Origin of the sequence: Pseudomonas graminis (assembly GCF_001705435.1) — a bacterium.
Lineage (GTDB): Bacteria > Pseudomonadota > Gammaproteobacteria > Pseudomonadales > Pseudomonadaceae > Aquipseudomonas > Aquipseudomonas graminis_B.
In genome coordinates this window covers 56,321-112,230 of sequence record NZ_MDEN01000059.1, presented here as the reverse complement: position 1 = coordinate 112,230, position 55,910 = coordinate 56,321, and the positions used below count along the sequence as shown (strand labels likewise).

General features: G+C 58.7%; 54 protein-coding genes (2 of these 54 running past the window's edge). 24 read left to right on the top strand and 30 right to left on the bottom strand.

Annotation, left to right across the window (positions count from 1 at the left end; genetic code table 11):
* From rsmG to rpmH, 7 genes are all read right to left on the bottom strand, one after another.
* Nucleotides 1-461 carry the 5' portion of a 16S rRNA (guanine(527)-N(7))-methyltransferase RsmG gene (gene rsmG / locus BBI10_RS08705; protein ID WP_208600741.1) on the bottom strand. It extends 175 nt beyond the left edge of the window, so the window shows 461 of its 636 coding nt (coding positions 1-461); it begins with the start codon at nt 459-461; its stop codon lies off the left edge, out of view.
* A 5-nt stretch (nt 462-466) separates the two neighbouring features.
* The gene (mnmG, locus tag BBI10_RS08700) at nt 467-2,365 is read right to left on the bottom strand and encodes a tRNA uridine-5-carboxymethylaminomethyl(34) synthesis enzyme MnmG (protein WP_065988049.1); all 1,899 of its coding nucleotides are present in this window, start codon (nt 2,363-2,365) and stop codon (nt 467-469) included.
* Between the two features lie 523 nt (nt 2,366-2,888).
* Entirely contained in the window at nt 2,889-4,259 is a 1,371-nt protein-coding gene (gene mnmE / locus BBI10_RS08695; RefSeq protein ID WP_065988048.1) for a tRNA uridine-5-carboxymethylaminomethyl(34) synthesis GTPase MnmE, read from the bottom strand.
* 78 nt (nt 4,260-4,337) lie between these two features.
* The gene (gene yidC / locus BBI10_RS08690; RefSeq protein WP_065988047.1) at nt 4,338-6,017 is read right to left on the bottom strand and encodes a membrane protein insertase YidC; all 1,680 of its coding nucleotides are present in this window, start codon (nt 6,015-6,017) and stop codon (nt 4,338-4,340) included.
* A 2-nt stretch (nt 6,018-6,019) separates the two neighbouring features.
* Nucleotides 6,020-6,265, bottom strand: a complete 246-nt coding sequence (yidD, locus tag BBI10_RS26535; RefSeq protein ID WP_074886126.1) for a membrane protein insertion efficiency factor YidD — start codon at nt 6,263-6,265, stop codon at nt 6,020-6,022.
* Nucleotides 6,258-6,659: a ribonuclease P protein component gene (rnpA, locus tag BBI10_RS08685; protein ID WP_065988273.1), complete on the bottom strand. Its 402-nt coding sequence runs from the start codon at nt 6,657-6,659 to the stop codon at nt 6,258-6,260. Before rnpA ends, yidD begins: the two co-directional genes overlap by 8 nt.
* Nucleotides 6,660-6,675: 16 nt before the next feature.
* The gene (gene rpmH / locus BBI10_RS26530) at nt 6,676-6,810 is read right to left on the bottom strand and encodes a 50S ribosomal protein L34 (RefSeq protein ID WP_002551315.1); all 135 of its coding nucleotides are present in this window, start codon (nt 6,808-6,810) and stop codon (nt 6,676-6,678) included.
* A gap of 584 nt (nt 6,811-7,394) precedes the next feature.
* On the opposite strand from rpmH, the gene dnaA reads away from it, so the two are divergent.
* Genes dnaA through gyrB form a run of 4 tightly spaced genes read left to right on the top strand, consistent with a single transcriptional unit; the run spans nt 7,395 to nt 13,608 of the window.
* The gene (dnaA, locus tag BBI10_RS08680) at nt 7,395-8,930 is read left to right on the top strand and encodes a chromosomal replication initiator protein DnaA (protein WP_065988046.1); all 1,536 of its coding nucleotides are present in this window, start codon (nt 7,395-7,397) and stop codon (nt 8,928-8,930) included.
* Between the two features lie 35 nt (nt 8,931-8,965).
* Nucleotides 8,966-10,069, top strand: a complete 1,104-nt coding sequence (dnaN, locus tag BBI10_RS08675; protein ID WP_065988045.1) for a DNA polymerase III subunit beta — start codon at nt 8,966-8,968, stop codon at nt 10,067-10,069.
* Nucleotides 10,070-10,082: 13 nt separating this feature from the next.
* The gene (recF, locus tag BBI10_RS08670; RefSeq protein WP_065988043.1) at nt 10,083-11,186 is read left to right on the top strand and encodes a DNA replication/repair protein RecF; all 1,104 of its coding nucleotides are present in this window, start codon (nt 10,083-10,085) and stop codon (nt 11,184-11,186) included.
* 4 nt (nt 11,187-11,190) lie between these two features.
* Nucleotides 11,191-13,608, top strand: a complete 2,418-nt coding sequence (gyrB, locus tag BBI10_RS08665; RefSeq protein ID WP_065988041.1) for a DNA topoisomerase (ATP-hydrolyzing) subunit B — start codon at nt 11,191-11,193, stop codon at nt 13,606-13,608.
* A 65-nt stretch (nt 13,609-13,673) separates the two neighbouring features.
* Here gyrB and BBI10_RS08660 read toward each other — a convergent pair whose 3' ends face one another.
* Nucleotides 13,674-14,822, bottom strand: a complete 1,149-nt coding sequence (locus BBI10_RS08660) for an acyltransferase family protein (protein WP_065988039.1) — start codon at nt 14,820-14,822, stop codon at nt 13,674-13,676.
* A gap of 61 nt (nt 14,823-14,883) precedes the next feature.
* The gene (locus BBI10_RS08655) at nt 14,884-15,999 is read right to left on the bottom strand and encodes an acyltransferase family protein (RefSeq protein WP_065988038.1); all 1,116 of its coding nucleotides are present in this window, start codon (nt 15,997-15,999) and stop codon (nt 14,884-14,886) included.
* Between the two features lie 341 nt (nt 16,000-16,340).
* On the opposite strand from BBI10_RS08655, the gene BBI10_RS08650 reads away from it, so the two are divergent.
* Nucleotides 16,341-17,528: an MFS transporter gene (locus tag BBI10_RS08650; RefSeq protein ID WP_065988037.1), complete on the top strand. Its 1,188-nt coding sequence runs from the start codon at nt 16,341-16,343 to the stop codon at nt 17,526-17,528.
* Nucleotides 17,529-17,712: 184 nt separating this feature from the next.
* Here the strand turns inward: BBI10_RS08650 and BBI10_RS08645 are convergent, their stop codons facing one another.
* From BBI10_RS08645 to glyQ, 4 genes are read right to left on the bottom strand one after another with little or no spacing between them, the layout of a single operon-like run.
* The gene (locus BBI10_RS08645; protein WP_065988036.1) at nt 17,713-18,483 is read right to left on the bottom strand and encodes a lysophospholipid acyltransferase family protein; all 771 of its coding nucleotides are present in this window, start codon (nt 18,481-18,483) and stop codon (nt 17,713-17,715) included.
* 57 nt (nt 18,484-18,540) lie between these two features.
* Nucleotides 18,541-19,098, bottom strand: a complete 558-nt coding sequence (gmhB, locus tag BBI10_RS08640) for a D-glycero-beta-D-manno-heptose 1,7-bisphosphate 7-phosphatase (protein WP_167355781.1) — start codon at nt 19,096-19,098, stop codon at nt 18,541-18,543.
* Nucleotides 19,099-19,109: 11 nt separating this feature from the next.
* Nucleotides 19,110-21,164: a glycine--tRNA ligase subunit beta gene (gene glyS, locus BBI10_RS08635; protein ID WP_065988035.1), complete on the bottom strand. Its 2,055-nt coding sequence runs from the start codon at nt 21,162-21,164 to the stop codon at nt 19,110-19,112.
* Entirely contained in the window at nt 21,161-22,108 is a 948-nt protein-coding gene (gene glyQ, locus BBI10_RS08630; RefSeq protein WP_065988033.1) for a glycine--tRNA ligase subunit alpha, read from the bottom strand. Before glyQ ends, glyS begins: the two co-directional genes overlap by 4 nt.
* An 82-nt stretch (nt 22,109-22,190) precedes the next feature.
* Here glyQ and BBI10_RS08625 point away from each other — a divergent pair, with 82 nt between their 5' ends.
* Both BBI10_RS08625 and BBI10_RS08620 read left to right on the top strand, forming a co-directional pair.
* A complete protein-coding gene (locus BBI10_RS08625; RefSeq protein WP_065988030.1) occupies nt 22,191-22,763 on the top strand; it encodes a DNA-3-methyladenine glycosylase I in 573 nt (190 codons plus the stop codon).
* A 39-nt stretch (nt 22,764-22,802) separates the two neighbouring features.
* Nucleotides 22,803-23,690, top strand: coding sequence for a lysophospholipid acyltransferase (locus BBI10_RS08620; RefSeq protein ID WP_065988029.1), 888 nt, complete (start codon nt 22,803-22,805; stop codon nt 23,688-23,690).
* Between the two features lie 4 nt (nt 23,691-23,694).
* Here BBI10_RS08620 and trkA read toward each other — a convergent pair whose 3' ends face one another.
* From trkA to def, 4 genes are all read right to left on the bottom strand, one after another.
* Nucleotides 23,695-25,068 (bottom strand): Trk system potassium transporter TrkA, encoded by a 1,374-nt coding sequence (trkA, locus tag BBI10_RS08615; protein WP_065988028.1) that lies wholly within the window; start codon nt 25,066-25,068, stop codon nt 23,695-23,697.
* Nucleotides 25,069-25,115: 47 nt separating this feature from the next.
* Nucleotides 25,116-26,435 carry a 16S rRNA (cytosine(967)-C(5))-methyltransferase RsmB gene (rsmB, locus tag BBI10_RS08610; protein ID WP_065988027.1) on the bottom strand — a complete coding sequence of 440 codons (1,320 nt, stop codon included), beginning with the start codon at nt 26,433-26,435 and terminating at the stop codon, nt 25,116-25,118.
* On the bottom strand, nt 26,432-27,391 hold the full coding sequence (gene fmt, locus BBI10_RS08605; RefSeq protein WP_065988026.1) for a methionyl-tRNA formyltransferase: 960 nt from the start codon (nt 27,389-27,391) through the stop codon (nt 26,432-26,434). Before fmt ends, rsmB begins: the two co-directional genes overlap by 4 nt.
* 132 nt (nt 27,392-27,523) lie before the next feature.
* Complete coding sequence (def, locus tag BBI10_RS08600) at nt 27,524-28,030, bottom strand: peptide deformylase (RefSeq protein WP_065988024.1); 507 nt, start codon at nt 28,028-28,030, stop codon at nt 27,524-27,526.
* Nucleotides 28,031-28,171: 141 nt separating this feature from the next.
* On the opposite strand from def, the gene BBI10_RS08595 reads away from it, so the two are divergent.
* The 3 genes from BBI10_RS08595 to BBI10_RS08585 all read left to right on the top strand — a co-directional run bounded on the left by BBI10_RS08595 (nt 28,172) and on the right by BBI10_RS08585 (nt 31,031).
* Complete coding sequence (locus tag BBI10_RS08595) at nt 28,172-29,197, top strand: LysM peptidoglycan-binding domain-containing protein (RefSeq protein WP_065988023.1); 1,026 nt, start codon at nt 28,172-28,174, stop codon at nt 29,195-29,197.
* A gap of 124 nt (nt 29,198-29,321) precedes the next feature.
* The gene (gene dprA / locus BBI10_RS08590; protein ID WP_065988021.1) at nt 29,322-30,434 is read left to right on the top strand and encodes a DNA-processing protein DprA; all 1,113 of its coding nucleotides are present in this window, start codon (nt 29,322-29,324) and stop codon (nt 30,432-30,434) included.
* A 39-nt stretch (nt 30,435-30,473) separates the two neighbouring features.
* The gene (locus BBI10_RS08585) at nt 30,474-31,031 is read left to right on the top strand and encodes an L-threonylcarbamoyladenylate synthase (protein ID WP_065988020.1); all 558 of its coding nucleotides are present in this window, start codon (nt 30,474-30,476) and stop codon (nt 31,029-31,031) included.
* A 28-nt stretch (nt 31,032-31,059) separates the two neighbouring features.
* Here BBI10_RS08585 and BBI10_RS08580 read toward each other — a convergent pair whose 3' ends face one another.
* Nucleotides 31,060-32,037: an NADPH:quinone reductase gene (locus tag BBI10_RS08580; RefSeq protein ID WP_065988019.1), complete on the bottom strand. Its 978-nt coding sequence runs from the start codon at nt 32,035-32,037 to the stop codon at nt 31,060-31,062.
* A gap of 225 nt (nt 32,038-32,262) precedes the next feature.
* On the opposite strand from BBI10_RS08580, the gene hemF reads away from it, so the two are divergent.
* Complete coding sequence (gene hemF, locus BBI10_RS08575; protein WP_065988017.1) at nt 32,263-33,183, top strand: oxygen-dependent coproporphyrinogen oxidase; 921 nt, start codon at nt 32,263-32,265, stop codon at nt 33,181-33,183.
* The gene (aroE, locus tag BBI10_RS08570; RefSeq protein ID WP_065988015.1) at nt 33,183-34,013 is read left to right on the top strand and encodes a shikimate dehydrogenase; all 831 of its coding nucleotides are present in this window, start codon (nt 33,183-33,185) and stop codon (nt 34,011-34,013) included. Before hemF ends, aroE begins: the two co-directional genes overlap by 1 nt.
* 246 nt (nt 34,014-34,259) lie before the next feature.
* Here aroE and choX read toward each other — a convergent pair whose 3' ends face one another.
* Both choX and betC read right to left on the bottom strand, forming a co-directional pair.
* Nucleotides 34,260-35,186, bottom strand: a complete 927-nt coding sequence (choX, locus tag BBI10_RS08565; RefSeq protein WP_065988013.1) for a choline ABC transporter substrate-binding protein — start codon at nt 35,184-35,186, stop codon at nt 34,260-34,262.
* Between the two features lie 38 nt (nt 35,187-35,224).
* A complete protein-coding gene (gene betC, locus BBI10_RS08560; protein ID WP_065988008.1) occupies nt 35,225-36,730 on the bottom strand; it encodes a choline-sulfatase in 1,506 nt (501 codons plus the stop codon).
* Nucleotides 36,731-36,844: 114 nt separating this feature from the next.
* Here betC and BBI10_RS08555 point away from each other — a divergent pair, with 114 nt between their 5' ends.
* The gene (locus BBI10_RS08555; RefSeq protein ID WP_065988006.1) at nt 36,845-37,795 is read left to right on the top strand and encodes a choline sulfate utilization transcriptional regulator; all 951 of its coding nucleotides are present in this window, start codon (nt 36,845-36,847) and stop codon (nt 37,793-37,795) included.
* A gap of 188 nt (nt 37,796-37,983) precedes the next feature.
* On the opposite strand, the gene BBI10_RS08550 is transcribed toward BBI10_RS08555, so the two are convergent.
* From BBI10_RS08550 to trpB, 3 genes are all read right to left on the bottom strand, one after another.
* On the bottom strand, nt 37,984-38,493 hold the full coding sequence (locus BBI10_RS08550) for an anti-virulence regulator CigR family protein (RefSeq protein ID WP_065988005.1): 510 nt from the start codon (nt 38,491-38,493) through the stop codon (nt 37,984-37,986).
* Nucleotides 38,494-38,568: 75 nt separating this feature from the next.
* Complete coding sequence (trpA, locus tag BBI10_RS08545) at nt 38,569-39,429, bottom strand: tryptophan synthase subunit alpha (RefSeq protein ID WP_065988004.1); 861 nt, start codon at nt 39,427-39,429, stop codon at nt 38,569-38,571.
* Nucleotides 39,429-40,661 (bottom strand): tryptophan synthase subunit beta, encoded by a 1,233-nt coding sequence (trpB, locus tag BBI10_RS08540; RefSeq protein ID WP_065988002.1) that lies wholly within the window; start codon nt 40,659-40,661, stop codon nt 39,429-39,431. Before trpB ends, trpA begins: the two co-directional genes overlap by 1 nt.
* A gap of 120 nt (nt 40,662-40,781) precedes the next feature.
* Between trpB and BBI10_RS08535 the strand changes: the two genes are divergently transcribed.
* Nucleotides 40,782-41,681: a LysR family transcriptional regulator gene (locus BBI10_RS08535; RefSeq protein WP_065988000.1), complete on the top strand. Its 900-nt coding sequence runs from the start codon at nt 40,782-40,784 to the stop codon at nt 41,679-41,681.
* Here BBI10_RS08535 and BBI10_RS08530 read toward each other — a convergent pair whose 3' ends face one another.
* Nucleotides 41,682-42,005 (bottom strand): DUF883 family protein, encoded by a 324-nt coding sequence (locus tag BBI10_RS08530; RefSeq protein ID WP_037017008.1) that lies wholly within the window; start codon nt 42,003-42,005, stop codon nt 41,682-41,684.
* Nucleotides 42,006-42,187: 182 nt separating this feature from the next.
* Here BBI10_RS08530 and BBI10_RS08525 point away from each other — a divergent pair, with 182 nt between their 5' ends.
* Both BBI10_RS08525 and BBI10_RS08520 read left to right on the top strand, forming a co-directional pair.
* The gene (locus tag BBI10_RS08525; RefSeq protein WP_065987998.1) at nt 42,188-42,403 is read left to right on the top strand and encodes a dodecin; all 216 of its coding nucleotides are present in this window, start codon (nt 42,188-42,190) and stop codon (nt 42,401-42,403) included.
* A 159-nt stretch (nt 42,404-42,562) separates the two neighbouring features.
* A complete protein-coding gene (locus tag BBI10_RS08520; RefSeq protein ID WP_065987995.1) occupies nt 42,563-42,787 on the top strand; it encodes a DUF1161 domain-containing protein in 225 nt (74 codons plus the stop codon).
* Between the two features lie 80 nt (nt 42,788-42,867).
* Here BBI10_RS08520 and BBI10_RS08515 read toward each other — a convergent pair whose 3' ends face one another.
* A complete protein-coding gene (locus tag BBI10_RS08515; protein WP_065987991.1) occupies nt 42,868-43,869 on the bottom strand; it encodes an LLM class flavin-dependent oxidoreductase in 1,002 nt (333 codons plus the stop codon).
* Nucleotides 43,870-44,156: 287 nt separating this feature from the next.
* Here BBI10_RS08515 and BBI10_RS08510 point away from each other — a divergent pair, with 287 nt between their 5' ends.
* Both BBI10_RS08510 and BBI10_RS08505 read left to right on the top strand, forming a co-directional pair.
* Complete coding sequence (locus BBI10_RS08510; RefSeq protein WP_037017022.1) at nt 44,157-44,588, top strand: OsmC family protein; 432 nt, start codon at nt 44,157-44,159, stop codon at nt 44,586-44,588.
* Between the two features lie 131 nt (nt 44,589-44,719).
* Nucleotides 44,720-44,953 carry a DUF1161 domain-containing protein gene (locus tag BBI10_RS08505; RefSeq protein WP_065987990.1) on the top strand — a complete coding sequence of 78 codons (234 nt, stop codon included), beginning with the start codon at nt 44,720-44,722 and terminating at the stop codon, nt 44,951-44,953.
* 109 nt (nt 44,954-45,062) lie between these two features.
* On the opposite strand, the gene BBI10_RS08500 is transcribed toward BBI10_RS08505, so the two are convergent.
* Nucleotides 45,063-45,479, bottom strand: a complete 417-nt coding sequence (locus BBI10_RS08500; RefSeq protein ID WP_065988271.1) for a hypothetical protein — start codon at nt 45,477-45,479, stop codon at nt 45,063-45,065.
* Between the two features lie 108 nt (nt 45,480-45,587).
* Here BBI10_RS08500 and BBI10_RS08495 point away from each other — a divergent pair, with 108 nt between their 5' ends.
* Nucleotides 45,588-46,652 carry an aminopeptidase gene (locus BBI10_RS08495; protein WP_065987988.1) on the top strand — a complete coding sequence of 355 codons (1,065 nt, stop codon included), beginning with the start codon at nt 45,588-45,590 and terminating at the stop codon, nt 46,650-46,652.
* 32 nt (nt 46,653-46,684) lie between these two features.
* On the opposite strand, the gene BBI10_RS08490 is transcribed toward BBI10_RS08495, so the two are convergent.
* Nucleotides 46,685-47,335, bottom strand: a complete 651-nt coding sequence (locus BBI10_RS08490; protein WP_065987986.1) for an HAD family hydrolase — start codon at nt 47,333-47,335, stop codon at nt 46,685-46,687.
* An 8-nt stretch (nt 47,336-47,343) separates the two neighbouring features.
* Nucleotides 47,344-47,892 (bottom strand): gamma carbonic anhydrase family protein, encoded by a 549-nt coding sequence (locus BBI10_RS08485; protein WP_065987984.1) that lies wholly within the window; start codon nt 47,890-47,892, stop codon nt 47,344-47,346.
* A 90-nt stretch (nt 47,893-47,982) separates the two neighbouring features.
* On the opposite strand from BBI10_RS08485, the gene prlC reads away from it, so the two are divergent.
* The gene (gene prlC / locus BBI10_RS08480) at nt 47,983-50,034 is read left to right on the top strand and encodes an oligopeptidase A (RefSeq protein WP_065987978.1); all 2,052 of its coding nucleotides are present in this window, start codon (nt 47,983-47,985) and stop codon (nt 50,032-50,034) included.
* A complete protein-coding gene (locus BBI10_RS08475; protein ID WP_065987977.1) occupies nt 50,031-50,318 on the top strand; it encodes a YheV family putative zinc ribbon protein in 288 nt (95 codons plus the stop codon). Before prlC ends, BBI10_RS08475 begins: the two co-directional genes overlap by 4 nt.
* A 62-nt stretch (nt 50,319-50,380) precedes the next feature.
* Here BBI10_RS08475 and BBI10_RS08470 read toward each other — a convergent pair whose 3' ends face one another.
* Together BBI10_RS08470 and BBI10_RS08465 are read right to left on the bottom strand one after the other, a co-directional pair.
* Nucleotides 50,381-52,021 carry a hypothetical protein gene (locus BBI10_RS08470; RefSeq protein WP_065987976.1) on the bottom strand — a complete coding sequence of 547 codons (1,641 nt, stop codon included), beginning with the start codon at nt 52,019-52,021 and terminating at the stop codon, nt 50,381-50,383.
* A 187-nt stretch (nt 52,022-52,208) separates the two neighbouring features.
* Nucleotides 52,209-52,862: a dual specificity protein phosphatase family protein gene (locus BBI10_RS08465; protein WP_083233060.1), complete on the bottom strand. Its 654-nt coding sequence runs from the start codon at nt 52,860-52,862 to the stop codon at nt 52,209-52,211.
* Between the two features lie 194 nt (nt 52,863-53,056).
* Between BBI10_RS08465 and BBI10_RS08460 the strand changes: the two genes are divergently transcribed.
* The 3 genes from BBI10_RS08460 to BBI10_RS08450 all read left to right on the top strand — a co-directional run.
* The gene (locus BBI10_RS08460) at nt 53,057-54,115 is read left to right on the top strand and encodes a PA0069 family radical SAM protein (RefSeq protein WP_065987970.1); all 1,059 of its coding nucleotides are present in this window, start codon (nt 53,057-53,059) and stop codon (nt 54,113-54,115) included.
* 306 nt (nt 54,116-54,421) lie between these two features.
* Nucleotides 54,422-55,087, top strand: a complete 666-nt coding sequence (locus BBI10_RS08455; protein ID WP_410929792.1) for a carbonic anhydrase — start codon at nt 54,422-54,424, stop codon at nt 55,085-55,087.
* Between the two features lie 131 nt (nt 55,088-55,218).
* Nucleotides 55,219-55,910, top strand: partial view of a SulP family inorganic anion transporter gene (locus BBI10_RS08450; protein WP_065987967.1) — the start only. Its footprint extends 838 nt past the window's final position; the window shows 692 of its 1,530 coding nt (coding positions 1-692); its start codon is at nt 55,219-55,221; its stop codon lies off the right edge, out of view.

Genomic DNA, 55,910 nt, shown 5'->3' with positions numbered 1-55,910 from the left:
TGGGTAAAGTCTTCCAGGCTGCTGAAAGCGCGGGAGATAATCCCGTTGAACGGCAGCTCAGGCTGGAATGCTTCGGCACGGCTGTGGATAACTTCAAGATTGGCCAGCGCCAGCTCGAGTTTGACCTGCGTCAGAAACCGAGTCTTTTTGCCATTGCTGTCCAGCACGGTGACTTTCATCTCTGGAAACAGGATGGCCAGCGGGATACCCGGCATCCCGCCGCCACTGCCGACATCCAGCTGACGCTCACCTTCGATGAAACGCACCACGCTCAAGCTGTCCAGCAGATGGCGAGAGACCATCTCATCCGGATCACGAACTGCGGTCAGGTTGTAGGCCTTGTTCCACTTGATCAGCAAGGCCAGATACGCCAGCAACTGACTATGTTGGCTCTCGCTCAAATCGACGCCGAGCTCTCGAGCGCCGAGCGTCAGCTCTTCTGCGTGCTGCGGGGAAACCATCGAACTCAAGCGCTTTGCTCCAACTGACGGCCCGCGCCGCGTTTTTTCAAATGAATCATCAACAGAGAAATCGCCGCCGGGGTAACGCCGGGAATCCGCGAGGCTTGGCCTAGGGTTTCCGGACGAGTTATCCCCAGCTTGCTCTGGATTTCTTTGGACAGACCGGAAATCCCGGTGTAGTCGATGTCAGCAGGGAGTCGAGTATTTTCGCTGGCACGCAGACGAGTGATTTCATCTTGCTGACGGTCGATGTAACCGGCGTACTTGGTCTTGATTTCGACCTGTTCAGCGACCTGCGGGTCAGGCGAGCCGTGGCCGGTCAGCGCAACCAGGCTGGCGTAATCCACTTCGGGGCGGCTCAGCAGATTCAGCAGATTGTATTCGTGGGTCAATGGCGTGCCGAAGTGCGCCGAGACCGCATCGCCCTGCTCGGTACCCGGACGAATCCAGGTGGACTTCAGGCGTTGTTCTTCCAGCTCGATGCCCTCACGCTTGGCACAGAACGCCGCCCAGCGGGCGTCGTCGACCAACCCCAGCGCCCGACCCTGTTCAGTCAGACGCAAGTCCGCGTTGTCTTCGCGCAAAATCAGCCGGTATTCGGCGCGCGAGGTGAACATCCGGTACGGCTCTTGTGTGCCCAGCGTAATCAGGTCATCCACCAGCACGCCGATGTAAGCTTCATCGCGACGCGGACACCAGCTGTCCTTGCCTTGAGCCCTGAGGGCCGCGTTGGCACCGGCGAGCAAACCTTGCGCACCGGCTTCTTCGTAACCGGTCGTACCGTTGATCTGGCCTGCAAAGAACAAACCACCGATAACCTTGGTTTCCAGGCTGTACTTCAGGTCGCGCGGGTCGAAGTAGTCGTACTCGATGGCATAGCCAGGCCGAACAATGTGGGCGTTTTCCATCCCGCGAATAGACCGGACGATCTGGAGCTGTACATCGAACGGCAGCGAGGTCGATATACCGTTTGGATAAAGCTCATGGGTCGTCAAACCTTCCGGTTCGATAAACACCTGATGGCTTTCCTTGTCGGCAAAACGATGGATCTTGTCCTCAATCGACGGGCAATAGCGCGGGCCGACCCCTTCGATCTCCCCGGCAGCAGAATACATCGGCGACCGATCCAGATTGGCCGCAATGATTTCGTGGGTCTGGGAATTGGTGTGAGTAATCCAGCAACTGACCTGGCTCGGGTGTTGAGCCTTTGAGCCCATGAACGACATCACCGGGATCGGCGTATCCCCAGGCTGTTCGGTCATCACCGAGAAATCCACGGATCGGCCATCGATGCGCGGAGGTGTGCCCGTTTTCAGGCGACCCACTCTCAGCGGTAGCTCACGGAGCCTGCGTGCAAGCGCAATGGATGGCGGATCACCGGCGCGACCGCCTGAATAGTTCTGTAGACCAATGTGGATAAGTCCGCCCAGAAAGGTACCCGTGGTGAGAACCACGGAGTCGGCCATAAACCGCAGGCCCATCTGAGTCACTACGCCGCGCACCTGGTCTTGCTCAACGATCAGGTCATCGCATGCCTGCTGGAATACCCAGAGGTTGGGCTGGTTTTCAATAATTTCCCTGACCGCCGCCTTGTACAACACCCGGTCAGCCTGGGCACGCGTTGCCCGGACAGCTGGGCCTTTGCGGCCATTGAGCACGCGGAACTGAATACCACTTTTGTCAGTGGCCGTTGCCATTGCTCCGCCAAGCGCATCGATCTCTTTGACCAGATGACTCTTACCGATGCCACCAATGGCCGGGTTGCAACTCATTTGGCCGAGGGTTTCCACGTTGTGCGTAAGCAGCAGGGTGGTAGCACCCATACGTGCGGACGCCAGTGCTGCCTCGGTACCGGCATGACCGCCGCCGATGACGATCACTTGAAAACGGGAAGGGAAATCCACCACGCACCTCGTGCCTGTTGATTGGGGGGAATAGGAATGGCGGCAAGTATAGGGACTTACCCCCCCTTAAGAAACCCGTTGCGCAAAATCTAACCAGCTGTGGATGAATAGCGGTTATAGAAATTAAAAAGAAAGAAATTTATAAGATCTTTGTTTTTATGTTTATTTCTACTGAGCACCCTTTCTGTGGATAAAGTCATGAGGGCCTTTATCTACGTGCTGTACAGAGAATCAAAACCCTGTGTCCATGTGACCAAGAGACCCTTGGATAACGGGTCTAAGCCTGTGGATTAAATGACCAGTTGTCCACAGGCACGATTATCCTCAGGTCTGATGCCTGTTTATCAACCGAGCTCAGTTGCGGTTATACACAGGGCTTATCCGAGCATTCAGGTGCTGAACGGTTAAATTCGAGGTGCACTTATCCGCCGGCGCGCTGATCGGAAGTCACGAAAAATGGGATGAGTGAATCGATATGAGGCAGGTCCGGAGAGATTGACCTGCCTGGGGATAGGGCGTGGTGCTATTTGCCGATGCAAAAGCTGGAGAAAATCCGCCCCAATAAGTCGTCCGAGTTGAAGGCGCCGGTAATTTCGCCAAGGGACTGCTGGGCTTGGCGCAGGTCCTCGGCAAGTAGCTCACCCGCGCCGGCTAAGGTCAGCTGCGAGCGTCCATGCTCGAGAGAAGCACTTGCCGTGTGCAACGCCTCAAGATGGCGCCGGCGTGCACTGAAGCTTCCCTCGGCTGTTTGCTGATACCCCATGCACGCCTTCAGATGCTCGCGCAAAAGCTCCACACCTTCCCCACCGGCCTTTGCACTCAGGCTGATGGTCACGTGGCCATCGACGCTGGTCACCAGTTCCACTGGTTCGTCGCTCAAGTCCACCTTGTTACGAATCAGGGTGACATGGGCCGGGTCAGGCCGTTGATCGAGGAACTCTGGCCACAGTGCAAAGGGATCGCTGGCCTCGGGCGCCGTTGCATCGACCACCAACAAAATGCGATCTGCCTGGCCAATCGCCTGAAGCGCGCGTTGAACGCCTATCTTTTCCACCTGATCGTCGGTATCACGCAGACCGGCAGTGTCCACAACATGAAGTGGCATCCCGTCAATGTGGATATGTTCACGGAGGACATCCCGGGTTGTGCCGGCAATCTCAGTTACGATCGCCGCTTCTTTACCCGCCAGTGCATTCAGGAGACTGGATTTACCGGCATTGGGCCTGCCGGCGATAACCACATTCATGCCATCCCTGAGTAACGCTCCCTGATTGGCCTCATGCAACACTGTGGATAACTGATTGCGTACGTTATCCAACATGGTCAGCACGTGACCGTCCGCGAGAAAGTCGATTTCCTCCTCTGGAAAGTCGATGGCCGCTTCAACGTAAATGCGCAGGCTGATGAGTTTCTCAGTGAGCTCATGCACTCGCTGGGAAAATGCACCCTGCAGCGACCTCAAGGCGTTACGCGCAGCTTGCGCAGAACTCGCCTCAATGAGGTCCGCGATCGCCTCGGCTTGGGCCAGGTCAAGCTTGTCATTGAGAAATGCGCGTTCGCTGAATTCACCCGGCCGTGCCAGGCGGCACCCCAGCTGCACACAACGCTGCAGCAACATATCCAGAACCACAGGCCCGCCATGCCCCTGAAGCTCGAGCACATCCTCCCCGGTGAACGAGTGAGGTCCTAAAAAATACAGACCAATACCCTCGTCAATCACTTCGCCGCTTTCTCCCTTGAAAGCGCCGTAATGTGCGTAACGAGGCTGTGGCAATTTGCCAAGAATCATCTCGGCGCATTTGCAAGCTTTCGGGCCGGAAATACGGACGATACCCACGCCTCCTCGTCCTGGAGCCGTTGCAATGGCCGCAATGGTTTCTGACAGAACATTCATGGACCGACTCCTGGACAACCGACGGATAGCAAAACGCCCCACTAGGGGGCGTTTTGAATAACTTGTTAACAGGATAGATCAGGCTTCAGCTTTCTTGGCTTTCGCTTCGATGCTGCGGGTGATGTACCACTGCTGGGTAATGGACAAGGTGTTGTTCACAACCCAGTACAGCACCAGACCAGCCGGGAACCACAGGAAGAAGAACGTGAAGATGATTGGCATCAGCTTCATGACCTTGGCCTGCATCGGGTCCGGCGGTGTCGGGTTCAAACGCTGCTGGATGAACATGGTAGCGCCCATGATGATCGGCAGAATAAAGAACGGGTCTTTGATCGACAGGTCGGTTATCCACAGCAGCCACGGCGCCTGGCGCATCTCGACGCTTTCAAGCAGTACCCAGTACAGCGACAGGAACACAGGCATCTGTACCAGAATCGGCAAGCATCCACCCAACGGGTTGATCTTCTCTTTCTTGTACAGCTCCATCATCGACTGAGAAAGCTTCTGACGATCGTCGCCATGCTGCTCTTTCAACGCGGCAAGGCGCGGAGCGACTGCACGCATGCGTGCCATCGACTTGTAACTGGCCGCCGACAGAGGGAAGAAAAGCCCTTTGATCAGCATGGTCAGGAAGATGATCGACCAGCCCCAGTTGCCCACGATGCTGTGGATATGTTGCAGAAGCCAGAAAATAGGCTGGGCAATAAACCACAGAATCCCGTAATCCACCGTCAATTCCAGACCTGGGGACAACTCCTTCAGGACTGCCTGACTCTTCGGCCCGGCGTAAAGCGTTGTAGTGGTCTCGGCTTTTGCGCCCGGTGCGACTGTCAGTGCCGGGCCTGTGAAACCGATGATGTAATTGCCGGCACTGTCCTTACGGGTGGTGACGGTGTTGCTATCAGTTTTGTTCGGAATCCAGGCGGTCACGAAGTAATGCTGCAACCAGGCAACCCAACCACCCTGAACGGTGTCCTTCACCGAACCTTTGTCGATGTCCTTCATGGAAACCTTTTTGTAAGGCTCCGAAGGAGTCCACATCGCAGCCCCCAGATAGGTGGCCGTGCCAGTGGCAGTCGTCGAGGATGGGTCAGCGCTCGAATCACGTTTCAGCTGTGCGAACAGGTTACCGTTCCAAGGCTGGGCGCTCTGGTTGTCAATCACGTAAGAAACGGTCAGGTCATACAGACCGCGTTTGAACGTAAAGCGCTTGATGTAGTTGACGCCGCCGTCGCTGAATTTCAGGTCGACGACCAAGTCGTTCTGACCATCAGTCAACTGGTAGCTTTTCTGCGTAGCCGAGTAGACCGGGCGACCAGTGGCTCGGGCATCAGGGCCGTTTGCGCCAGTCAGACCGCTCTGAGCGAGAAAGATCCGTTCGCCGCCGTTATCGAACAGCTGGAAAGGAATCTCGGGATGATCCTGACGGCGTGGATAAAGTGGCAAACGAAGCTGCACCACGTCGCCGCCGACCGGATCGATTTCCAGATTAAGGACGTCTGTCTTCACCTGGATCAGATCTTTGCTGGTAGCCACCGGCATTTCCGCCGGCGCAGCCACTTCGCCGGTAGCGCTAGGAACGTCTGCATTGGCAGTCGCTGAACCTTGCGGAGCATCAGGAATAGCGGATGTATTGGTGTTGGCAGCAACATTCTGAGTCGGCAAGGCAGCCTGACCATAGTCCTGGTTCCATTTCAGGACACCGACATAGGTCACGATTGCCAGGGCGACGATCAGGATCGTGCGTTTAATATCCATGATTACTCGGCCATCGAAGAGGAACGGGAGGTGGGAGCAGGTGGAACCGGGTCATAACCACCGGGATTCCACGGATGACACCGACCTAAGCGACGTAAGGTCAGCCAGCCACCGCGCACCAGACCATAATTTTCAATGGCCTCGTACGCGTAGCAGGAGCAACTGGGGTAGAAACGACAGTGACTGGCCATCAGAGGACTGATGGCATAGCGGTAAAACTGGATCGGAACGAGCGCCAGTTTACGCATCAGTACTGTCTACCCCCGCAGTTTCGGTTTTAAGTTCGGGATCGGGCCGGCTGCGCGCCAGACGTTTCCAGAGCTTGCCGAAATGCTGAATCAATTCGGGGTTTTCAATATCACCCAAGCCTTTGCGTGCAACGACGACGATATCCCATCCGACCAGGTTGTCCTGGTGAAGGCGAAACGACTCACGCATCAGGCGTTTCAAACGGTTGCGCTCGACGGAGAGCTTCACGCTCTTCTTCCCGATCACCAGCCCTAGACGGGGATGATCAAGGTCGTTGTTGCGCACAAGGAGCAGGAGATTTTTTCCCGGAACCTTGCCGGTGGGGGAGTCAAAGACTGCCTTGAAATGCCGGGGTGTCAGCAAACGCTTTTCCCGACTGAAGTCCTGACTCACCACCTGTGCCGATTAATCAAACTGCCAGACGCTTACGGCCTTTGGCGCGACGACGCGAAAGAACTGCGCGACCGTTTTTGGTGGCCATACGAGCACGGAAACCGTGGGTGCGAGCGCGCTTGATAGTGCTGGGTTGGAAAGTACGTTTCATGGCGTGTTACCTGGTTCGTCCACAACGGGCCGGAATGGCCCCCGTTTTAAGAGACCGGGGATTCTAGAGAAAGCGGGCTCGCAGGTCAATTTCCAACCAATGTTTCTTGCATTTAGTTCCTGGGTCCATTTCGTCGACAGCGATCTATCCGTCGTTACATTCTTGGGACGTAGATATAGAAATAAAGAAGGAAGGTATTTAAAGCTTCTTTGTAAAGCTTATAAAAGCTTAGGGAGAGGATTTCTGTGGATAAACCGCTGCAGACCACGTACTGCTTGATGTACAGAGGGATGAAAGTCTGTCCACAAGCAGTGCCGCAGCTGTGTGACAGCTGGCGACAAGCTGTGCATAGAAAGGTCAGTTATCCACAGCTGCTTTATCCACAGACTTCAACCCATCGTTATGCAGAGAGCTAACCCTCAGTTATCCACAGAGCTTAACTATCCACCGGCTGTCGTCTTTTTAGGCGCTTTTTGCAGGCTTTCGTGCGCTGGGGCTCTACCTTCGTGTGGATAAGTCAGCTACGGGTGGTTACAATGGCCGCTTGTTTTTGCCACGCCGGCTTCAGAATCTAGGGGATATTTGTGTCAGTGGAACTTTGGCAGCAATGCGTTGAGCTTTTGCGCGATGAGCTGCCTGCCCAGCAATTCAACACCTGGATCCGACCTTTACAAGTTGAAGCTGAAGGCGACGAATTGCGCGTGTATGCGCCCAACCGATTTGTGCTGGACTGGGTGAATGAAAAGTACCTGGGTCGATTGCTCGAGTTGCTGGGCGAGCATGGCCTGGGAATTGCGCCGGCGCTGTCCTTATTAATAGGCAGCAAGCGCAGCTCTGCTCCACGCGCCGCTCCGAACGCTCCGCTTGCAGCAGCCGCTGCCGCTTCTCAGGCCGCCGAGTTGGCAGCCACCAGCGAAGCACCGGCTGCAGCACGAGCGCCGCAGTCCGTAGCGACACCTGCTCCGATGATTCAAACCTCATTGAATGTCGAGGATGAGCCTTCCAGGGCGAGCTTCGATCCAATGGCTGGCGCCAGTTCTCAGCAAGCTCCTGCGCGCGCCGAGCAGCGTAATGTTCAGGTTGAGGGAGCGCTGAAGCACACCAGCTATCTGAACAGGACCTTCACGTTCGAGAACTTTGTCGAAGGTAAATCGAACCAACTGGCGCGGGCTGCTGCCTGGCAGGTAGCTGACAATCCCAAGCATGGGTACAACCCACTCTTCCTTTATGGAGGTGTGGGTCTGGGTAAAACCCACTTGATGCATGCTGTGGGTAACCACCTGCTCAAGAAGAATCCTAACGCCAAGGTCGTGTATCTGCACTCCGAGCGATTCGTGGCGGATATGGTCAAGGCGCTACAGCTCAATGCCATTAATGAGTTCAAACGCTTCTATCGCTCCGTCGACGCACTATTGATTGATGACATTCAATTTTTTGCGCGTAAGGAACGTTCTCAGGAAGAGTTTTTCCACACCTTCAACGCCCTTCTCGAAGGCGGTCAGCAGGTTATTCTCACGAGTGACCGCTACCCCAAGGAAATCGAAGGCCTTGAAGAGCGGCTCAAGTCACGCTTCGGCTGGGGTCTGACGGTGGCAGTCGAGCCACCGGAACTTGAAACACGCGTGGCGATTTTGATGAAGAAGGCGGATCAGGCGAAAGTCGATCTGCCTCACGACGCCGCATTTTTTATCGCGCAGCGAATCCGCTCCAATGTGCGTGAGCTTGAGGGTGCGCTGAAGCGCGTCATCGCTCACTCACACTTCATGGGTCGGGACATCACGATCGAGCTGATCCGTGAATCGCTGAAAGATTTGCTCGCGCTGCAGGACAAACTGGTGAGTGTGGATAACATTCAGCGGACTGTTGCTGAGTACTACAAGATAAAGATCTCCGACCTGCTTTCCAAACGCCGCTCCAGGTCTGTTGCGCGACCGCGGCAAGTGGCGATGGCCTTGTCAAAGGAGCTGACCAATCACAGCCTTCCTGAAATCGGCGATGTGTTTGGCGGCCGGGACCACACGACGGTCTTGCACGCGTGCCGGAAGATCAATGAGCTTAAAGAATCCGATGCGGACATCCGCGAGGACTACAAGAACCTGCTGCGGACTTTGACAACGTGATGCCGACGCAGCTTATCAAGGCAAGGGACTAGACCATGCATTTCACCATTCAACGCGAAGCCCTGTTGAAACCCCTGCAACTGGTCGCGGGCGTCGTTGAACGCCGTCAGACCTTGCCGGTTCTGTCGAACGTGCTACTGGTCGTGGAGGGCCAGCAGCTGTCTTTGACTGGTACTGACCTCGAAGTCGAGCTGGTCGGCCGCGTGCAGTTGGAAGAGCCTGCAGAGCCTGGCGAGATCACGGTTCCTGCGCGCAAGCTGATGGACATCTGCAAAAGTATTCCGAATGATGCGCTCATCGACATCAAGCTCGACGAGCAGAAGCTGATCGTCAAAGCGGGCCGCAGCCGTTTCACGCTTTCGACCCTGCCTGCCAACGACTTTCCTACCGTCGAAGAAGGCCCGGGTTCGCTTACATTCAGCCTCGTTCAAAGCAAATTGCGCCGGTTAATCGAGCGCACCAGCTTTGCAATGGCCCAGCAGGACGTTCGCTACTACCTTAACGGTATGCTGCTTGAGGTTCAGTCGGGCATTCTGCGCGCGGTTGCAACCGACGGGCACCGTCTTGCGATGTGCTCCATGGCCGCCGAGATCGAGCAGGCTGACCGTCATCAGGTGATCGTGCCGCGTAAGGGCATCCTGGAATTGGCCCGGTTACTGACCGAGCAAGATGGCCTGGTCAGTATCGTATTGGGTCAACATCACATTCGTGCAACCACGGGTGAGTTCACGTTCACGTCCAAGCTGGTCGACGGTAAATTCCCAGACTATGAGCGAGTACTTCCAAAGGGCGGCGACAAGCTCGTCGTAGGTGATCGTCAGGCATTGCGGGAAGCGTTCAGCCGTACCGCGATTCTCTCGAACGAGAAGTACCGGGGCATTCGCCTACAACTGGCCAACGGTCAGTTGAAGATTCAAGCGAATAACCCCGAGCAGGAAGAGGCCGAGGAAGAAATCAGCGTCGACTACAATGGCAGCTCTCTCGAGATCGGATTCAACGTGAGCTATCTGCTCGACGTACTGGGTGTCATGACCACGGAGCAAGTCCGTCTGATCCTCTCTGATTCCAACAGCAGTGCTTTGGTGCAGGAATCCGGTAATGACGACTCGGCCTATGTCGTTATGCCGATGCGTCTGTAACAGCAGTTGATCAATGTCTCTTAGCCGCGTCTCGGTCACCGGGGTGCGCAATCTGCACCCGGTGACCTTCTCTCCTTCTCCCCGCATCAACATCCTGTATGGCGCTAACGGAAGTGGGAAAACCAGTGTCCTTGAAGCGATTTACCTTCTCGGCTTGGCGCGCTCATTCCGCAGTGTACGGCTGCAGCCGGTCATTCAATATGAGCAACCTGCGTGCACAGTCTTTGGCCAGGTAGAACTCGCCGAAGGCGGCCACAGCAGCCTTGGCATTTCCCGCGATCGCCAGGGAGATTTCCAGATTCGTATCGACGGCCAGAACGCCAAAAGCGCCGCGCAACTTGCCGAAACTCTGCCGCTGCAACTGATCAACCCCGACAGCTTTCGGCTCCTTGAAGGTGCTCCTAAAATTCGTCGTCAGTTCCTGGATTGGGGAGTGTTCCACGTGGAACCTCGTTTCATGTCGACTTGGCAGCGGCTCCAGAAGGCCCTGAGGCAGCGGAACTCGTGGCTTCGGCATGGTACACTTGACGCCGCTTCGCAGGCCGCTTGGGACCGTGAGCTGTGTCTTGCTAGCGATGAAATTGATGAGTTTCGGCGCGCTTATATCAAAGCGTTGAAACCTGTGTTCGAGCAAACCCTGAGTGAGCTTGTTCAGATCGATGGGCTGACGCTTAGTTACTATCGAGGATGGGACAAGGAAAAAAACCTGAGTGACGTGCTGGCATCTTCGCTTTACCGCGATCAGCAGATGGGTCACACGCAAGCGGGACCCCAACGTGCAGATCTACGCCTACGGCTAGGCGGACACAACGCGGCGGATATCCTTTCCCGTGGGCAGCAGAAACTCGTGGTCTGCGCCCTTCGCATTGCGCAGGGACATTTAGTCAGCACGGCCCGTCGTGGCCAATGTATTTACCTCGTCGACGATCTGCCATCGGAGCTCGATGAGAATCACCGCGGTGCGCTATGTCGCCTGCTGGAAGAATTACGCTGCCAGGTATTTATCACCTGCGTAGATCATGAATTGTTGAGGGAAGGCTGGCAGACGGAAACGCCAGTTGCTTTGTTCCACGTGGAACACGGCAATATCACCCAGACCCACGACCACCGGGAGTGAAGGCATGAGCGAAAACCAAACGTACGACTCGACCAGCATCAAAGTGCTGAAAGGGCTCGATGCCGTACGCAAGCGTCCTGGTATGTATATCGGCGACACAGACGATGGCAGCGGCCTCCACCATATGGTGTTTGAGGTTGTAGACAACTCGATCGATGAGGCATTGGCCGGTCACTGTGACGACATCAGCATCATAATTCACCCGGATGAATCGATCACTGTTCGCGATAACGGTCGTGGCATTCCGGTCGATGTGCATAAAGAAGAAGGCGTTTCCGCAGCCGAAGTCATCATGACTGTGTTGCACGCCGGCGGTAAGTTTGACGATAATTCTTACAAAGTATCCGGCGGCCTGCACGGTGTGGGCGTTTCAGTGGTGAACGCGCTGTCTGAGGTGTTGAACCTGACTGTTCGCCGCAGTGGAAAAGTCTGGGAACAGACGTACGTCCACGGTGTTCCACAAGAGCCAATGCAAATCGTTGGTGAAAGCGATACCACGGGGACAGAGATTCACTTCAAGCCCTCCTCTGAAACCTTCAAGAACATTCACTTTAGCTGGGACATTCTCGCCAAGCGCATTCGTGAGCTGTCGTTCCTCAACTCCGGCGTGGGTATCGTTCTTAAGGACGAGCGCAGCGGCAAAGAAGAGCTGTTCAAGTATGAAGGCGGTCTGCGCGCATTCGTCGAGTACCTGAATACCAACAAGACGCCTGTGAATCAGGTCTTCCACTTCAACATCCAGCGTGAAGATGGCATAGGCGTTGAAATTGCCCTGCAGTGGAATGACAGCTTCAACGAGAACCTGTTGTGCTTCACCAACAACATTCCACAGCGCGACGGTGGTACCCACCTCGTCGGCTTCCGCTCTGCGCTGACTCGGAACCTGAACAACTACATTGAGCAGGAAGGTCTGGCCAAGAAGCATAAGGTCGCCACCACCGGTGACGATGCGCGTGAAGGCCTGACAGCGATCATTTCTGTCAAAGTCCCCGACCCTAAGTTCAGCTCCCAAACGAAAGACAAGCTGGTGTCTTCAGAAGTGAAGACTGCGGTTGAGCAGGAGATGGGCAAGTATTTCTCTGACTTCTTGCTCGAGAACCCGAACGAAGCAAAGGCCGTCGTCGGCAAGATGATCGATGCAGCGCGTGCCCGTGAAGCTGCGCGTAAAGCACGTGAAATGACCCGTCGCAAGGGCGCGCTGGATATCGCAGGCCTGCCCGGCAAACTGGCCGACTGCCAGGAAAAGGACCCTGCCCTTTCCGAACTGTACCTGGTGGAAGGTGACTCTGCTGGCGGTTCCGCCAAGCAGGGACGTAACCGTAAGACCCAGGCCATCCTGCCACTCAAGGGCAAGATCCTGAACGTGGAGAAGGCGCGCTTCGACAAGATGATCTCATCTCAGGAAGTGGGCACGTTGATCACGGCGCTGGGCTGCGGTATTGGCCGTGACGAGTACAACATCGAAAAGCTGCGCTACCACAACATCATCATCATGACCGATGCTGACGTCGACGGTTCGCACATCCGTACCCTGTTGCTGACTTTCTTCTTCCGTCAGTTGCCGGAGCTGGTTGAACGCGGTTACATCTACATTGCTCAACCGCCGTTGTACAAGGTGAAGAAAGGCAAGCAAGAGCAGTACATCAAAGACGACGATGCCATGGAAGAGTACATGACTCAGTCGGCCCTTGAAGATGCGAGCCTGCACCTGAACGAATCGGCGCCTGGCATTTCCGGCGCAGCGTTGGAGAAACTGGTTCACGACTTCCGCATGGTCATGAAGACCTTGAAGCGCCTGTCCCGTTTGTACCCGCAAGAGCTGACCGAGCACTTCGTTTATCTGCCGGCTGTGCCAATGGAGCAGTTGTCGGATCATGCGGCCATGCAAGAGTGGCTGGCGAAGTTTGATGAGCGCCTGCGGGTGGGTGAGAAGTCCGGGTTGGTCTACAAGGCCAGCTTGCGTGAAGACCGCGAGCGTAACGTATGGCTGCCAGAGGTCGAGCTGATCTCCCACGGCCTGTCCAACTACGTGACGTTCAACCGCGATTTCTTCGGCAGCAATGACTACAAGACAGTCACTGCACTCGGTGCTCAGATCAGCACGTTGCTGGAAGAAGGCGCTTACGTTCAACGTGGTGAACGCAAGAAAGCGGTTACCGAGTTCAAGGAAGCACTGGCCTGGTTAATGGCAGAGAGCACCAAGCGCCATACCATTCAGCGCTATAAAGGTCTCGGTGAGATGAACCCTGATCAGTTGTGGGAAACCACGATGGACCCAAGCGTGCGACGCATGCTCAAGGTGACGATCGAAGACGCCATCGGCGCTGATCAGATTTTCAACACACTGATGGGTGACGCCGTCGAACCGCGCCGTGACTTCATCGAAGCCAACGCATTGGCAGTGTCGAACCTGGACTTCTAAGGTTCACCCGTAAATAAAACAGCCCCAACGATGTGAATCGATTGGGGCTGTTTTCGTTTAGGCATTCAGCTCACTGTTTTAATCGGACTGATCGGCGCTGGGTTCCGCCCTCTCCTGCTCAACCGTTTGCCCCATTCGATACCGCGCAGTTCAATGAACCGATGGCTGATAGCGGATATACCCACGATGACGATTAACAGACCGATGAGCACGGAGTTGTCAGCTGCTGCATTGTGAAAGGAAAGCAGTGGACCTGGGGCGGCAGCAGCATAAGTCACGATCGTGAAGCCGGTGACTTTCCCTATTAGAAGCATGGCGAGGGTGAAGGCGAAAAGAACCATCGCATGAGTCATGTAGATCGAGTACGACAGCGTGCCCAATTTCTCGAATGGGCTAGCCTTCAGCAACGTCGAGATCACCCCTCCCTCAAAAGAGAAAATCAACATAAGCACGCAGAACACCACCATCAGGATGATCTGCTTATGATCAATGTCACTCACCAGCAAGCTCACTGCCAAACAGATGCCGACAAGTTCCAGGACGGTGTGCAGCCAGCGGGCCATGGTTTTGTTGTGGATAACTTGGTAGAGCTGGTAAGTCATCACACCTGCAAAGAAACAAGACAGCCCCTGCAGTGCGGGCTCCATCAGATAGGCAAGTCCCAGCGACAAGCACACAGTAGCGATCAATGAAGTCATGAGAAATATCGCCGTGGCGAAGCGCGGGGTACACAGGAGTATCCCCGCGAATATCATGTAGATGTAGTACTCGACACTGATGCTCCACGCCGGAAAGTTGAACGACTGGGGGTTGAATCCCGGCCACCAGGATTGCAACAGCAGCAGATTGGGGATGATTTCCTGAGGCGCTCGCTGCCCGGTGAAGCTGGCTTGATTAAACGTTATACCGGCATGCTCGGCGCCCATCTTCACGACCTCCAATGCGATGGCGAACAGGAGCACGAAGACGTGCAGTGGATAGAGCCGGAAGGTGCGAGTAATGAAGAACTGCCTGAACTGATCGGTCGTGGCCAGTCGCTGGCCGTAGGTGTGGACCATGACAAAGCCGCTCAGGACGAAGAAGAAGCTCACCAGGTAATGAGCATTTCTGAAGAACGCCCATTCGCCAAAGCTCAGTGGCATGTGGATGTGATAGACCGCAACGCTGAGTGCACAGATGCCCCTGAATCCGTCCAGCACTTGAAATCTCTTCATCGCGAACTCCCTGTTGAATCCATGCTGAATGCGTTTAGATCCGCCCTCTGGGCGTAGGTCATCATGCGTTACCTTTCCCGGTCGTGTTCCAACGAGTTTTCATGTGGTCCAAGCGACTGCTTAAGCGCTTGGCAAGCTCACGGCGCCGGGCCATGGATGGCCTTTCGATGAAGTGCCAAGAGAATATGGCCGCCAGTAACACCAGTGGGAAGGCGAGCAGCATCAGACTGCCAGGGCCGAGGCCTTTGAACAGGTGGGCAATTACTTCCTGAATCGGGAAGGCATAGATATAAACCCCGTACGAGTAATCGCCCAGCTGGTTGTAACGCTCTATCGCGGGCTGGGTTGCATACCCGAGGTAGAAGATCAGATACGTCCAGGCCAGCACAAAGCACTCGAAGAAATATCCTGTGCGCCACGTGCAGGCGGCTAATACGACAAAAGGCAGGAGGCCGATAAATCGATGCTCGATATGCTGGCGATATCGGTAGAAGGACATGCCCAGCACGAACGGCAAGCTCCACGTGAAGAAAGATTCGGTGCCGTAGAAGTCACTGACCAAAGCGCTGTTCAGCATCAAGGCTTTGAACGAGACGTAAAGGGCGGCATAAGACATGACAAAGCCGGTGAATTTCCGGCCTTCACTGAAGAAGGAGACTGTCCCAAGCGCGCCGACCAGAAGGTAGAGGGCCACCTCATAAAAGAGTGTCCACAGCGAACCGTTGATGCCGGGCCAAGGGTTGTTCTGGAACAGACCAGGCAGCTGAAACTTCATGCTGAACAGCGTCAGGTTGTGGGCGAGATAGCCGTATGTTTCCCCTGACCTGAAATATTCTGACGCACTCAGTGTCGTAAGCAGGGGGCCGATCAGAAATACGCTCAGCAGCAGCACAAGTATCAATCCAGGAAAGATGCGCAGAAACCGGGCGGTGAAAAAATCCATCGTGCTGTCCGCCCGATCGCGGCTAAGCGAAATAAAAAAGCCGGAGATGCAGAAGAACGTAATCACCGCCACGTCACCAAGGGACAGTCCGATCCAGTCAGAGAGCGGCTCAACCGCATCATGCCCAAGTGCAAGAGGGTAACTGTGGGAAATCAATACCGCCGTGGCGGCAAGCAATCTGATCAGGTTGAAGTGGTTGTTTCGTCTGGACGCCAGGTCACCCAACGTATTCATACTGCCTCCGCGCGCGGTCAGGGTCGTACCGGTTCGATCCATTCACCGCTGTGACGCTCACGCCGTCGGGGACGCGCGATACCGAGAGGGTTGGAAATGGTTTTTGAGTTTGAACGATACACTGGGGGCGCTGCACGTCTAATTGGCATCTCCAATCGGGACGCGGATTACCTGCATGCCTTGTCAGCCAATAATTTGGCCATGAAACTCGATCGATAGCTTTTGTTGGGCGAGACCGTGTCGTTGCGCGCTAATTGACCGATGACTGCCCAAAACACCCGGATACCTGTCGATCCACCCGTTGCATCAGGACAGATGTAAGACAAAGGAGCCTCATTCATATGTCGATTCGTAAATACCAAAGAGTGCTGGCTATCCCTCGAGTGTTGCCTGCCACATTGTTCATGTTCGTCGCAGGCCTGCCGCTGACCATCATGGGCCTCACCCTGAGCCTGCATGTGCTCAACGAAATGGGTGGCAGTTATTTTGATGCAGGCGTGGTGGGGACGGCGACCGCACTTGGCTTCGCGGTGGGCTCTCCCCTCCTCGGTCGAATGATTGACCGTCACGGCCTGCGCCCGGTGGTGGCCGTATGCGGAACACTGTCGACTCTCGCCTGGATACTGCTGCCCATGGTGAGCTATTGGCTTTACGTGCTTCTGGCGTTTGTGGCCGGGCTGTTTACCGTGCCGACAGGATCGCTAGCCCGGCAGTTCGTCGCCAGCCTGGTTCCGGAAGATCAGCGCCGGCCTGCGTACTCGCTCAACATGATGCTTATGGAGCTTTCATTCGTCATCGGGCCCGCCAGCGGTATTCTGTTGATCACTACCTATTCGGCGACAGCCACTCTGGCGGGCATAGGCCTTTGGCGAGCGCTCTCCTACGTCGTGCTCTATGTGTTGAATTGGCCCACGCGCAATGTGGACGAGGTTGCAGCGAATCCGGATCGTGTCCGACCCAAACTCCGCACATGGATGAGCGGCCGCTTATTGGCCGTCATGTTTGTCAGTGCGGGGGCGTTATTCGTGCTGTATGGCACCGAGTTGGCACTCATTGCTGTGCTGCGCGCCAGCGATCAGCTCGCCTTTACCGGGTATGTCATCGCCGCAATGTCTATCGCGTCCATCGTGGGCGGGTATGTCCACGGTGTTGTCCACCGGTCGTGGTCACAGATGAAACTTGCCCTGGCAATGAGCCTGCTGCTGCTTCCCGTGGTGTTCTTTGATGACGTCTGGTGGTGGCTGATGCTCGCGCTGTTGCCCACTAATCTGCTGTGCACGCCGACGCTGGCTGCAGGCTCGGAAGCGGTTGCCAAGCTGGCGCCTTCCAGCGTGAGAGGTGAAGTGATGGGGCTGCACGATTCGGCTTATCGAATAGGCCAGACACTGTCCGCGCCGATGGTGGGATTCGCGATCGACAGCGTTTCCCCCGCCATGGGATTCGTCGCAGCCGCGTGCGGAGGGATTGTATTGGTGGGTATGGGGGCGCTCTGCAACCTGAGAATATCGGCGCCGGCCAGAACGGCTTGATTCACACTACGGTCTTGGCTGCACAGGCTCAAGACCGGGTCTTTTCAGGTCAGTGGGGAACGGTAAGAAAAAACTTATGCACGCATCGGACGCGCTAAGTGCTGGAGGAAATAAGCATTTAAATTAACGAGTTAGCACCGAATTTTTCGAATTTCGATTTATTCGTGCACAGGTTATCCACAATTCAGGCCGGTGATTTCTCTGGGGTTGGCGCAGGTACTGCGGGCGACCCCAAATCACGCTGGGTTTGCTCGTTCCACGCCGACACGCGATCGTTCAGCGCAGCGATTGCGCGTGGGCCAGTGCCCTCTGCGTACATCGGTTTGCCAATCACGACTTCAATGGTGCCCGGCTTCTTACCCCACCCCTCTTTCGGCCAATAGCGGCCGGCATTATGGGAGATAGGCAGGACGGGCAAGTCCGCGTTTACTGCCAGCGCCGAACCGCTGCGCGAGAACTTTCCGATCTGGCCGTAAGGTACGCGTGTGCCTTCAGGGAAGATCAGCACCCAGACCCGATCTTTAAGCAGCTCATCGCCTTTCTTCGCGACAACCTTCAGCGCCGCCTTGGGATTATTGCGATCAATGGCGATGGGACGCAGCATCGCCATGGCCCAGCCGAAGAACGGCACGTACAGCAGCTCCCGCTTGAGCACCTGGCTCAAAGGCTGAAAGTGGGCCGAGAGAAAAAACGTCTCCCACGTGCTCTGGTGATTGGAGACGATCACGCAGGGTGTGTCGGGGATGTGTTCCTGGCCGGTGATGTTGACCTTAATGTTCAGGAACACGCGAGTCAGCCACAGGGCGCAGCGGCACCAGTAAACATTGATGAAACGATAGCGGAGACGGAACGGCAGGAAAGGTGCAATAAAGAAACTCAGCGAACACCACAGCAGGGCGGTAGTGCCCAGCAGCAGGTAAAAGAAGAAAATCCTGATGGCCTGCACAATCGACATAGCTGCTTTTACCGTTACGGGGCAATTGCCCGAATTGAGCGAGCCGTTGAAGAGCTGTTAGCCGTTCAACGGGGCGCTGTTGTGAATAAGTTCTGCGGCAACCGCCGCCAGATCGTCAAAAACCAACGTGCCTGCGGGTAATGCACCGCTTCGCGTCTTCTGACCTTTGCCGGTCATGACCAGAACAGGTTGTGAATCGACGGCCACCGCCGCCTCCAGGTCACCCTTGCTGTCGCCCACAAACCAAACGCCGCGTAAATCCACGGCGTAATGGCGGGCAATGGTCTTCAGCATGCCCGGTTTTGGCTTGCGGCAATCGCAGCCCGCGTCCGGGCCGTGAGGGCAATAAACAACCAGTCCGACCTCGCCGCCCTCCTCCGCCACGAGTTCACGCAAGCGTGCGTGCATGGCATCGAGGGTGGCCAGATCGTAGTAACCGCGAGCGATGCCGGACTGGTTGGTGGCCACTGCCACCGTCCAGCCGGCTTTGCTCAGTTGCGCAATAGCCTCGATAGAGCCAGGAATCGGAACCCACTCTTCGACCGACTTGATGTAGGCGTCGGAATCCTGGTTGATCACCCCGTCCCTATCGAGAATCAGCAACTTCACTGGCATGCGCTCCGCCGTCAGCTCAACAAGGAGATGTCGGCAACGCCGAGGAAGAGATTGCGCAGACGGGCGAGCAAGGCGTAACGGTTGGCTCGCACGCCAGCGTCTTCCGCATTGACCATCACTGCCTCGAAAAAGGCATCTACAGGCTCGCGAAGTGCCGCAAGACGCGTCAGCGCTTCGTTGTACTGACGGCTCGCAGACATCGGCGCTACCGCCTGATCTGCCTGCTGAATGGCCGAGTACAGCGAGAACTCGTTGGCGTTATCGAAGTACTTCGGTTCGACGGTCTGGGCGATGTTGCCGTCCGCCTTGCTCAGCAGATTCGAAACCCGCTTGTTCACGGCGGCCAGTGCTGCAGCCTCAGGCAATTTGCGGAAGGCCTGGACAGCCTGAACACGTTGATCGAAGTCCAGAGCCGAAGCGGGCTGCAAGGCGCGCACCGACAGGTAGACCGAAACGTCGACGCCTTCGTCTTCATAGCGCGCGCGCAGACGATCGAAGATGAATTCGAGCACCTGTTCCGGCAGACCGGCAGGTTTGATCTTCACACCGAACTGAGCGACGGCAAACTGCACGGTTTTGACCAGATCGAGATCCAGCTTCTTCTCGATCAGGATGCGCAGGATGCCGAGGGCAGCCCGGCGCAGTGCGTACGGGTCTTTGCTGCCGGTCGGCAGCATGCCGATGCCGAAGATGCCCACAAGTGTGTCGAGCTTGTCAGCGATGGCAACTGCGGCGCCGGTCAACGTGCCTGGCAATTCAGCGCCAGCCCCGCGCGGCATGTATTGCTCGTTCAACGCCAGTGCGACGTCTTCGGGTTCGCCGTCGGCCAAGGCGTAGTAGTAGCCTGCAACGCCCTGCATCTCCGGGAACTCGCCGACCATCTCGGTCGCCAGGTCGCACTTGGACAGCAAACCTGCACGCGCGGCGCGCTGGGCATCGCCGCCAATGCGGGGCGCGATGAACGCGGCCAGCTTGGAAACGCGCTCGGCCTTGTCGAACACCGTGCCCAATTGCGCCTGGAACACCACGTTCTGCAGGCGCTGGTTGAAGGTCTCCAGCTTTTGCTTCTTGTCCTGCTTGAAGAAGAACTCGGCGTCGGTCAGACGCGGGCGAACGACCTTCTCGTTACCGTGGACGATCTGGGACGGGTCCTTGCTGTCGATGTTAGCGACCGTAATGAAGCGCGGCAGCAGCTTGCCGTCGGCATCCAGCAGGCAGAAGTACTTCTGGTTGTCCTGCATCGTGGTGATGAGGGCTTCCTGCGGCACTTCAAGGAAACGTTCCTCGAACGAGCACACCAGCGGCACCGGCCACTCGACCAGCGCAGTCACTTCATCAAGCAATGCCGGCGGCACGATGGCGGTGCCTTCGTGTTGCGTGGCGAGCTCTTCGACGCGCTTGCTGATCAACTGACGACGCTCGTTGAAATCCGCGAGCACGTGGGCCGCGCGCAAGTCGCTGGCGTAATTGGCAGGGGACGAAATGCGCACGCTGTCCGGATGATGGAAGCGATGGCCACGGGATTCACGGCCGGACGTCTGGGCAAGAATGGTGCAGTCGACGACTTGATCGCCGAACAGCATCACCAGCCACTGGGTCGGACGCACGAACTCTTCCCTGCGCGCCCCCCAGCGCATGCGCTTCGGAATCGGCAGGTCGTTCAGCGAATCTTCAATGATCGTCGGCAGCAGGCTCAACGTTGGCTTGCCAGGGATGCTCTGGCTGTAGCGCAGCTTCGGGCCGCTCTGATCGATTTCGCTCAGGTCAACACCGCACTTCTTGGCGAAACCCAGGGCAGCCTGGGTCGGATTGCCTTCGGCATCGAACGCTGCCTGGCGTGGCGGGCCGTCCAGGTTGACGCTGCGATCCGGCTGCTCGGTGGCGAGCTGAGTAATCAGCACGGCGAGACGGCGTGGCGCGGCATAGACCTGCTTGGCGCTGTAGGTCAGACCGGCAGCCTGCAGGCCTTTTTCGATACCGGCCATGAACGCATCAGCCAGGGTATTCAATGCTTTGGGTGGCAGTTCTTCGGTGCCCAGTTCAACCAGAAAATCTTGAGCACTCATTGCGCAGCCTCCAGCTTGGCCAACACTTCATCGCGAATATCGGGTGCGGCCATCGGGAAGCCGAGCTTGGCCCGGGCCATCAGGTACGCCTGGGCCACGGAGCGAGCCAGGGTGCGGACGCGCAGAATGTACTGCTGACGCGCCGTCACGGAAATCGCGCGACGGGCATCCAGCAAGTTAAAGGTGTGAGAGGCTTTGAGGACCATTTCGTAGCTCGGCAATGGCAGCTCCACTTCGATCAGGCGCACGGCTTCGCTTTCATAGAAATCGAACAGCTCGAACAGTTTGTCGACGTTGGCGTGCTCGAAGTTGTAGGTCGATTGCTCCACTTCGTTCTGATGGAACACATCGCCGTAGGTGACTTTGCCGAACGGGCCGTCAGTCCAGACCAGGTCGTAGACCGACTCGACGCCTTGGAGGTACATCGCCAAACGCTCGAGGCCGTAGGTGATTTCACCCGTGACCGGGTAGCACTCGATGCCGCCGACTTGTTGGAAATAGGTGAATTGCGACACTTCCATGCCGTTCAGCCAGATCTCCCAACCCAGGCCCCAGGCGCCGAGGGTGGGTGACTCCCAGTTGTCTTCGACAAAGCGGACGTCGTGCACGAGCGGGTCAAGGCCCACGTGCTTCAGCGAGCCAAGGTACAGCTCCTGGAAGTTGTCCGGGTTGGGCTTGAGGACGACCTGGAATTGATAGTAGTGCTGCAGGCGATTCGGGTTCTCGCCATAACGGCCATCGGTAGGACGACGGCTCGGTTGTACGTAGGCGGCGTTCCAGGTTTCCGGGCCGATGGCGCGCAGAAACGTAGCGGTGTGGAAAGTGCCGGCGCCCACTTCCATATCGTAGGGCTGAAGTACCACACAACCTTGCTCAGCCCAGTATTGCTGGAGGGCGAGGATCAAGTCTTGGAAGGTACGCACGGCTGGCGTAGGCTGGCTCACGAAATTCACCTGTACTGGGGGGCTGCGATTTAAAGAGCGGGAGTATACCCGATTCGGCCGCGCCTCCACCCTTGGGAGCCCTATGCCACGCTGCTTTTGGTGCAACGAAGATCCGCTTTACATGGACTACCACGATCAAGAGTGGGGTGTGCCGTTGCGCGATGCGCAGATGCTGTTCGAGTTCCTGTTGCTCGAAGGGTTCCAGGCCGGACTGTCGTGGATCACCATCCTGAAAAAGCGTGAGCGCTACCGCGAAGTGATGTTCGGCTTCGACGTCCAGCGCATCGCTGCGATGACCGATGCTGAAGTCGAAGCGCTGATGCTGGAGCCCGGCATTGTGCGCAACCGTCTCAAACTCAATGCCGCGCGCAAGAACGCCCTGGCCTGGCTACGGCTGGAGGACCCGGTTGCGTTCGTCTGGTCATTCGTCGGCGGCAAGCCAAAGGTCAATCACTTCAAGGACCGCAGCGAAGTCCCGGCCATTACGCCCGAGGCCGAAGCGATGAGCAAAGCGCTGAAGAAAGCCGGCTTCACCTTCGTCGGCCCGACGATCTGTTACGCCTACATGCAGGCCACCGGAATGGTGATGGATCATACGGTTGACTGTGATCGATACGCCGAGCTGGCGGGTGATGTGGATAATCGGCTCCCATGAACGGTTACAATGGCCGCCTCATGTATTCGGGAGTGATCTGTGGATAAGTTCAAAGGCGCCTTGATGGTTGGGGCATTGCGCCTGTTTGCCCTGTTGCCGTGGCGCGCAGTGCAATGGGTCGGCACCTGCATCGGCTGGCTGATGTGGAAGTTGCCTAACCGGTCCCGCGACGTCGCGCGCATCAACCTGTCCAAGTGCTTCCCCGAACTGAGCCCTGAAGAGCTCGAAGCACTGGTCGGCCGCAGTCTGATGGACATCGGCAAGACCCTGACCGAGAGCGCCTGCGCGTGGATCTGGCCGGCGCAGAAGTCGATCAATCTGGTTCGCGAAGTCGAAGGGCTTCAGGTGTTGAAAGATGCCCTGGCGTCGGGCAAGGGCGTCGTCGGTATCACCAGCCATCTGGGCAACTGGGAAGTGCTCAACCACTTCTACTGCAGCCAGTGCAAACCGATCATTTTCTACCGGCCACCCAAGCTCAAGGCCGTGGACGATCTGCTGCGCAAGCAGCGCGTCCAGTTGGGTAACCGCGTTGCAGCCTCGACCAAGGAAGGCATTCTCAGCGTCATCAAGGAAGTGCGCAAAGGCGGCGCCGTCGGCATTCCGGCGGACCCGGAACCCGCTGAGTCGGCAGGCATATTCGTGCCCTTCTGCGGAACAATGGCGCTGACCAGCAAGTTCGTACCGAACATGCTGGCGGGCGGCAAAGCCGTTGGCGTGTTCCTCCACGCGATGCGTCTGGAGGATGGTTCTGGCTACAAAGTCGTACTCGAAGCCGCGCCGGACGACATGTACAGCACCGACACCGCAACGTCGGCAGCTGCCATGAGCAAGGTGGTTGAAAAGTACGTGCGAGCCTACCCAAGCCAATACATGTGGACCATGAAGCGCTTCAAGAAACGCCCCGAAGGTGAGAAGCGCTGGTATTGAGCCTCTAGAAAAAGCTCAAGCCCACCTGAAACAGCCGCTCCACGTCGCGGATGTACTTTTTATCCACAAGGAACATGACCACGTGGTCGCCCGATTCGATCACGGTGCTGTCATGGGCGATGATCACTTGGTCGGCGCGTGTGATGGCGCCGATGGTCGTGCCGGGCGGCAAGTTGATGTGCATGATGGCTTTGCCAATCACCTTGCTGGATTTGGCATCGCCATGGGCGACGATCTCGATGGCTTCCGCCGCGCCCCGACGCAATGAATGCACGCTGACGATATCGCCGCGCCGTACGTGGGCCAGCAACGTACCGATGGTGGCGAGCTGAGGGCTGACGGCGACATCAATCTCTCCCCCTTGCACCAGATCGACATACGCCGGGTTGTTGATGATCGTCATCACCTTCTTCGCACCGAGACGTTTGGCCAGCAACGACGACATGATGTTTGCCTCGTCGTCGTTGGTCAGCGCCAGAAACAGGTCGGCGTTATCGATGTTCTCTTCCACGAGCAGGTCGCGATCCGAAGAGCTGCCTTGCAGGATGACCGTGTTGTTCAGCGTGTCTGAGAGGTGACGGCATCGGGCGGGGTTCATCTCGATGATCTTGACTTGGTAGCGGTTCTCGATGGCTTCCGCCAGCCGCTCGCCAATCTGACCGCCGCCGGCAATCACGATGCGCTTGTAGCTCACATCCAGGCGACGCATCTCGCCCATGACGGCGCGAATATCCGCCTTGGCAGCGATGAAAAAGACCTCGTCGTCAGCCTCGATAACCGTATCGCCCTGGGGAATGATCGGGCGGTCGCGACGGAAAATAGCCGCAACGCGAGTCTCCACATTCGGCATGTGCGTGCGCAGTTGACGCAGCTGCTGGCCCACCAGAGGCCCGCCGTAGTACGCCTTGACCGCCACCATCTGCACCTTGCCGCCGGCGAAGTCGATGACTTGCAGGGCACTGGGGTATTCGATGAGCCGTTTGATGTAATGGGTCACCACTTGCTCAGGGCTGATCAGCACGTCCACGGGAATGGCGCCGTTGGCGAACAGGCCTGAGCGGGTCAGGTACGCCGACTCGCGAACACGGGCAATCTTGGTCGGGGTCTGAAACAGCGTGTAGGCGACTTGGCAGGCGACCATGTTGGTCTCGTCGCTGCTGGTCACGGCCACCAGCATGTCGGCGTCATCGGCGCCGGCCTGACGCAGTACGGTCGGGAACGAGCCGCGACCATGGACGGTACGGATATCGAGACGATCACCCAACGCTCGCAGACGATCCTGATCGGCGTCCACGACGGTGATGTCGTTGGCTTCGCTCGCCAAGTGCTCAGCCAGCGTACCGCCGACCTGCCCTGCGCCGAGAATGATGATCTTCAATCAGTCTCTCCTTGAAATGATGATTCCGTCATACCGGGCAATCGTCTTCACGCCGCCGCAATCTTGATCAGTTTGGCGTAGTAAAACCCGTCATGCCCGCCTTCCTGCGCCAGCAGCTGACGGCCGTGGGGCTGTTTCAGACCGGGCGGTGGCTTGCCTTGCTGACCGGCAATGTCCAGCTCCCGAGCACCCGACGTACGCGCCAGGAATGCAGCGATGACTTCGGTATTTTCAGTGGGCAGCGTCGAGCATGTGGCGTACAGCAAGATCCCGCCAACCTGCAGCGTCGGCCACAGCGCGTCGAGCAATTCGCCTTGCAGCGTTGCGAGGGGGGGAATGTCATCCGCCTGACGGGTCAGCTTGATGTCGGGGTGGCGACGAATCACGCCGGTTGCCGAGCACGGCGCGTCGAGCAGAATGCGCTGGAACGGTTTGCCGTCCCACCATAGGTCGGTGGCGCGGGCATCGGCGGCGATGAGTTCGGCACTCAGGCCCAGGCGATCAAGGTTCTCTTTGACCCGCACCATGCGCTTGGCTTCAAGATCCACTGCGACCACGCCCGCCAGGCCCGGTTGTACTTCCAGCAGATGGCAAGTTTTGCCACCCGGCGCGCAACAGGCGTCCAGCACACGTTGACCCGGCGCCAGCTCCAGCAAGTCGGCGGCCAGTTGCGCTGCCTCATCCTGAACGCTGATCCAGCCCTCGGCGAAACCCGGCAGTGAGCGAACATCGCCCGGTTCGGTGAGCACGATGCCGTCCTGGCTGAACGTGCTGGACGTTGCGCCGATGCCTGCGTCCAGCAACAGCTGAAGGTACTGCTCACGGGTTTTATGCCGGCGGTTGACCCGCAAAATCATCGGCGGGTGGGCGTTGTTCGCCGCACAAATCGCTTCCCAATGCTCAGGCCACGCGGCTTTCAACGCTTTTTGCAGCCAGCGTGGATGAGCGGTACGCACCACCGGATCGTGTTCCAGCTCCGTCAGCAATGCCTCGCCTTCCCGTTGAGCACGACGCAGCACAGCGTTGAGCAACGCTTTTGCCCACGGTTTTTTTAGCTTGTCAGCGCAGCCCACGGTTTCGCCGATAGCGGCGTGGGCAGGAATTCGCGAATAGAACAGCTGATACAGACCCACCAGCAATAAGGCCTGCACGTCGTTATCAGCGGTTTTAAATGGTTTCTGCAGCAGCTTGGCCGCCAGCGCGGACAGCCTTGGCTCCCAGCGCGCGGTGCCAAATGCCAGGTCCTGGGTCAGCCCGCGGTCGCGGTCTTCAACCTTGTCCAGTTGCGTGGGCAGAGAGCTGTTCAGAGATGCCTTGCCGCTCAGTACGGCAGCCAGTGCCTTGGCCGCGGCCAGACGCGGGTTCATTGCGCATCCACCGCTTGGCCGAGGACGGTGCCAACGGCGAACTTCTCGCGACGGCTGTTGAACAGGTCAGCGAAGCCCATAGGTTTGCCGCCCGGTAGTTGCAGACGGGTCAGACGCAGCGCGCCTTCACCGCACGCGACCAGCAGGCCGTCTTTGCTTGCGTCGATGATGCTGCCGGGCGTGCCCTCCCCGTCGGCGATCTGCGCGGCCAGCACTTTCAGTGATTCGCCCTTGAGCGTGGTGTGGCAGATCGGCCATGGGTTGAAGGCGCGTACCAGTCGCTCCAGCTCAACGGCCGGGCGGGTCCAGTCGATGCGTGCTTCGTCTTTGTTCAGTTTGTGCGCGTAAGTGGCGAGGCTGTCGTTCTGCACTTCGCCAACCAGCGTGCCGTCCGCCAGCCCTGCAATGGCTTGAATCACTGCAGGTGGGCCGAGCTCGGCAAGTCGATCGTGCAGCGTACCGCCGGTGTCGTCGCCTGTGATCGGGGTCGTCACCTTGAGCAGCATCGGGCCGGTGTCCAGGCCCGCTTCCATGCGCATGACCGTCACGCCGCTTTCGGCATCGCCCGCCTGCACCGCGCGCTGAATCGGCGCAGCACCGCGCCAGCGTGGCAGCAACGAGGCGTGACTGTTGATGCAGCCCAGACGCGGGATATCCAGCACGGTCTGCGGCAGGATCAAGCCATAGGCGACTACGACCAGCAGGTCCGCCTTTAACCCAGCCAGCTCGGCCTGGGCTTCGGGTGCGCGCAAGGTAGGCGGCTGCATGACAGGAATATTGTGCTGGAGGGCAAGCTGCTTGACCGGGCTGGGCATCAGCTTCTGACCACGACCGGCCGGGCGATCTGGCTGGGTGTACACCGCAATGACGTCATGGGGACTGTCGAGCAGGGCTTTCAAATGCTCGGCGGCGAATTCCGGGGTGCCGGCGAACACGATGCGCAGTGGCTCAGTCATGGGCTTCTCTTGAAGTAAGGCTGTAGAAACGCACTTGCCCGCGATGGCGTGGTGTCGGCCGACAAATGCGGCGGAGGACAGGTCGCTATCGCGGGCACTCGGGCTCCTACGGTAGAAAGGAGGATGGCGGGATCAGGCGTTTTGCTTGTGGAGTTTTTCCAGCTTTTTCTTGATCCGGTCGCGCTTGAGATTGGACAGGTAATCAACGAAGAGCTTGCCGTTCAGGTGGTCGCATTCGTGCTGGATGCACACGGCGAGCAGGCCCTCGGCGATGAATTCATAGGGCTGGCCATCACGGTCCAGCGCCTTGACCTTGACCCGTTGCGGGCGATCCACGTTCTCGTAGAAACCTGGAACAGACAGACAGCCTTCCTGGTACTGGTCCATCTCGTCGGTCAGCGGCTCGATCTCGGGGTTGATGAACACCCGCGGCTCGCTGCGATCTTCGGAGAGATCCATCACCACCACGCGCTTGTGTACGTTAACCTGCGACGCGGCCAGACCGATGCCGGGGGCTTCGTACATGGTTTCAAACATGTCGTCGACCAACTGGCGAATGCCGTCGTCCACTTCAGCCACCGGCTTGGCGATGGTGCGCAGGCGCGAATCGGGAAATTCGAGGATGTTTAGAATGGCCATATGCGTAAGGGATGCACTGTAGGGTAAAGTCAAAATCGGCTGCTAGGCTTGGGACGTCACAAGCTGCAGCCCTAGTAAAACGGGAAGTCTCGCAAGACTCAGCGTTTCACGCGAAGCCAACATGATAAAGGGATTCACCGCATGAGGAAATCACTACTCGCCCTGCTGCTGTTGGCCGCGACCGGCCTTGTCCAGGCGCAAGTACAGCTCAGGGATGGCCATCCACAGAGTTACACCGTCGTCGCCGGTGACACACTTTGGGACATTTCCGGAAAATTTCTCAATCAGCCCTGGAAGTGGCCGCAGCTCTGGCGCGCCAATCCACAGGTTCACGACCCTGATCTGATCTACCCCGGCGATACGCTCAATCTGATTTACGTCGATGGTCAGCCACGCATCGTGGTCAATCGCGGCGCGTCCCGGGGCACCATCAAATTGTCCCCGCGCGTGCGCAGTACGCCGATTGCCGAGGCGATTCCGACCATACCGCTGGGCGCAATCAATGCCTTTCTGCTGAACAACCGAATCATCGATAACGCCAGCCAGTTCGAAACCGCGCCCCATGTCGTGGCCGGTCCTGGCGAGCGGGTGCTCAGTGGCGCGGGTGACCGCATCTATGCGCGCGGACAGTTCGAGCCGAGCCATGTGGCGTACGGCATCTATCGCAAGGGCAAGACCTACGTCGATCCGGTCACCGGCGTGGTGCTGGGCATCAATGCCGATGACATCGGCAGCGGCGAAGTCATCGCCACGGAAGGTGATGTGGCGACGTTGCAAATGCAGCGTTCGACCCAGGAAGTGCGCCTTGGCGACCGCCTCTTTGTCAGCGAAGAGCGCCGAATCAATTCGACTTTTGTCCCCAGCGAACCCCAGCAGGCAGTCGACGGCAACATCATCGACGTGCCTCGGGGCGTGACCCAGATCGGCGAGTTCGACGTGGTGACCATCGACCGTGGCCGGCTCGATGGCTTGGCCGAAGGCAACGTGTTGGCGATCTACAAGACCGGTGAGACGGTGCGCGACCGGGTCAACGGTGATCAAGTCAAAATTCCCGACGAGCGTTCAGGACTGCTGATGGTCTTTCGCACGTACGAGCGACTGAGCTACGGCATGGTGCTGCACGCAACTCGATCTCTGGCGGTGCAGGACAAAGTCCGCAATCCGTAATGCTATGTATCAGCTGTAACTCACTTTTCTCCACCGGCATGCTTCACTTATCAAATTGTTGTTAACAGACTTATCCACAGCTTGGTTCACTGAATAGGGTGGACCACGGATCAAGGAAGATCACATGCCGTTGTTCGAAAAGGCCGGTCAGTCGCCGGCCGAGCTGGAAGCACGCTTGCGTTTGCATCGGCTGCCGGAAGTCGGTCCAAAACGTTTCCACACCCTCATCGATGCGTTCGGCAGCGCCGGCGCGGCATTGAGTGCGCCGGCTTCAGCGTGGCGATCTTTACGTCTGCCGGCGGCCAGTGCCGAGGCCCGTCGCAGCCCCGAAGTACGCGACGGCGCCAGCGCGGCACTGGCCTGGTTAGAGCGTCCGGGCCAGCATTTGCTGATGTGGGACGACCCTGATTACCCCGCGTTGCTGGCAGAAATCCCTGATCCGCCGCCCCTGCTTTTCATCGCCGGAAACCGCGCTTTGCTTGATCGTCCGCAGCTGGGAATGGTGGGCAGTCGACGCGCGTCCAAGCCCGGACTCGACACCGCTGCAGCGTTCGCGCGGAGCCTGGCAGGTGCCGGTTTTGTCATCACCAGCGGGTTGGCGCTGGGTATCGACGGCGCCGCGCATCAAGGTGCGCTGGACGTAAAAGGCGGGACAATCGGCGTGCTGGGCACGGGCATCGAAAAACTTTATCCACAGCGGCATCGCCAGCTTGCAGCGCGCATGGTGGCCGACGGCGGCGCGGTGATTTCCGAGCTGCCACTGGACGCAGGTCCCCACGCCAGCAACTTTCCCCGGCGCAATCGAATCATCAGCGGTTTGTCCCTGGGTGTGCTGGTGGTCGAGGCCAGCGTCGCCAGCGGATCGCTGATCACGGCACGTCTTGCCGCCGAGCAGGGCCGTGAGGTCTACGCCATTCCCGGCTCGATCCATCATCCGGGTGCCAGGGGGTGTCACCAGTTGATCCGTGAAGGGGCGGTGCTGGTGGAAACCATCGACCACATTCTTGAAGCGCTGCAGGGCTGGAAAAACATTGCGCCGAGCCATGAGGTCGTTGATAAGCCGTCGACGCCGCTCCATCCGCTGCTCGCCCTATTGCACGCAGCGCCGCAAACCGGCGAGGCGCTGGCCCACAACAGCGGTTGGCCTTTGCCCAAAGTCCTGGCGGCGCTGACCGAGCTGGAACTCGACAGCAGCGTGGCTTGCGAAGCCGGGCGATGGTTTGCCCGGGCACGCTGAGGTTAAACTGCCCGCCTGCGTAATTTGGGAGAACGGACGATGGTCAGCAGTTGGCGAGTGCAGCAAGCCGCACGAGAAATTCGGGCCGGGGCGGTGATTGCCTATCCAACCGAAGCGGTGTGGGGGTTGGGCTGTGACCCTTGGGATGCGGAGGCGGTGTATCGCCTGCTGGCAATCAAGGCGCGGCCGGTTGATAAGGGCTTGATCCTGATCGCAGACAACATCCGTCAGTTTGATTTCCTTTTCGAGGACTTCCCCGAGCTGTGGATCGATCGCATGGCCAGCACCTGGCCGGGGCCGAACACCTGGCTGGTGCCCCATCAAGGCCTGTTGCCGGACTGGATCACCGGAAAGCACGACACCGTCGCCCTTCGCGTCAGCGATCACCCCATCGTCCGGGAGCTGTGCGCCTTGACCGGCCCGCTGGTGTCGACTTCCGCAAACCCCACCGGCCGCCCTGCCGCCCGCTCGCGGCTGCGGGTCGAGCAGTATTTCCACGAGCAGTTGGACTTGGTTCTGGGGGGAAGTCTCGGCGGGCGCCGCAATCCGAGTGTGATACGGGATCTGGTCACGGCTGAGGTGGTAAGGGCGGGGTAATGCCCTTCCACCGTCTGGCCGGGTGTGATCAAGGCACCAGAATGATCGACCCCACCGTTCTGCGACCGGAGAGTTCGGTGTGGGCCTTCGCGGCATCCTTGAGGGCAAACTTCTGGATGTCGTCGACCTTCACCTTGCCGGTGGCGACCATTTCGAACACTTCATCCGCCATTGCCTGCAAGGCTTCCGGGGTGTTCGCGTAGGAGCCCAATGTCGGGCGCGTGACGTAGAGCGAGCCTTTCTGAGCGAGAACCCCCAGGTTCACGCCGGTCACTGCGCCTGACGCATTGCCGAAGCTGACCAGCAGGCCGCGCAATTCCAGGCAATTCAAAGAGGTTTCCCACGTGTCTTTGCCCACGCCGTCATAGACCACCGGGACCTTCTTGCCATCGGTCAACTCCAGTACACGCTGGACGACGTCTTCCTTGCTGTAATCGATCACTTCCCAGGCGCCGTGCGCCTTGGCGTGCGCGGCCTTTTTTGCCGAGCTGACCGTGCCGATGAGCTTGACGCCCAAGGCGTTGGCCCACTGGCAGGCAATCGATCCCACGCCGCCGGCAGCGGCATGGAACAGGATGGTTTCTTCAGGACGGATCTCGTAAGTCTGGCGAAACAGGTACTGCACGGTCAGGCCTTTGAGCATGACGGCGGCGCCCTGCTCGAAGCTGATACCGTCAGGCAGCTTGGCAATGTTCGCGGCCGGCGTCAGGTGAACGTCCCCGTATGCACCCAACGGACCTGTGCCGTACACCACCCGGTCGCCAACTTTGACGTGGGTGACTTCACTGCCGACCGCTTCAATCAGACCCGCGCCTTCGTTGCCCAACCCCGACGGGAACGAAGGTGCCGGGTACAGGCCGCTGCGAAAGTAGGTCTCGATGAAGTTAACGCCAATCGCCTTGTTACGCACGAGCACGTCTTTCGGACCCGGTGCCGGGGGTTCGAAGTCCACGTACTCAAGCACTTCGGGACCGCCATAAGCCTTGAACTGGATACGTTTTGCCATTTGCTTTCTCCGTCATGGATCGGACTTGCAGGGGATGACTGTCGATGCGAAAGGGCTCTATCGGACTCCTTCGTCGTCGCTTCGTCAACTGCGGCATCCGCCAAGCCGGTGATATGCTACGGGCCGAATTTCGCCGACGGGATTTGCTCAGCGAGGCGTGTCATTAACGCCAAGGCCGATCCAATCCCGCTCCCGACGCACGTTTCAGTTTATGCAGGTACCGCCATGTCCTTTCGCACCGATGCCGTCAAAGCCTACTTGCTCGATCTTCAAGACCGCATTTGCGCCGCCCTGGAAACCGAAGATGGCAGCGCCCGTTTCGTCGAAGACGCCTGGGAACGGCCTGCGGGCGGGGGCGGAAGAACCCGGGTGATCGAGAACGGCCACATCCTCGAAAAAGGCGGCGTTAACTTTTCCCATGTCTTCGGCGCCGGCCTCCCACCGTCGGCCAGCGCACATCGACCGGAACTGGCAGGGCGTGGCTTTGAAGCGCTCGGTGTGTCGCTGGTGATGCACCCACACAACCCCCATGTGCCGACTGCCCACGCCAATGTGCGGTTCTTCATCGCAGAGAAAGAAGGCGAAGAACCGGTGTGGTGGTTCGGCGGCGGCTTTGACCTGACGCCTTACTACGGTGTCGAGGAAGACTGCGTTCATTGGCACCGCGTCGCCGAACAGGCCTGCGCGCCGTTCGGGGCTGACGTCTATCCCCGCTACAAGGCGTGGTGCGATCGCTACTTCCATATCAAGCACCGCAATGAGCCGCGCGGCGTCGGCGGACTGTTTTTCGACGACTTGAACGAGTGGGATTTCGACACCAGCTTCGCGTTCATCCGTGCCATCGGAGATGCGTTCGTCGAGGCGTATCTGCCCATCGTTCAGCGCCGCAAGGACACGCCGTCCACGCCGCAGCAGCGTGAGTTTCAGGAGTTCCGCCGTGGGCGTTACGTGGAATTCAATCTGGTGTACGACCGCGGCACCTTGTTTGGGCTGCAATCGGGTGGCCGCACTGAATCGATCCTCATGTCGCTGCCGCCGCAAGTGCGCTGGGGCTATGACTGGAAAGCCGAGCCGGGCAGTGAGGAAGCACGCCTGACGGAATATTTTCTGCAGGATCGCGACTGGCTGGCTGAGGCGGCCCAGTGATGACTGACCAGTACGTTGTCTTCGGCAATCCCATTGGCCACAGCAAATCCCCGCTGATCCATCGCCTGTTCGCCGAGCAGACCGGTCAGGCGCTCGACTACCAGACCTCACTCGCGCCGCTGGACGGCTTCACCGCCTTCGCCAGGGCGTTTTTCGAGACAGGCCGTGGCGCCAACGTCACCGTGCCCTTCAAGGAAGAAGCGTACCGGATGGCCGATCAGTTGACCGAGCGCGGCCGTCGTGCCGGCGCGGTCAATACCCTCGCCGTTCAAGCGGATGGCAGCCTGCTCGGCGACAACACGGACGGAGCAGGCCTGGTTCGGGACCTGAAGGTCAGTCATGGCGTCACGCTCAAGGACAAACGCATTCTCGTGCTAGGGGCTGGCGGTGCAGTGCGTGGCGCACTTGAGCCCTTGCTGGCGGAAGATCCCTACGTGCTGGTGGTCGCCAACCGCACCGTGGAAAAGGCTGAACAGCTGGCTCAGGAATTCGCCGACGTCGGTCCGGTGCTGCCCGCAGGCTACGACTGGCTGGAGGAACCGGTGGACATCATCATCAATGCCACGTCGGCCAGCCTTTCGGGGGAAGTACCGCCGATTTCGCCCAGTCTGATTCAGCCGGGCGTGACATTCTGCTACGACATGATGTACGCCAAGGAGCCAACCGCATTCTGCCGCTGGGCCTCTGAACACAGCGCCGGGCAGGCAGTGGATGGGTTGGGGATGTTGGTCGAGCAGGCTGCCGAGGCGTTTTACCTGTGGCGCGGCGTGCGACCGGAATCGGCGCCAGTGCTGGCGGAACTGCGACGGCTGATGGCGCAGAACGGATAACGCACACGCTCCAGGCTGATACTTATTTTGTGGTGGATGCCTGGTCGTCCAGACGCCGCACTGTCACGCTGCAAACGCAATCCCCTTGAGCTTGCTCACGAAGACGGCATTCCAGCCGCTGAAGATCCAGCGAATGCACCGGCTTCTTCGCGAGCAAGCTCGCTCCCATAGTTCATCTATCGGCAGAACATCAGCGGTGTCGTCATGCCTGATAAGAGTGAGCTCACTCTATGCTGGCCGCCAGCGTTACAACTTGGCTTTCACCGCTGGCAGCGCATCTTTGTCGTCAACGGTTTTCACGCCGCTCAGCCATTTGTCCAGCACCGCCGGGTTGGCTTTCAGCCACGCTTTCACCGCTTCGGTGTTGCTGACCTTCTTATCCACCACGGTTTGCATGATCGAGTTTTCCATGTCCTGGGTGAAGACCAGGTTGGAAAGCAGCTTGGCCACGTTCGGGCAGGCGTCGGCGTAACCTTTGCGGGTCACGGTGTAGACGCTGCCGGTATCGCCGAAGTATTTCTCGCCGCCTTTGAGGTAGTGCATGCCTTTGACCTGCACGTTCATCGGGTGCGGCGTCCAGCCGAGGAACACCACGAACTCCGCCTTCTTCACGTTGCGCTGCACTTCGGCCAGCATCGCCTGCTCGCTGGACTCCACCAGCTTCCAGTCCCCCAGTTCGAACTCGTTCTTTTTGATGATTTCCTGAATCGACGCGTTGGCCGGAGCCCCCGAACCGATGCCGTAGATCTTCTTGTGGAATTTGTCGGCGAATCTGTTGAGGTCGGCGAAGTTGTGGACGCCTGCGTCATACACGTAATCAGGGACGGCGAGGGTGAACTCCGTGCCTTCCAGATTTTTCGCGTATTGCGTCACGTCACCCGTGGCGATGAACTTGTCGTAGAAAGCTTGCTGCGCCGGCATCCAGTTGCCCAGGAAAACGTCGAGTTGCCCATCCTTCAGGCCGCCATAGGCGATCGGCACCGCGAGGGTGTCGATCTTGGTTTTGTAGCCCATGCCATCGAGCAAAAAGCCTGCAGTGGCGTTGGTCGCGGCGATATCGCTCCAGCCTGGATCGGCCATCCGCACGGTGCTGCAGCTAGCGTCGGCGGCATAGGCCACGACGCTGCTCAAAGTCAAGACCCCAACCGCCAGCGTGGTGAACAGCTTATTCATGGTGTGCCCCTTTTTGGTTTTCTAAGTGTTGGCAGGGTTCAAGGTTGCGGATAACGGGCCTTGCGCTCCAGATCGTCCAGATCAATATGGTTGCGCATGTACTGCTGACTGGCGTCGACCAGCGGCTGGTGATCCCAACTCTTCAGCTTGCCGATGGCCAGCGACTCGGCGACGAAACGCCGACGACGCTGGCTGGCGAGCACCTGGTGGTGTATCGCCGGAATGTCCCACTTGGCCTTTGCTTCGGCCAGGAACGCAGCGAACAGGTCGCGATGAGCCTCGGATCGACTCAGCTCTTCCTGCTCCTTCGGATCGTTGCGCACGTCATACAGCAGACAGGGGTCCCGTTCCGAATAAATAAATTTGTACGCGCCGCGACGAATCATCATCAGCGGACTGTTGGTGCCCTCGGCCATGTACTCGCCGAAGACCTCGTCGTGACCACCCTCGCCTTGCAGATGCGGCAGCAGTGAGCGCCCATCGAGCGGCAAACCGGCGTCCAGCTGACCATCCGCCAACGCAACAAACGTCGGCAACAGGTCGGCGGTGGACACTGCAGCCTGCACGCGGCCGGCCTTGAACTGCCCCGGAGCGTAGACCAGCAGCGGCACCCGCGCCGACATCTCGAACCAGTGCATTTTGTACCAGAGCCCGCGCTCACCCAGCATGTCGCCATGGTCGCCGGAGAACACGATGATGGTGTCGTCGGCCAGGCCGGTTTCCTCCAGGGTTTTCATCAGTTTGCCGACGTTGTCATCAATGTAGCTGCAGGCACCGAAATAGGCGCGGCGCGCATCACGAATCTTTTGCTCGGGCAGCGGTTTGTCCCACAGGTCATAGACCTTCAGCAGGCGCTTGGAATGCGGGTCCAGTTCGGACTGGGCCAACGGCGCATGGGGCATCGGGATTTCTTCGTCGCTGTACAGATTCCAGTAAGGCTTGGGAATGGTGTACGGATCGTGGGGATGGGTCATCGACACCGTCAGGCAAAACGGCTGATCGCCGTCTTCGCGCACATGGTCGAACAGATACTGCTGAGCCTTGAACACCACTTCTTCGTCGAAATCGAGCTGATTGGTGCGTACGCAAGGTCCCGCTTGCAGCACCGATGACATGTTGTGGTACCAGGTCGGGCGCGCGTCCGGTTCGTCCCAGTTCACGGCCCAACCGTAGTCGGCCGGATAGATGTCGCTGGTCAGGCGTTCTTCGTAGCCGTGCAATTGATCAGGCCCGCAGAAATGCATCTTGCCGGACAGTGCGGTGCGATAGCCAAGACGCCGCAGGTAGTGGGCGTAGGTCGGCACATCAGCGGGGAAATCAGCCGCATTGTCATAGGCGCCGATCTTGCTCGGCAACTGACCGCTCACCAGAGTGAAGCGTGACGGTGCGCAGAGCGGGCTGTTGCAGTAGGCGGCGTCGAACACCACGCCTTCAGCAGCGAGGCGACTCAAGTGGGGCATCTTGATGGGAGAAGAGGCGTACATCGGCAACATGGGCGCGGCCATTTGATCGGCCATGATGAAAAGAATGTTCTTGCGCTTCATGTATTCGCGGCATCCCATAGTCATTATTTATGCGAAAGTGCTCCGACCGAGGATGGTGCCCATGCCGTCTGCGGTAAAGCCCATGAGAGGCAATGCCTAGGATAAGTGCAGCTTATGTTTGAAGCCCTTGGTGTCATGTCGCTGGATTTACTTCGCGGCTTCGAAGCCGCCGCACGGTTGCGCAGTTTTACCGCTGCGGCCATCGAGCTCGGTACCACTCAGCCGGCCATCAGCCAGCAAATCAAGCGGCTGGAGGAGCAACTGGCGACGCGGCTGTTTGATCGCATCTACCGCGGCATCGAGCTGACGGACGCCGGGCAGATCCTGTTCAATCACGTACAGACCGGGCTGGAGTCGATGGACGCTGGCCTCAGCGCAATCACCGAGCAGCATCAGCATGAGGTGCTGCAAGTGGCGACCGACTTCGCCTTCGCTGCCTATTGGCTAATGCCGCGCCTGCACCGTTTCCATAAGGACAACCCCGACGTCGACGTCAGCCTGGTCACCAGCGAACGCAGTCACAGCATGCTGCGCGCGGATATCGATGTGGCCGTGTTGTTCGGTGACGGGCGATTCAAGCAGGGTGAAAGCCACTGGTTATTCAGCGAGGAGGTGTTCCCGGTGTGCAGTCCGCAATTGCTGAAGGGGCGCGACCTGCCCCTGCCCACTGAGGCGCTGAAAGACTTCGCGCTGCTGCACCTTCGTGGCGAAGGCGGCAACAACTGGTTTGACTGGAGTGGCGTGTTCCGCGCCCTGAATATCCTCCAGGCACCCGCGCCGGGGCAGCTGCGATTCGATAACTACACACTGATGATTCAAGCGGCGATCGGCGGCCAGGGCGTGGCCATCGGCTGGCGACACTTGGTGGATGATTTGCTGGAGCAGGGCTTGTTGTGCCGCCCGATCGAAGCCAGCGCCGTCTCCGGATACGGTTATTACATCGTCCTGCCGCAACGCAAACGCCGCGTGCAGATCGTCCAAAGATTTGTGGATTGGTTAAGAAGTGAGCAGGCGTTGAGCGGGGATTTGCTGAAGGGCAAGGCCCTGCCGTCGATTGCGGTTTAGCACCTGGCATCAGCATTCTGTTGGACGTCGCTACGAGCATGGCGACGACGCCGACTTTCACGCAGATGCATAACCTGTGGGAGCGAGCTTGCTCGCGAATAGGCCAGTACAGCCGCTAAATTTATCGCGGCTGGACGGCCCCTTTCGCGAGCAAGCTCACTCCTGATGGTCGTGATACCGAAGCTGCTTTAGTTGAGCACGCCATCGAGGATTTCATAAACAATTCCGCTGCCGATTGCGATCAGCACAACGTCCGGGCCCAGGCGGCGCCATTCGTAGCCATCGTATTGCGGCAGGTATTGCAGCGAGCGTTGGTCCAGTCGACGGCCATAACCGCGTGGCAGCGGGTGGCCTTTGACGATGTGGACGCCGGGAGGCAGTGGCTGACCGCGACCGATGACTTCCCGGTGCTCGGTGATGGTCCGGCGTACGTCGCCGAAGTCGGCAGGAGGACGCCCGCCACGCTGGTTGTTGCCACGGTTATCGGCGCGCGGTTCGTTGCGATGGTCGTTGCCGTTGCCGTTGCCGTTGCCGTTGCCGCGGTCGCCCTGCGGACCATTGGGTTGGCCGTGGTCCTGATGCTGGCCGGGGCCATTGTCATCGCCGCCGCGTTGATCCGGTGGTGCAGCCTGAACCAGCGCGCTGGCGCTGAGCATCAACACACCCAACCCGGCGATCAAACGATTCGAGACTTTCATGTAGCGCGCTCCTGAGCCAATACGGGCAGCAAAAAGGGGTTCAGAACGTGGTCCTGAACCCCTTCGCTGTACGGCTTAGTGTGCTGCCAGAGAACGAGATTCCTCTGTATCAGAAACTTTACCTTCGGCTACGCGGGCTTTACGCACGCCTTCCGATAACTGCGCGCACAAACCCAGCACGCCGCTGACTGCTTGTTCTGGCGAAGACGCATTGGCGATCTGGTCGATCAATGCCGAGCCGACGACCACACCGTCGGCAACGCGTGCAATGGCCGCTGCCTGATCAGCCGTGCGAATCCCGAAGCCGACACTGATGGGTAGATCGGTATGGCGGCGAAGGCGCTGCACGGCGTCTTTAACGTGATCGATCGTCGCCGAACCTGCACCCGTTACGCCCGCTACCGACACGTAGTAGACGAAACCTGAGCTACCGTTGAGCACCGTAGGCAAACGAACGTCATCGGTGGTCGGTGTGGTCAGACGAATGAAGTCCAGGCCAGCGTCCTGCGCAGGGTCGCACAGCTCGGCGTTGTGCTCTGGCGGCAGATCCACCACGATCAATCCGTCAACGCCCGAGGTATGGGCTTCGGAGATGAAGCGCTCAATCCCGTAATTATGAATCGGGTTGTAGTAACCCATCAGTACCAGTGGCGTCGTGCTGTCCTCTTCGCGAAACTCACGCACCATCTGCAGCGTTTTTGCGAGATTTTGCTTGGCGTGGAGCGCTCGAATATTGGCCAGCTGAATCGCCGGGCCGTCGGCCATCGGGTCAGTGAATGGCATGCCCAGTTCGATCACATCGGCACCTGCCTTCGGCAATCCCTTGAGAATAGCCAGCGAGGTGTCATAGCCCGGATCGCCTGCGGTGACGAAGGTCACCAAGGCTGCGCGATTTTGTTCTTTCAGTTCGGCAAAACGTGTTTGCAGGCGGCTCATCAGTGTTTCTCCTGCTGGGACAAATCAAGGTGGTGCATCACGGTTTGCATGTCTTTGTCACCACGACCGGACAGGTTGACCACCATCAGGTGATCCTTTGGCAGCGATGGTGCGCGTTTGAAGACTTCAGCCAGGGCGTGAGCGGTTTCCAGCGCCGGGATGATGCCCTCGAGGCGGCAGCATCGGTGGAAGGCAGCCAGCGCTTCGTCGTCAGTGACGGAGGTGTATTCGACCCGGCCAACGTCGTGCAACCAGGCGTGCTCAGGACCAATGCCTGGGTAATCGAGGCCGGCTGAAATCGAGTGGGCGTCGGTGATCTGGCCATCGTCGTCCTGCAGCAGGAAAGTACGGTTGCCATGCAGCACGCCCGGAACGCCGCCGTTCAGGCTGGCGGCGTGCTTGCCGGTTTCGATGCCGTGACCAGCCGCCTCCACGCCGATGATGCGCACACTCTTGTCATCCAGAAACGGATAAAACAGGCCCATGGCATTGGAGCCACCGCCAACGCACGCCACCAGACTGTCCGGCAGGCGACCTTCATGCTCCTGCATCTGTACACGTGTTTCCTTGCCGATGACGGCCTGGAAATCGCGGACCATGGCCGGGTAAGGATGCGGCCCGGCGACGGTGCCGATCAGGTAGAAGGTGCTGTCGACATTGGTGACCCAGTCACGCAGCGCCTCGTTCATGGCGTCTTTCAGCGTGCCGGTGCCGGAGACCACCGGAATGATCGTGGCACCCAGCAGCTTCATGCGAAATACGTTGGCCTGCTGACGTTCGATGTCAGTGGTGCCCATGTAGATGACGCATTCCAGCCCGAAGCGCGCGGCGACCGTCGCCGTTGCAACGCCGTGCATGCCGGCGCCGGTCTCGGCAATGATGCGTTTTTTGCCCATGCGCCGCGCCAGCAGAATCTGGCCGATGCAATTGTTGATCTTATGCGCGCCGGTGTGGTTGAGCTCTTCGCGCTTCAAGTAAATCTTCGCGCCGCCACAGTATTCGGTCAGGCGTTCGGCAAAATACAGCGGGTTGGGACGGCCCACGTAGTCGCGCTGGAAGTAGGCAATATCGTTGAGAAATGCTGGATCAGTCTTCGCGATTTCATACTCGCGGCTCAGATCAAGAATCAGCGGCATCAGCGTTTCAGCGACATATCGGCCGCCGAACCCGCCAAACATACCGCGGTCGTCCGGGCCGCTGCTGTAGGCATTTTGTGTCTGGGTCTGGGTCATGTGGACCTCCGGGGATGCGAATTGGATGAGCCGTCAGGCAGTGATCACACTCTAACCAGCGCCAGCGACGATGAAAACCGATAAGATCGGCGCAACCTGTCAGGAAAACTCACCTATCCCATGAGCAGAGATCTTCCGCCCCTCAACGCCCTGCGTGCGTTTGAAGCCACCGCCCGGCTGAACAGCGTCAGCCAGGCGGCCGAGCAATTGCACGTAACCCATGGTGCCGTGAGTCGTCAGCTGAAAGTGCTGGAAGAGCACTTGGGCGTTGGCCTGTTCATCAAGGAAGGTCGTGGCCTGAAACTCACAGATGCAGGGATCCGTCTGCGCGACGCGAGCGCTGAAGCGTTCGACCGTCTGCGCACCGTCTGTGCCGAGCTTAGCCAGGGCAGCGCAGATGCGCCGTTCGTACTGGGTTGTTCAGGAAGCTTGCTGGCGCGCTGGTTCATCCCGCGGCTGGGGCGCCTGAATGCCGACCTCCCCGACCTGCGCCTGCATTTGTCCGCGGGAGAAGGAGACCTCGACCCACGGCGCCCGGGGCTGGACGCGCTGCTGATATTCGCCGAGCCGCCGTGGCCTGCGGACATGCAGGTCTTCGAGCTTGCCAGCGAGCGCATCGGGCCGGTGATGAGTCCACGATTCGCACGGTTCGACGAGCTACGGCACGCACCGGTCCACGCGCTGTTGGGTGAGCCCTTGCTACAGACCACATCGCGGCTGCAAGCCTGGCCGACATGGGCGACGCAAAACGGCATCGAGCCCGACGCGCTGAGCTACGGACAGGATTTCGAGCATTTGTATTATTTACTGGAGGCGGCCGTCGCGGGCCTGGGGGTTGCGATCGCACCAGAGCCATTGGTGGCTGAGGACTTGAAGGCCGGACGCCTGGCTGCGCCATGGGGGTTCAGTGAAACCCCGGCGCAGCTGGCGTTATGGGTACCAAAGCGCGCCGCTGATGGGCGCGCTCAGCACCTGGCTAGATGGCTCAAACAGGAACTCGAGCGATCGGGGCGGACTTGATCAGCCGCGCTTGCACAGCAGGTAGGCTGCCAGCAGGCCGATTGCGCCGACGGCGACGCCTGCGGTGGTCCAAGGGTGCTCTTGGGCGTAATCACGGGTCGCAACGCTGGTTTCGCGAGTTTTGACTTTGACGTCTTCGTAGACATCGCTCAACAGGCTGCGCGAATGGCTCAGCGCGCTTTCAGCGTTGGCTTTCAGGTTTTTCAGGGTCTTGCGCGACTCGTCGGAAGCGTCGGACTTCAAGCCTTCCAGCGACTTGAGCAGACTCTCGATCTCGGCTTCCATGCTTTGCAACGACGCTTTACGGGATGACGTGAATGCCATGATTTGACTCTCCTGCTGTGATGAGTGGCGTGTGTTGTTTCCGACTACAGGGTTTCGAGAAAGTGCAGTGCGTGATGTGAAGTACCGTTTCTTCTGAACTTTTAGGGCGCATTTCGGCACAGAGGTAGTGAACACAATCACTGCGGCGCTGCCACCGCGCAACACCCTTCAGGAGAACTGCCATGTCTGATCATCACACTTACAAAATGCTGGAACTGGTTGGCTCATCGACTGTGAGCACCGACGACGCGATTCAGAACGCAATTGCCCAGGCGGCCAAATCCGTGAAACTCATGGAATGGTTCGAAGTGCTGGAAACCCGCGGTCACATTGAAGATGGCAAAGTGGGCCACTTCCAGGTCACCATCAAGGTCGGCTTCCGCATCGACAACAGCTGAGTCGCTGAACTTTTGCAGTGGCCGAGTGCCACAACCTTCGCTATACATACCGCGCAGTCGTGACTTTTCCAAGGTGACGACGCAGGTTCATGTAGTCAGGCCGCTCGATTGGAGCGGCCTTGTTGATCCGAAAATTGCGCCTGACGAGGGGATGTACCGATGAAAAAAGTTCTGTTGGCCATAGGCTTGTTGAGCATCGCGGGCACTACCATGGCCGCTGGCAAATCGTGCGATGACGTGAAAGCCGATATCGACGCGAAGATCAAAGACAAAGGCGTTTCTTCCTACACGCTGGAAGCTGTTGAAAAAGGCAGCTCGGCGGATGGCAAAGTCGTCGGCACCTGCGAAGGCGGCAGCATGGAAATCGTTTACAAGCGCGGCTGATACCGGCCCGCTGACATAAAAAAACCGACGCATCTGGCGTCGGTTTTTTTTGGCAGACCGTTTTAGCGCGTGGCCCTGTATCAGCCCCTCGCTGCTTGCGCCAGGATCTCGTAAGAGCGAAGGCGATCGGCATGTTCGTACATGTCGCAGGTGAAGATCAGCTCGTCCGCGTCGGTCTGTTCAAGCAGCACGTCCAGCTTCGCGTGAATCTTCTCCGGGCCGCCGACGACCGCCAGCCCCAGGAAATCCATCACTGCGTCGCGTTCATGGGGCAGCCACAGGCCATTCATGCTCTCGACGGGCGGCTTCTGCATCAAGCTCTGCCCACGCATCAGGCTCAGAATCCGTTGATACACCGACGTCACCAGATACTCGGCTTGCTCGTCGGTTTCTGCGGCGGCCAGCGGCACGCCGAGCATCACGTAGGGCTTGTCGAGCACCTCGGAAGGTTTGAAGTGGCTGCGGTAGACGCGAATCGCTTCGTGCATGAAACGCGGCGCGAAGTGTGACGCGAATGCATACGGCAGCCCTCGCTCACCGGCCAGTTGAGCGCTGAACAGACTCGAACCCAGCAACCAGATCGGCACGTTGGTATTGGTACCGGGCACAGCGAGAACCCGCTGATGAGGCTGACGCGGTCCGAGGTAGTTGACCAGTTCAGTCACGTCATCCGGGAAATCATCGGAACTGCCGGAGCGCTCGCGACGCAGGGCCCTGGCGGTCATCTGATCGGAACCCGGCGCGCGGCCGAGGCCCAGATCGATACGCCCCGGGAACAGGCTTTCCAGCGTGCCGAACTGCTCGGCGACCACCAGCGGCGCGTGGTTGGGCAGCATGATCCCGCCCGACCCAACCCGGATGGTCGATGTCCCACCGGCCAGGTAGGCCAGCAGAACAGAAGTCGCCGAACTGGCGATGCCATCCATGTTGTGGTGCTCGGCCACCCAGAAACGGTTGTAGCCCCATTTCTCGACGTGTTGCGCCAGATCCAGCGCGTTACGCAGCGATTCCGCCGGGCCTTTGTCTTCGCGGACGGGCACCAGATCGAGCGTCGAAATCTTCACATCAGCTAATCGTTTCATAGGCCGTTGTTGATCCTCTTGAGGCTTGAATCGGCGCATCCGTCGGGGGACATCACGCGAGCAAACCGGCATTAAGACTAAATATTTGCGTTAAGCCATAGGATAAGGGCGGATTTCAGAGTTGCAATGGGCAATGCGAAATTTCCTACTAATTTGGTCGGATTTTGACGGTGCGACCGTCCGCAAAAAAGCACGTGCGGCACAAGCGTTGAACTAAGTCTCGCCTACACTCCTCAGAACTTTGGTCCGCGTGCGAGCGAAATCGCACTTTTTCATGAGGAGACACCATGAGCATCGTCAAGAAAGCATCCGCCCACTGGGAAGGTGACCTGAAGTCGGGTATCGGCAGCATCTCTACTGAAACCGGCGTCCTGCGCGAAGCGCCGTACGGCTTCAAGGCCCGTTTTGAAGGCGGCAAGGGCACCAATCCGGAAGAACTGATCGGCGCAGCCCACGCTGGCTGCTTCTCGATGGCCCTGTCGATGATCCTCGGCAATGCCAACCTGAAAGCTGACAGCATCGACACCACCGCTGACGTCACCCTGGATCAAGTCGATGGCGGTTTTGCAATCACCGCAGTGCACCTGACACTGAAAGCCAAGATCCCTGGCGCGACTCAGGAGCAGTTCGAAAAGCTGACCAACGATGCGAAGGAAGGCTGCCCGGTTTCGAAAGTGCTGAACGCCAAAATCACGCTCGATGCCACGCTCGTGAGCTGATTTGCTTCACCGCTGTACTCGATGGCCCGCAATTGCGGGCCATCTTCGTTATGGACGCGCCAGAACCGGCGTGCGCCCCCACGGTCACATGCAAGGCCGATGCGTATCGCACGGTGTCGAAGGAGTCGATCATGAAACGTATCGCCGCAATACTGATTCTCGGTGCGCTGACCACCAGTGCCTTCGCTGCGCCCAAGCCCTGCGATGAGCTCAAGGACGAAATCGAGGCCAAAATCCAGGCTCAGAATGTCAGCTCTTACACGCTGGAAGTGGTGACCAATGAAGAGGTCCATGACCAGAACATGGTCGTCGGCACCTGCGAAAACGGCACAAAAAAGATCATCTATCAGAACAACGATCGGTAGCCCGGGCGTTGAGCAAAGTGTTTCGTGAGCCTTGAATAAGCGAATCCCTGTGCGTTGCCGTCGCGGTCACGGGTCACGGAATGCAGCAGCGTCGTGGGACGCAGAAGCCTTATGGAATACAGAAGATGTCCCCCTCCTCCGCGAGCACGTTGCGTTGCTCGTCCCGCAACTGTGCGTCGATGCTGTTGGTGATATTGCGCACATCCAGACGGTAGCGGTGGCCGGCCTCGAAGCGGTCGTAGTTGATTGTCACGTAGCAGGTTCGCTCGTTGTAGATGTCCATCGACAAGCCCATCGCGCCGGGCGCGTAGTCGTAGTCGTAACGCACTTCGAGCTTGTGTCGGCCGGGCGTCACCTGAAAGAAGCGACCGTCGTAGGTGCGCACGCCGTCCAGTTTGTCGGCCATCAGGGTTTTGCCGGTGAAGGTGTGCAGGTCGACCCACGCCTGTTGGGGATCGACCGCAGGCAGCGGTCCCGCGCATCCAGCCAGAAGACTCAGGGCAACGAGGGACAGAGGCAAGCGCATGATGAACTCCGCAGCAGGGCAAATGGCGATGATGGTTGCGTCAGCGGCGGGCTGTCCGGCATAACGCTGGTGTTTGGACTTCATGAATATCGACGTTAAGGCTGCTGCATGATTCGATCGAAAACGGCCTGGCTGCAATATGGTCTCCCGGTGCTGGCGACTTTACTCCTCGGGGGCTGCTCCAGTCTTTCCTATTACTCACAACTGGCCAGCGGCCAAATGGCCCTGTTGCGGGCGCGTGAACCGGTTGCGGACGTCATCGCTGACCCCAATCGCGACCCTAAGCTGCGGGATCATCTGCGCACATCTCAGCAGGCCCGTGCGTTTGCGACCGAGCATCTGCATCTGCCGGATAACCGCAGCTACCGCCTGTACGCCGACATCCATCGCCCGTTTGTCGTCTGGAACGTCTTCGCGACCGGCGAATTTTCCCTTGATCCTGTCACCCATTGCTTCCCCATCGCCGGGTGCGTGGCCTATCGCGGCTATTACACCCAGGGCGCAGCGCGCGGGGATGCGGCCGTTCAGAAGCTTGCGGGCAAGGACGTGTATGTCAGCGGCGTTGAGGCGTATTCGACGCTCGGCTGGTTCGATGACCCGATCATGAGCTCGATGATGAACTGGGGCGATGAGCGACTGGCCACGCTGATCTTCCACGAGCTGGCGCACCAGCGGTTTTACGTGAAGGACGACAGTGAATTCAACGAGTCCTACGCCAGTTTCGTGGAGCAGGAAGGCACGCGTCAGTGGCGCGCGGCGCGGGGATTGCCTGCCGAAGGTGGGTCTTCGGAAGCGCGGCGACGGGATCAGCTGACTCAACTGGCCCTCGACACCCGGGATCGGCTGAAAGCGCTGTACGCCGAGCCGCTGAGCCCCCAGGTGATGCGCGAACGTAAGGCCGCTGAGTTCGAGCGTCTGCGCAGGGAGTATCGGCAGTTGCGCGACAGCCAGTGGGGCGGCGACAAGCGTTTCGACGGCTGGGTGTACGCACCGATGAACAACGCACGCCTGCTGCCCATCGGTTTGTACGATCAGTGGGTGCCGGCGTTCGAGGCGTTGTTCAGGCAGGTCAACGGCGATTGGCCCGCGTTCTATTCAGCGGTGGAAAAGCTGGGCAAATTGCCCATGGAGGAACGCAAGGTGGCGCTGCAGCGGCTGGCCCAAAAAGCCTGAGCGGCATGATCGTTCCTACAGAATGACTGGCCTCAGGTATCGAGAAACGCCTGATGCAGCGCGCTGACAGACTCAAAGCGATACGTCGGCGCCTCGGCTTCCAGCTCGTCACGACTGCCAAACCCGTACCCCACCGCTGCCACGTCCAAGCCGTTGCGCTTGCCGCCAATCAAATCGTGTTTGCGGTCCCCGATCATCAGCGTCTGTTTTGGGTCGAGCTGCTCTTCGTCCAGCAAGTGCCGGATCAGCTCGACCTTGTCAGTGCGGGTGCCGTCCAGCTCGCTGCCGTAGATCACCTTGAAATGGCGCGCGAAGTCGAAATGCCGGGCGATTTCATGGGCGAACACCCAGGGCTTGGATGTCGCGATGAACAGCGTACGGCCCTGATCCGAGAGCATCTCGAGCAGTTCGAAGATGCCGTCGAACACCAGATTCTCGTACAGGCCCGTCACCTTGAAACGCTCGCGGTAAAAGCCCACCGCGTCCCAGGCCTTCGCTTCGTCGAAATCGTAGGCGCGCATGAATTGCTGCAACAGCGGCGGGCCGATGAAATGCTCGAGCCGGGTGATGTCGGGTTCGTCGATACCCAGCTTGCTTAAGGCAAACTGGATGGACCGGGTGATGCCTTCGCGCGGATCGGTCAGGGTGCCGTCCAGGTCGAACAAAATATTCTGGTAATGCATGTGTGCTCTCAGCAGGGTTTGTCGAAGCCTTCGGCCAGGTGCTGGTCTTTCAACTTCACGTAATTGGTCGCGCTGTAGGGGAAGAAAGCGATCTCTTTCTCGGTCAGCGGGCGCATCTGCTTCACCGGACGTCCGACGTAGAGAAACCCGCTCTCGAGGCGTTTGCCGGGCGGCACCAGGCTCCCCGCGCCGATGATCACCTCGTCCTCCACCACCGCGCCATCCATGATCGTGGTGCCCATGCCGATCAGAATGCGATTGCCGACGGCGCAGCCGTGCAGCATGACCTTGTGGCCGATGGTCACTTCATCGCCGATCAACAGCGGGAAACCGTCGGGGTTGAACGGCCCGGCATGGGTGATGTGCAGCACACTGCCGTCCTGCACGCTGGTGCGCGCGCCGATGCGGATGCGGTGCATGTCGCCGCGGATGACCGTCAGCGGCCAGACCGAACTGTCGGCGCCGATTTCGACATCGCCGATCACAACCGCCGAATGGTCGACAAACGCCCGCTCGCCAAGGGCCGGGGTGTGGTTCTGGAACGTGCGAATGGCCACGATAGGCTCCTTCTCTGGCGCCGATAGCTGCGGTCGGCGCCGATTCTAATTAAGATGCGTGGGTGTTTCTTTTAGCCAAGGTGCCAAACCGTGAGCGCGAACAACCCTCTGTTGCAATCCTACGACCTGCCACCTTTCTCGGCGATTCGTGCCGAGCATGTAAAACCTGCCATCGAACAGATTCTCGCCGACAATCGCGCCGCGATTGCCGACATCCTCACCAAGCAAGGTTCGCAGCCTACATGGGCTGGCCTGGTGCTGGCGATGGACGAACTCAACGATCGCCTGGGCGCCGCCTGGAGCCCGGTCAGTCACCTTAACGCCGTGTGCAACAGCGCGGAACTGCGCGAAGCCTATGAGTCTTGTCTGCCGGCCCTGAGCGCCTATTCGACAGAAATGGGCCAGAATCGCGAGCTGTTCCAGGCCTTCGAAGCCTTGGCCAACAGCCCGGAAGCGGCGAATTTCGACGTCGCCCAGAAGACCATTCTCGAGCAATCGCTGCGCGACTTCCGCCTGTCGGGCATTGATCTGCCGCCGGAGCAGCAAAAACGCTACGCCGAGGTGCAGAGCAAGCTGTCCGAGCTGGGCAGCCAGTTCTCCAACCAATTGCTCGACGCGACTCAAGCCTGGAGCAAGCACGTCACTGATGACGCCGCCCTCGCCGGCCTGACCGATTCGGCCAAAGCCCAAATGGCCGCCGCTGCCCAGGCGAAAGACCTGGAAGGCTACCTGATCACCCTCGAGTTCCCGAGCTACTACGCCGTCATGACCTACGCCGAAGACCGCGCGCTGCGTGAAGAAGTCTACGCGGCGTATTGCACCCGCGCGTCTGACCAGGGGCCGAACGCAGGCAAAAACGACAACGGTCCGATCATGGAGCAGATTCTCGATCTGCGTCAGGAACTGGCCAAACTGCTGGGTTTCGCCAGCTTCTCCGAGCTGAGTCTGGCCACCAAGATGGCTGAGTCGAGCGATCACGTTCTTAGCTTCCTCCGTGATCTGGCCAAGCGCAGCAAGCCGTTTGCCGTTCAGGATCTGCAGCAGCTGAAAGCCTATGCCGCCGAGCAAGGCTGCCCGGACCTGCAAAGCTGGGACAGCGGTTTCTATGGCGAGAAACTGCGTGAACAGCGTTACAGCGTTTCCCAGGAAGCCCTGCGCGCCTACTTCCCGGTCGACAAAGTGCTGACCGGCCTGTTCGCGATCGTACAAAAACTGTACGGCATTGAAATCGCCGAGCAGAAGGGCTTCGACACCTGGCACCCGGACGTTCGCCTGTTCGAAATCAAGGAAAACGGCCAGCACGTCGGCCGCTTCTTCTTTGATCTCTACGCCCGCGCCAACAAGCGTGGCGGCGCGTGGATGGACGGCGCCCGCGATCGTCGTCGCACCGCTGAAGGCACACTGCAAAGCCCGGTGGCCAATCTGGTCTGTAACTTCACCCCGGCGGTCAGCGGCAAGCCTGCGCTGCTTACCCACGATGAAGTCACCACCCTGTTCCACGAATTTGGCCACGGCCTGCATCACCTGCTGACCCGCGTCGAGCATGCGGGCGCGTCGGGCATCAATGGCGTGGCGTGGGATGCGGTCGAACTGCCTAGCCAGTTCATGGAAAACTGGTGCTGGGAGCCGGACGGCCTGGCGCTGATCTCCGGTCATTACGAAACCGGTGAACCGCTGCCTCAGGACCTGCTGGAAAAAATGCTCGCGGCGAAGAATTTTCAGTCCGGGCTGATGATGGTTCGCCAACTGGAATTCTCACTGTTCGACTTCGAGCTGCACGCCACCCACGGCGACGGCCGCACCACGCTGCAAGTGCTCGAAGCCGTGCGTGACGAGGTGTCGGTCATGCGTCCGCCCGCGTACAACCGCTTCCCGAACAGCTTCGCACACATCTTTGCCGGCGGTTATGCGGCGGGCTATTACAGCTACAAGTGGGCCGAAGTGCTATCTGCCGATGCGTTCTCCAAGTTCGAGGAAGAAGGCGTATTCAACGAGCAGACCGGCCGGGCTTTCCGTGAGGCCATCCTGGCGCGGGGCGGGTCCCAGGCGCCGATGGTGCTGTTCGTCGACTTCCGCGGACGCGAGCCTTCGATTGACGCACTCTTGCGCCATTCGGGCTTGAGTGAGGAAGCGGCAGCATGACCGAGACACCGCAGGTGATTACCAAGAAACGCTTCATCGCCGGGGCTGTCTGCCCGGCGTGCAGCGAGCCTGACAAGTTGATGATGTGGAACGAAGACGACGTGCCGCACCGTCAATGCGTGCACTGCGGTTATTCCGACACTCTTAATGCCCAGGGGCAATCGATCCCGACAGAACTTGGCACGCGGGTGAACAAGCCTGTGGTGAAGCCGGCCGATCCCAAGGTGCAGGGCGTGCAGTTCTTCCCGAATCCGAAGCTGAAGAAGCCGGTTGATCCGAGTTGACGTGATCTCTGATAAAGAAAGGGATACCTGTAATGGGTATCCCTTTTTTTTGCGTTTGCGGATTACCGGGCGCCGTTGATATAGGCGAAGGAGATTTTGCCACCGACGGCCTTGGTGTAATTCGTGACTTTAATATCGGCGTTTGAATAGCTGCTGTTGAACCCCGGGATGACTACAGGAAGAGTAATGTCGCGCAGGACCTCCACCGTCGTGCGACCCTCGTTGAAATTACCCTCGGGATGGCCCGTGAGCGTGAAAGACGTACCCGCTTTGGCTTTGATGATGCGCGCCGACTTGATTTCGTCGTTGGAGCAGCCAAAGCTGTTGCTCTTCATCTTCATGGTGTAGCTCGAACTGAAAGGAATCACGCAGTCCAGATTCTGACTGGCGTTAGTGCCCTCGTAGAACGCCACGGATGCGTCCGAAAAGTCGGTGGGGGTCCGGCCAATGACAATGCGTGAAGTCTTGCCATCAAGCCCGTTGTTGCGGTTATAAACTGCCTGAAAGTTGCTGTTGCTCGCGTCGGACTCGAAGCTCGGGATGACCACACGCTCGCCAATTCCGATGTTGCGCTTCACGTCGATGGTGATGTGGTCGTCCTGGGTATTGCCACTGCCACTGTCGAACAACTGAATGCGGGTTCCACTGGCAACACCCGACAAGGACATCGACCTTGCCTCATCATTCTCACAACCATGAACCTTGCGATTAACCACCCCGGGGCGAACGGGAATCACGCAGACAATGTCCTGGGACCGACTGGCATTTGGACCTTCATGCAGAAAGATGCCGCCGTTGTTGAGCGCAGCGGTATAACGCTCCGCCTCACCGCTCTTGTAATTGTTGATACCAACGTAGTTGGGGACAACACCACAGTTGTCCTGGCGGCGCTTGAGGTAGGTCAGATTGTTGTCGTAGCTGGCCGAATCGAAGACGGTCGATGTGCCCGGGTGAAACTGGTTCATGAGGAACAACCGTTTCCACTGCTTGCCCGTCGAGGTAGCAACCTTTGCGGTGTTGAGGGGTAAACCGCCCCATCGCGTTGGACATGCCCAGTCATGAGTACTTTCGATGCTGCTGGCGATGTTCCCCAAGGTGTCCCAATGGTTCTGCAGCATCCAGTCCTGATCAAACATGACCGTGATCTTTTTGCCCTGAACCCAGTAGTCGCCTGCGACCTCGCGTTTGTCCGTGAACAGGAGCAAGCGGTTATTGCGTGCCGCCATCTGGTTGATCGTCGGCCAACGGTCCGCCGCGAAGTTTGCAGGGTCGAATGAAACACTCGCCAGTTCCGGCAACGTATTGAACACCTCCTGCAAATGCTCCCGCTTAACGTACGTTTCAAGGAACAGCGTCACCACCTCCCCTGGATTCCTCTGGAGGAAAGGCAGGAACTCTTTTTTTAAATGGGCAGATAACGGTCCATAGCAGGCAATTTGCTGATGGCACACTTTGATACGTTCTTCGGGGCGAGGGTTTGAACCTTCCACATAGAGATCAAGCATGAAACCCCGGACACCATCATTGAGCTGGGCCGGCATCTCCTTCAGGTTCTGGTTGATCTTTTCATAGGAATTGTGGGTGGTGACCCAGCTGTATTCGTTGAATGGTTTGTTTCGTGAGTCGAGCGTCGTCGCGTATGCGTCGAGTGTGCCGATGCTCAAGAGCGTCGCCAGCGCGCACGTCGAGTAATTGAATGTCATTGTCGAAATCCTTTTCGATAGGGTGTTTCAGGTAAGCGTTGATTGCCTCCATGCCGTGATTGGCACCTGCTGAGTAGTAGTTGTATTTTGCGTCAGTGCAAACTTTGCGCTGTTCAGGTGTATTGCAAGATGCAAAGGCGTTGAGAGCAATCAGGCACCGTTGATTGCCAACGGAGGGGGCATACCCTTAGTTGATCATGCCCACTTTGTGAGACAACCCTTTGATGGCACAAAGGGCAAATACGCTCGTGCTGCACGCACCGCTGTCCATCGCTGACTTCAACGCCGCCACGTCGACAGTGTTGATGTAGGCAATTCCCCGCTTGAGGCTGTCTTGGTCGCCGTAGCCGCCGTGTTGCATCTCATCGAGGGCTGCCTGCTTGCTCCAGCCCTGAGCAACGATGCGGTACATCGCTGCCACCAGACCGGTCCGGTCCAGGCCATGCTTGCAGTGAATCAGTACCGGCCCTTTTTGCTGCGCGGCCTGGATAGCCCTCAGGCTTTCAATCACATCGGCATCGTCGATGTGCACCACCTGCAGCGGAATCTGCACCTGCTCGACGGACGTGTCGGACAGCCATTTACTGTCACTTTCCTTGAGGAAGTTGATCACTGTGTGCACGCCAAGCTGCTGCAGAAGCGGCTGTACTGCAGCGTCCGGCTGGCGACTGCGATAAAGCGTTGGCGTGATCTGGTAGAGGTTGTAGTGCGCATCCACGAGTTGCGCCCACTGCGCCGGGCGTGATGATTGCGCCGGTGAAGCATCGTCGGCTCGAGCGAGGGAGGCAGATGATACCGCCAGTAGCAGGGCGAGTTGAACAGCAAGCGGGCGAAGGCGCATGGAAGACGTACCGTGGAAACCAGCCATTTATCGATGGGGCAAGTTTTCGCTGCCTTGGGTCAAGGCGCTGTGAGGCGCGTGTCAAAAGTTGGTGAAAGCCGTTGATCGGTGCCGGGGTTTTTTTCAGGGTCTGAGCGTGAGGGAAATAGGTATTTCGCGATACTGTATGCATAACCAGTTATCAAGGAGCCGTCATGTCCATTCAGTTGCCCCCACGCGGGCGCGGCACCGCGACCAACCCGCATAACCGCTTCGCGCCCAACCGATCCGTGGTCGAAGACGACGGCTGGTATCAGGAAGTGCCGCTGACCCAGGGCACCACCGTTACGCTGGAAACCGCCAAGAGCATCATCGCGCGCAACTCATCGCCCGACATCCCTTTCGACCGCTCGATCAATCCGTATCGGGGATGTGAACACAGTTGTATTTACTGCTACGCCCGGCCGAGCCACGCCTACTGGGACATGTCGCCGGGGCTGGACTTCGAAACCAGACTGATCGCCAAAACCAATGCGGCTGCCCTGCTGGAGCAGCAGCTGTCCAAGCCAGGCTATAGCGTCGCACCGATCACCCTGGGCGCGAATACCGATCCGTATCAGCCCATCGAGCGCGAATACACATTGAGCCGGGCGACGCTGGAAGTGCTGCTGCGCTATCGCCATCCGGTGACGATCATCACCAAGGGCTCGCTGATTCTGCGGGATCTGGACCTGCTGGCCGAGCTGGCGAAGCTGCGGCTGGTATCAGTGTTCATCAGCCTCACGACGCTGGACGATGAGCTCAAGCGCATCCTTGAACCCCGTGCTGCGGCACCCAGGGCCAGGCTGCGGGCGATTCGGGTCTTGCGCGACGCCGGTGTTCCGGTGGGCGTCTTGCTGGCGCCGATGATTCCAATGATCAATGACATGGAGCTGGAGAAGTTGATGGCCGAGGCCAAGGCCGCCGGTGCATTGAGTGCGAGCTACGTAATGCTGCGTCTGCCGCTGGAGGTCGCCCCGCTGTTCGAAGAGTGGCTGCAGGCGCATTATCCGCAGAGGACCGAACATGTGATGAGCCTGGTTCGACAAAGCCGCGGCGGTGAGGTGTATGACAGCCGCTTTGGCTCACGAATGCGCGGTGAGGGGGTGTTCGCCGAACTGCTGGCGCAGCGTTACAGCCTGGCCATCAAGAAGTACGGCTTGAACCGGCGGGAAAGTTTTCAGCTGGACTGCAGCGCGTTTTGCCCGCCCGGTGGTCAGATGTCGCTGTTGTGACTCGGGTGGCGTCCTAACTGGGTTTCACCACGACAGGCGCTTGCGGTTTAGATTTTCTAACGCAAGACCCGCGATCTAGAGCCACGCATTCAGTTTCAATTAAGTTTGCGTCGTTAAGGTGAGTCGGAAGTGACCGATTGGTCTTGTAGGAAACGAGTCGTACGAAGGCCAGAAAAGAGTGGGTCATCCACAGGATTCGCCGGAAAATTCACTTAAATCCGTCAGAGAGGATGAAACATGAGTGACCAGGATAAGCAGCCTCAGGCTGCGACGACAGGCGTTACGCCTCAGGTGGAAACCGCCGAGATGGCACTGAAGCAAATCGTTGATGGCTTCAAGCAATTCCGCCATGACGTCTTCCCTCAGCAGGAAGAACTGTTCAAGAAACTCGCCACCGCCCAGCATCCCCGGGCCATGTTCATCACCTGCGCCGATTCGCGCATCGTCCCGGAACTCATCACCCAAAGCTCGCCAGGCGACCTGTTCGTCACCCGTAACGTGGGTAATGTCGTCCCGCCTTATGGCCCCATGAATGGCGGCGTGTCGACGGCGATCGAGTACGCCGTTCTGGCCTTGGGCGTTCAGCACATCATCGTCTGCGGCCACTCCGATTGCGGGGCCATGCGCGCCGTTCTCAACCCCGACACCCTGGAAAAAATGCCGACGGTCAAAGCCTGGCTGCGTCATGCCGAGGTCGCCAAGACCGTTGTGCAAGACAACTGCAATTGCACCGGCGAGCATGAAACCATGCACGTGCTGACCGAAGAAAACGTCATCGCACAGCTGCAACACCTGCGCACGCACCCCTCCGTGGCGTCCAAGCTGGCCAGCGGCCAATTGTTTATCCACGGTTGGGTTTACGACATCGAGACCAGCGAGATCCGCGCCTACGATGCCGAGCAGGATTGCTTCCTGCCTCTGGATGGCGACCATCCGGTGCCCATGGCGTCGATTCCCCGCGGGCGATATTGATCGCTGGCTGACCCGCTGCGCCTGAGCGCAGCGGCGTCGGCCCTGACGGTTCCACCCCCATACAAGCTCGTAGCGGCCGCGCATAGCGCGTGCCGCCGGGCGTTGTCACGTCTGAATTCCGGAGAGTCGTCATGGCTACTACTGATCTGAAAGCGTTGTTACCACGGGAGCTGCTGGCTTCCGTGGTGGTTTTTCTGGTGGCCCTGCCGCTGTGCATGGGGATCGCCATCGCTTCCGGCATGCCTCCCTCCAAGGGTCTGATCACCGGCATCATCGGCGGTCTGGTGGTGGGCTGGCTGGCCGGTTCGCCGCTTCAGGTCAGCGGCCCGGCGGCAGGTCTGGCAGTGCTGGTGTTCGAGCTGGTACGTGAACACGGTATGGCCATGCTCGGGCCGATTCTGCTGCTCGCCGGTGCGCTGCAATTGCTGGCTGGACGCTTGAAGCTCGGTTGCTGGTTTCGTGTGACGGCGCCTGCGGTGGTGTACGGCATGCTCGCGGGCATCGGCGTGCTGATCGTGCTCTCCCAGGTCCACGTTATGTTCGACAGTGGGCCCAAGCCTTCCGGGCTCGATAATCTCGTGGCGTTCCCGCAGACCCTCATGGGTGCGATGGGAATGGGCAGCGCCATGCAGGCCGGCCTGCTCGGGCTGGGCACCATCGCCGTGATGTGGCTGTGGGAAAAGCGTCGGCCCCAGGCACTTCGGTTCGTACCGGGCGCGTTGCTCGGCGTCGGCATTGCGACGGTGGTGAGTCTGGTGATGAGCTTGCAGGTCAAGCGAGTGGAGGTTCCAGCCAATCTTGCAGAGGCCATCGACTGGCTGCG

What these genes read in the sequence shown, in the direction of transcription:
- dprA (WP_065988021.1), top strand. Translation starts at nt 29,322, where the DNA reads ATGCCGTTGTTCGAAAAGGCCGGTCAGTCGCCGGCCGAGCTGGAAGCA.
- gyrB (WP_065988041.1), top strand. Translation starts at nt 11,191, where the DNA reads ATGAGCGAAAACCAAACGTACGACTCGACCAGCATCAAAGTGCTGAAA.
- BBI10_RS08470 (WP_065987976.1), bottom strand. Translation starts at nt 52,021, where the DNA reads ATGACATTCAATTACTCGACGTGCGCGCTGGCGACGCTCTTGAGCATC.
- BBI10_RS08460 (WP_065987970.1), top strand. Translation starts at nt 53,057, where the DNA reads ATGTCCATTCAGTTGCCCCCACGCGGGCGCGGCACCGCGACCAACCCG.
- choX (WP_065988013.1), bottom strand. Translation starts at nt 35,186, where the DNA reads ATGAATAAGCTGTTCACCACGCTGGCGGTTGGGGTCTTGACTTTGAGC.
- BBI10_RS08555 (WP_065988006.1), top strand. Translation starts at nt 36,845, where the DNA reads ATGTTTGAAGCCCTTGGTGTCATGTCGCTGGATTTACTTCGCGGCTTC.
- dnaN (WP_065988045.1), top strand. Translation starts at nt 8,966, where the DNA reads ATGCATTTCACCATTCAACGCGAAGCCCTGTTGAAACCCCTGCAACTG.
- mnmE (WP_065988048.1), bottom strand. Translation starts at nt 4,259, where the DNA reads ATGAATGTTCTGTCAGAAACCATTGCGGCCATTGCAACGGCTCCAGGA.
- BBI10_RS08535 (WP_065988000.1), top strand. Translation starts at nt 40,782, where the DNA reads ATGAGCAGAGATCTTCCGCCCCTCAACGCCCTGCGTGCGTTTGAAGCC.
- fmt (WP_065988026.1), bottom strand. Translation starts at nt 27,391, where the DNA reads ATGACTGAGCCACTGCGCATCGTGTTCGCCGGCACCCCGGAATTCGCC.
- BBI10_RS08520 (WP_065987995.1), top strand. Translation starts at nt 42,563, where the DNA reads ATGAAAAAAGTTCTGTTGGCCATAGGCTTGTTGAGCATCGCGGGCACT.
- rsmB (WP_065988027.1), bottom strand. Translation starts at nt 26,435, where the DNA reads ATGAACCCGCGTCTGGCCGCGGCCAAGGCACTGGCTGCCGTACTGAGC.
- trpB (WP_065988002.1), bottom strand. Translation starts at nt 40,661, where the DNA reads ATGACCCAGACCCAGACACAAAATGCCTACAGCAGCGGCCCGGACGAC.
- trpA (WP_065988004.1), bottom strand. Translation starts at nt 39,429, where the DNA reads ATGAGCCGCCTGCAAACACGTTTTGCCGAACTGAAAGAACAAAATCGC.
- yidC (WP_065988047.1), bottom strand. Translation starts at nt 6,017, where the DNA reads ATGGATATTAAACGCACGATCCTGATCGTCGCCCTGGCAATCGTGACC.
- BBI10_RS08525 (WP_065987998.1), top strand. Translation starts at nt 42,188, where the DNA reads ATGTCTGATCATCACACTTACAAAATGCTGGAACTGGTTGGCTCATCG.
- BBI10_RS08500 (WP_065988271.1), bottom strand. Translation starts at nt 45,479, where the DNA reads ATGCGCTTGCCTCTGTCCCTCGTTGCCCTGAGTCTTCTGGCTGGATGC.
- BBI10_RS08475 (WP_065987977.1), top strand. Translation starts at nt 50,031, where the DNA reads ATGACCGAGACACCGCAGGTGATTACCAAGAAACGCTTCATCGCCGGG.
- BBI10_RS08515 (WP_065987991.1), bottom strand. Translation starts at nt 43,869, where the DNA reads ATGAAACGATTAGCTGATGTGAAGATTTCGACGCTCGATCTGGTGCCC.
- BBI10_RS08655 (WP_065988038.1), bottom strand. Translation starts at nt 15,999, where the DNA reads ATGAATACGTTGGGTGACCTGGCGTCCAGACGAAACAACCACTTCAAC.
- betC (WP_065988008.1), bottom strand. Translation starts at nt 36,730, where the DNA reads ATGAAGCGCAAGAACATTCTTTTCATCATGGCCGATCAAATGGCCGCG.
- BBI10_RS08490 (WP_065987986.1), bottom strand. Translation starts at nt 47,335, where the DNA reads ATGCATTACCAGAATATTTTGTTCGACCTGGACGGCACCCTGACCGAT.
- BBI10_RS08465 (WP_083233060.1), bottom strand. Translation starts at nt 52,862, where the DNA reads ATGCGCCTTCGCCCGCTTGCTGTTCAACTCGCCCTGCTACTGGCGGTA.
- hemF (WP_065988017.1), top strand. Translation starts at nt 32,263, where the DNA reads ATGTCCTTTCGCACCGATGCCGTCAAAGCCTACTTGCTCGATCTTCAA.
- BBI10_RS08495 (WP_065987988.1), top strand. Translation starts at nt 45,588, where the DNA reads ATGATTCGATCGAAAACGGCCTGGCTGCAATATGGTCTCCCGGTGCTG.
- BBI10_RS08580 (WP_065988019.1), bottom strand. Translation starts at nt 32,037, where the DNA reads ATGGCAAAACGTATCCAGTTCAAGGCTTATGGCGGTCCCGAAGTGCTT.
- def (WP_065988024.1), bottom strand. Translation starts at nt 28,030, where the DNA reads ATGGCCATTCTAAACATCCTCGAATTTCCCGATTCGCGCCTGCGCACC.
- recF (WP_065988043.1), top strand. Translation starts at nt 10,083, where the DNA reads ATGTCTCTTAGCCGCGTCTCGGTCACCGGGGTGCGCAATCTGCACCCG.
- BBI10_RS08650 (WP_065988037.1), top strand. Translation starts at nt 16,341, where the DNA reads ATGTCGATTCGTAAATACCAAAGAGTGCTGGCTATCCCTCGAGTGTTG.
- BBI10_RS08505 (WP_065987990.1), top strand. Translation starts at nt 44,720, where the DNA reads ATGAAACGTATCGCCGCAATACTGATTCTCGGTGCGCTGACCACCAGT.
- BBI10_RS08625 (WP_065988030.1), top strand. Translation starts at nt 22,191, where the DNA reads ATGCCACGCTGCTTTTGGTGCAACGAAGATCCGCTTTACATGGACTAC.
- BBI10_RS08595 (WP_065988023.1), top strand. Translation starts at nt 28,172, where the DNA reads ATGAGGAAATCACTACTCGCCCTGCTGCTGTTGGCCGCGACCGGCCTT.
- glyS (WP_065988035.1), bottom strand. Translation starts at nt 21,164, where the DNA reads ATGAGTGCTCAAGATTTTCTGGTTGAACTGGGCACCGAAGAACTGCCA.
- rpmH (WP_002551315.1), bottom strand. Translation starts at nt 6,810, where the DNA reads ATGAAACGTACTTTCCAACCCAGCACTATCAAGCGCGCTCGCACCCAC.
- BBI10_RS08550 (WP_065988005.1), bottom strand. Translation starts at nt 38,493, where the DNA reads ATGAAAGTCTCGAATCGTTTGATCGCCGGGTTGGGTGTGTTGATGCTC.
- BBI10_RS08660 (WP_065988039.1), bottom strand. Translation starts at nt 14,822, where the DNA reads ATGAAGAGATTTCAAGTGCTGGACGGATTCAGGGGCATCTGTGCACTC.
- BBI10_RS08455 (WP_410929792.1), top strand. Translation starts at nt 54,422, where the DNA reads ATGGCACTGAAGCAAATCGTTGATGGCTTCAAGCAATTCCGCCATGAC.
- BBI10_RS08585 (WP_065988020.1), top strand. Translation starts at nt 30,474, where the DNA reads ATGGTCAGCAGTTGGCGAGTGCAGCAAGCCGCACGAGAAATTCGGGCC.
- BBI10_RS08530 (WP_037017008.1), bottom strand. Translation starts at nt 42,005, where the DNA reads ATGGCATTCACGTCATCCCGTAAAGCGTCGTTGCAAAGCATGGAAGCC.
- gmhB (WP_167355781.1), bottom strand. Translation starts at nt 19,098, where the DNA reads ATGCCAGTGAAGTTGCTGATTCTCGATAGGGACGGGGTGATCAACCAG.
- aroE (WP_065988015.1), top strand. Translation starts at nt 33,183, where the DNA reads ATGACTGACCAGTACGTTGTCTTCGGCAATCCCATTGGCCACAGCAAA.
- BBI10_RS08510 (WP_037017022.1), top strand. Translation starts at nt 44,157, where the DNA reads ATGAGCATCGTCAAGAAAGCATCCGCCCACTGGGAAGGTGACCTGAAG.
- BBI10_RS08645 (WP_065988036.1), bottom strand. Translation starts at nt 18,483, where the DNA reads ATGTCGATTGTGCAGGCCATCAGGATTTTCTTCTTTTACCTGCTGCTG.
- yidD (WP_074886126.1), bottom strand. Translation starts at nt 6,265, where the DNA reads ATGCGTAAACTGGCGCTCGTTCCGATCCAGTTTTACCGCTATGCCATC.